45 protein-coding genes, 2 tRNA genes and 3 pseudogenes (2 of these 50 cut by a window edge) are annotated in these 57,671 nt (G+C 42.4%); 18 read left to right on the plus strand and 32 right to left on the minus strand.

The window, feature by feature from the left end; translation table 11 throughout:
• Nucleotides 1-355, plus strand: the 3' portion of a protein-coding gene (locus tag V7K67_RS05335; RefSeq protein WP_334732924.1) for a Coq4 family protein. 164 nt of this gene lie to the left of the window's left edge; the window shows 355 of its 519 coding nt (coding positions 165-519); its start codon lies beyond the left edge, outside the window; the stop codon is at nt 353-355.
• 56 nt (nt 356-411) lie between these two features.
• Here the strand turns inward: V7K67_RS05335 and V7K67_RS05340 are convergent, their stop codons facing one another.
• Together V7K67_RS05340 and V7K67_RS05345 are read right to left on the minus strand one after the other, a co-directional pair.
• Entirely contained in the window at nt 412-621 is a 210-nt protein-coding gene (locus V7K67_RS05340; protein WP_334711364.1) for a hypothetical protein, read from the minus strand.
• A 61-nt stretch (nt 622-682) separates the two neighbouring features.
• On the minus strand, nt 683-2,176 hold the full coding sequence (locus tag V7K67_RS05345) for a cobyrinate a,c-diamide synthase (protein WP_335165524.1): 1,494 nt from the start codon (nt 2,174-2,176) through the stop codon (nt 683-685).
• Between the two features lie 226 nt (nt 2,177-2,402).
• On the opposite strand from V7K67_RS05345, the gene V7K67_RS05350 reads away from it, so the two are divergent.
• Both V7K67_RS05350 and V7K67_RS05355 read left to right on the plus strand, forming a co-directional pair.
• A complete protein-coding gene (locus V7K67_RS05350; protein ID WP_334711366.1) occupies nt 2,403-3,038 on the plus strand; it encodes a glutathione S-transferase family protein in 636 nt (211 codons plus the stop codon).
• Nucleotides 3,039-3,193: 155 nt separating this feature from the next.
• Nucleotides 3,194-5,668, plus strand: a complete 2,475-nt coding sequence (locus V7K67_RS05355; RefSeq protein WP_335165526.1) for an ATP-binding protein — start codon at nt 3,194-3,196, stop codon at nt 5,666-5,668.
• Between the two features lie 109 nt (nt 5,669-5,777).
• On the opposite strand, the gene opcA is transcribed toward V7K67_RS05355, so the two are convergent.
• From opcA to fbp, 4 genes are all read right to left on the minus strand, one after another.
• Complete coding sequence (gene opcA / locus V7K67_RS05360) at nt 5,778-7,154, minus strand: glucose-6-phosphate dehydrogenase assembly protein OpcA (RefSeq protein ID WP_334711368.1); 1,377 nt, start codon at nt 7,152-7,154, stop codon at nt 5,778-5,780.
• Between the two features lie 191 nt (nt 7,155-7,345).
• Nucleotides 7,346-8,875, minus strand: a complete 1,530-nt coding sequence (gene zwf, locus V7K67_RS05365; protein ID WP_334711369.1) for a glucose-6-phosphate dehydrogenase — start codon at nt 8,873-8,875, stop codon at nt 7,346-7,348.
• Nucleotides 8,876-9,021: 146 nt separating this feature from the next.
• Nucleotides 9,022-10,167, minus strand: coding sequence for a transaldolase (gene tal, locus V7K67_RS05370; RefSeq protein ID WP_335165528.1), 1,146 nt, complete (start codon nt 10,165-10,167; stop codon nt 9,022-9,024).
• 437 nt (nt 10,168-10,604) lie between these two features.
• Nucleotides 10,605-11,654, minus strand: a complete 1,050-nt coding sequence (fbp, locus tag V7K67_RS05375) for a class 1 fructose-bisphosphatase (RefSeq protein ID WP_334732920.1) — start codon at nt 11,652-11,654, stop codon at nt 10,605-10,607.
• A 294-nt stretch (nt 11,655-11,948) separates the two neighbouring features.
• Here fbp and V7K67_RS05380 point away from each other — a divergent pair.
• Nucleotides 11,949-12,020, plus strand: a tRNA-Val gene (locus V7K67_RS05380).
• A 298-nt stretch (nt 12,021-12,318) separates the two neighbouring features.
• Nucleotides 12,319-12,660, plus strand: a complete 342-nt coding sequence (locus tag V7K67_RS05385) for a hypothetical protein (RefSeq protein ID WP_335165530.1) — start codon at nt 12,319-12,321, stop codon at nt 12,658-12,660.
• Here V7K67_RS05385 and V7K67_RS05390 read toward each other — a convergent pair.
• Nucleotides 12,615-12,983 carry a transposase gene (locus tag V7K67_RS05390; protein ID WP_335165532.1) on the minus strand — a complete coding sequence of 123 codons (369 nt, stop codon included), beginning with the start codon at nt 12,981-12,983 and terminating at the stop codon, nt 12,615-12,617. The two genes, V7K67_RS05385 and V7K67_RS05390, sit on opposite strands and share 46 nt — an antisense overlap.
• Nucleotides 12,984-13,003: 20 nt before the next feature.
• Here V7K67_RS05390 and V7K67_RS05395 point away from each other — a divergent pair, with 20 nt between their 5' ends.
• From V7K67_RS05395 to V7K67_RS05410, 3 genes are all read left to right on the plus strand, one after another.
• On the plus strand, nt 13,004-14,146 hold the full coding sequence (locus V7K67_RS05395; RefSeq protein WP_442943757.1) for an alpha-hydroxy acid oxidase: 1,143 nt from the start codon (nt 13,004-13,006) through the stop codon (nt 14,144-14,146).
• 94 nt (nt 14,147-14,240) lie between these two features.
• A tRNA-Leu gene (locus V7K67_RS05400) sits at nt 14,241-14,324 on the plus strand.
• Nucleotides 14,325-15,208: 884 nt separating this feature from the next.
• Complete coding sequence (locus V7K67_RS05410) at nt 15,209-16,006, plus strand: WecB/TagA/CpsF family glycosyltransferase (protein ID WP_334732941.1); 798 nt, start codon at nt 15,209-15,211, stop codon at nt 16,004-16,006.
• Nucleotides 16,007-16,526: 520 nt separating this feature from the next.
• Here V7K67_RS05410 and V7K67_RS05415 read toward each other — a convergent pair.
• The 3 genes and pseudogenes from V7K67_RS05415 to V7K67_RS05425 all read right to left on the minus strand — a co-directional run bounded on the left by V7K67_RS05415 (nt 16,527) and on the right by V7K67_RS05425 (nt 18,334).
• On the minus strand, nt 16,527-16,709 hold the full coding sequence (locus V7K67_RS05415) for a CsbD family protein (protein WP_334705646.1): 183 nt from the start codon (nt 16,707-16,709) through the stop codon (nt 16,527-16,529).
• 555 nt (nt 16,710-17,264) lie between these two features.
• Nucleotides 17,265-17,676, minus strand: a pseudogene (locus V7K67_RS05420) (RNA-guided endonuclease InsQ/TnpB family protein); the annotation flags it as partial.
• Nucleotides 17,677-17,869: 193 nt separating this feature from the next.
• Complete coding sequence (locus tag V7K67_RS05425; RefSeq protein WP_334705622.1) at nt 17,870-18,334, minus strand: hypothetical protein; 465 nt, start codon at nt 18,332-18,334, stop codon at nt 17,870-17,872.
• A 254-nt stretch (nt 18,335-18,588) separates the two neighbouring features.
• On the opposite strand from V7K67_RS05425, the gene uvrB reads away from it, so the two are divergent.
• The 3 genes from uvrB (at nt 18,589) to V7K67_RS05440 (ending at nt 22,453) form a co-directional block, all read left to right on the plus strand.
• Entirely contained in the window at nt 18,589-20,586 is a 1,998-nt protein-coding gene (gene uvrB / locus V7K67_RS05430; protein WP_334732917.1) for an excinuclease ABC subunit UvrB, read from the plus strand.
• Between the two features lie 609 nt (nt 20,587-21,195).
• Nucleotides 21,196-21,471, plus strand: a complete 276-nt coding sequence (locus tag V7K67_RS05435) for an HNH endonuclease (protein WP_442943758.1) — start codon at nt 21,196-21,198, stop codon at nt 21,469-21,471.
• A 637-nt stretch (nt 21,472-22,108) separates the two neighbouring features.
• Nucleotides 22,109-22,453 (plus strand): DUF1815 family protein, encoded by a 345-nt coding sequence (locus tag V7K67_RS05440; protein ID WP_334705620.1) that lies wholly within the window; start codon nt 22,109-22,111, stop codon nt 22,451-22,453.
• A gap of 289 nt (nt 22,454-22,742) precedes the next feature.
• Here V7K67_RS05440 and V7K67_RS05445 read toward each other — a convergent pair.
• Nucleotides 22,743-23,033, minus strand: a pseudogene (locus tag V7K67_RS05445) (CHAT domain-containing protein); the annotation flags it as partial.
• Nucleotides 23,034-23,085: 52 nt separating this feature from the next.
• On the opposite strand from V7K67_RS05445, the gene V7K67_RS05450 reads away from it, so the two are divergent.
• Nucleotides 23,086-23,316: a hypothetical protein gene (locus tag V7K67_RS05450; protein ID WP_334732916.1), complete on the plus strand. Its 231-nt coding sequence runs from the start codon at nt 23,086-23,088 to the stop codon at nt 23,314-23,316.
• Nucleotides 23,317-23,423: 107 nt separating this feature from the next.
• The gene (locus tag V7K67_RS05455) at nt 23,424-24,719 is read left to right on the plus strand and encodes a dihydroorotase (protein WP_442943759.1); all 1,296 of its coding nucleotides are present in this window, start codon (nt 23,424-23,426) and stop codon (nt 24,717-24,719) included.
• Between the two features lie 205 nt (nt 24,720-24,924).
• Here the strand turns inward: V7K67_RS05455 and V7K67_RS34300 are convergent, their stop codons facing one another.
• Complete coding sequence (locus V7K67_RS34300) at nt 24,925-25,056, minus strand: transposase (RefSeq protein WP_442943764.1); 132 nt, start codon at nt 25,054-25,056, stop codon at nt 24,925-24,927.
• A gap of 148 nt (nt 25,057-25,204) precedes the next feature.
• On the opposite strand from V7K67_RS34300, the pseudogene V7K67_RS05460 reads away from it, so the two are divergent.
• From V7K67_RS05460 to V7K67_RS05470, 3 genes and pseudogenes are all read left to right on the plus strand, one after another.
• Nucleotides 25,205-25,696 (plus strand): annotated as a pseudogene (locus tag V7K67_RS05460) (RNA-guided endonuclease TnpB family protein); the annotation flags it as partial.
• Nucleotides 25,697-26,208: 512 nt separating this feature from the next.
• On the plus strand, nt 26,209-27,588 hold the full coding sequence (gene miaB / locus V7K67_RS05465; protein ID WP_334732914.1) for a tRNA (N6-isopentenyl adenosine(37)-C2)-methylthiotransferase MiaB: 1,380 nt from the start codon (nt 26,209-26,211) through the stop codon (nt 27,586-27,588).
• Nucleotides 27,589-27,604: 16 nt separating this feature from the next.
• Nucleotides 27,605-27,862: a hypothetical protein gene (locus V7K67_RS05470; RefSeq protein WP_334732913.1), complete on the plus strand. Its 258-nt coding sequence runs from the start codon at nt 27,605-27,607 to the stop codon at nt 27,860-27,862.
• A gap of 442 nt (nt 27,863-28,304) precedes the next feature.
• Here the strand turns inward: V7K67_RS05470 and V7K67_RS05475 are convergent, their stop codons facing one another.
• The 9 genes from V7K67_RS05475 to V7K67_RS05515 all read right to left on the minus strand — a co-directional run bounded on the left by V7K67_RS05475 (nt 28,305) and on the right by V7K67_RS05515 (nt 37,870).
• Nucleotides 28,305-29,522, minus strand: a complete 1,218-nt coding sequence (locus tag V7K67_RS05475; protein ID WP_334705615.1) for a M20 family metallopeptidase — start codon at nt 29,520-29,522, stop codon at nt 28,305-28,307.
• 154 nt (nt 29,523-29,676) lie between these two features.
• A complete protein-coding gene (locus tag V7K67_RS05480; RefSeq protein WP_334705614.1) occupies nt 29,677-30,369 on the minus strand; it encodes a DUF4337 domain-containing protein in 693 nt (230 codons plus the stop codon).
• 285 nt (nt 30,370-30,654) lie between these two features.
• Nucleotides 30,655-31,341 carry a dethiobiotin synthase gene (bioD, locus tag V7K67_RS05485; RefSeq protein WP_334705613.1) on the minus strand — a complete coding sequence of 229 codons (687 nt, stop codon included), beginning with the start codon at nt 31,339-31,341 and terminating at the stop codon, nt 30,655-30,657.
• Complete coding sequence (locus tag V7K67_RS05490; RefSeq protein WP_334732912.1) at nt 31,341-33,056, minus strand: protein kinase domain-containing protein; 1,716 nt, start codon at nt 33,054-33,056, stop codon at nt 31,341-31,343. Before V7K67_RS05490 ends, bioD begins: the two co-directional genes overlap by 1 nt.
• A gap of 171 nt (nt 33,057-33,227) precedes the next feature.
• The gene (locus V7K67_RS05495) at nt 33,228-34,790 is read right to left on the minus strand and encodes a glycosyltransferase family 39 protein (RefSeq protein WP_334732911.1); all 1,563 of its coding nucleotides are present in this window, start codon (nt 34,788-34,790) and stop codon (nt 33,228-33,230) included.
• A 61-nt stretch (nt 34,791-34,851) separates the two neighbouring features.
• Nucleotides 34,852-35,187 (minus strand): SMR family transporter, encoded by a 336-nt coding sequence (locus V7K67_RS05500; RefSeq protein WP_334705610.1) that lies wholly within the window; start codon nt 35,185-35,187, stop codon nt 34,852-34,854.
• Nucleotides 35,188-35,239: 52 nt separating this feature from the next.
• Complete coding sequence (locus V7K67_RS05505) at nt 35,240-35,869, minus strand: YqeG family HAD IIIA-type phosphatase (RefSeq protein WP_335165537.1); 630 nt, start codon at nt 35,867-35,869, stop codon at nt 35,240-35,242.
• A gap of 300 nt (nt 35,870-36,169) precedes the next feature.
• Nucleotides 36,170-36,808, minus strand: coding sequence for a class I SAM-dependent methyltransferase (locus V7K67_RS05510; RefSeq protein WP_179068695.1), 639 nt, complete (start codon nt 36,806-36,808; stop codon nt 36,170-36,172).
• 72 nt (nt 36,809-36,880) lie between these two features.
• Nucleotides 36,881-37,870, minus strand: a complete 990-nt coding sequence (locus V7K67_RS05515) for a decaprenyl-phosphate phosphoribosyltransferase (protein ID WP_334705608.1) — start codon at nt 37,868-37,870, stop codon at nt 36,881-36,883.
• 652 nt (nt 37,871-38,522) lie between these two features.
• On the opposite strand from V7K67_RS05515, the gene V7K67_RS05520 reads away from it, so the two are divergent.
• A complete protein-coding gene (locus V7K67_RS05520) occupies nt 38,523-39,539 on the plus strand; it encodes a ribose-phosphate pyrophosphokinase (RefSeq protein ID WP_334705607.1) in 1,017 nt (338 codons plus the stop codon).
• Nucleotides 39,540-39,633: 94 nt separating this feature from the next.
• On the opposite strand, the gene V7K67_RS05525 is transcribed toward V7K67_RS05520, so the two are convergent.
• From V7K67_RS05525 to V7K67_RS05540, 4 genes are all read right to left on the minus strand, one after another.
• Nucleotides 39,634-41,115, minus strand: coding sequence for a sensor histidine kinase (locus V7K67_RS05525; RefSeq protein ID WP_334732909.1), 1,482 nt, complete (start codon nt 41,113-41,115; stop codon nt 39,634-39,636).
• A 309-nt stretch (nt 41,116-41,424) separates the two neighbouring features.
• Complete coding sequence (locus V7K67_RS05530) at nt 41,425-42,195, minus strand: hypothetical protein (RefSeq protein ID WP_335165539.1); 771 nt, start codon at nt 42,193-42,195, stop codon at nt 41,425-41,427.
• Nucleotides 42,196-42,366: 171 nt separating this feature from the next.
• Nucleotides 42,367-45,120: a GAF domain-containing sensor histidine kinase gene (locus V7K67_RS05535; protein WP_335165541.1), complete on the minus strand. Its 2,754-nt coding sequence runs from the start codon at nt 45,118-45,120 to the stop codon at nt 42,367-42,369.
• A 553-nt stretch (nt 45,121-45,673) separates the two neighbouring features.
• Entirely contained in the window at nt 45,674-46,144 is a 471-nt protein-coding gene (locus V7K67_RS05540) for an NADAR family protein (RefSeq protein WP_334705603.1), read from the minus strand.
• Between the two features lie 532 nt (nt 46,145-46,676).
• On the opposite strand from V7K67_RS05540, the gene V7K67_RS05545 reads away from it, so the two are divergent.
• Nucleotides 46,677-46,847 (plus strand): aspartyl/asparaginyl beta-hydroxylase domain-containing protein, encoded by a 171-nt coding sequence (locus V7K67_RS05545; RefSeq protein ID WP_334732627.1) that lies wholly within the window; start codon nt 46,677-46,679, stop codon nt 46,845-46,847.
• Nucleotides 46,848-47,019: 172 nt separating this feature from the next.
• Here the strand turns inward: V7K67_RS05545 and V7K67_RS05550 are convergent, their stop codons facing one another.
• The 7 genes from V7K67_RS05550 to V7K67_RS05580 form a co-directional block, all read right to left on the minus strand.
• A complete protein-coding gene (locus V7K67_RS05550; RefSeq protein ID WP_334705602.1) occupies nt 47,020-48,012 on the minus strand; it encodes a pentapeptide repeat-containing protein in 993 nt (330 codons plus the stop codon).
• 69 nt (nt 48,013-48,081) lie between these two features.
• Nucleotides 48,082-48,972 carry a hypothetical protein gene (locus V7K67_RS05555; RefSeq protein ID WP_334732626.1) on the minus strand — a complete coding sequence of 297 codons (891 nt, stop codon included), beginning with the start codon at nt 48,970-48,972 and terminating at the stop codon, nt 48,082-48,084.
• A gap of 646 nt (nt 48,973-49,618) precedes the next feature.
• Entirely contained in the window at nt 49,619-50,713 is a 1,095-nt protein-coding gene (locus V7K67_RS05560) for an aspartate carbamoyltransferase catalytic subunit (RefSeq protein ID WP_335165544.1), read from the minus strand.
• A 324-nt stretch (nt 50,714-51,037) separates the two neighbouring features.
• Nucleotides 51,038-51,850, minus strand: coding sequence for a DUF928 domain-containing protein (locus V7K67_RS05565; protein ID WP_334732624.1), 813 nt, complete (start codon nt 51,848-51,850; stop codon nt 51,038-51,040).
• Between the two features lie 86 nt (nt 51,851-51,936).
• The gene (locus V7K67_RS05570) at nt 51,937-54,270 is read right to left on the minus strand and encodes a CHASE2 domain-containing protein (protein ID WP_334732623.1); all 2,334 of its coding nucleotides are present in this window, start codon (nt 54,268-54,270) and stop codon (nt 51,937-51,939) included.
• A 176-nt stretch (nt 54,271-54,446) separates the two neighbouring features.
• On the minus strand, nt 54,447-55,415 hold the full coding sequence (locus V7K67_RS05575; RefSeq protein WP_335165546.1) for a DUF1822 family protein: 969 nt from the start codon (nt 55,413-55,415) through the stop codon (nt 54,447-54,449).
• A 126-nt stretch (nt 55,416-55,541) separates the two neighbouring features.
• Nucleotides 55,542-57,671 carry the 3' portion of a CHAT domain-containing protein gene (locus tag V7K67_RS05580; protein ID WP_442943762.1) on the minus strand. The gene runs 525 nt beyond the window's last position, so only the last 2,130 of its 2,655 coding nucleotides appear in the window; its start codon lies beyond the right edge, outside the window; the stop codon is at nt 55,542-55,544.

Raw genomic sequence — 57,671 nt, forward strand, 5'->3', positions numbered from 1 at the left:
CTTCCTCACTGAACACAATTTAAAATCCTTTACTACAGGTAGCCGCCGTAAACAACTCCATGATGGGGTTCACGTCCTTACAGGCTATGACACAGACTTCATTGGTGAAGCAGAAGTACAGGCATTTTTATTAGGAACCAAATTTAGCATAACTAACTTGATGCTAGGGCTAGGACTGTTGCGAGTCATTCATAAAAACCTAAATTCTCGACAACAATTTAGCTGGGACAGACTTTGGGAAGCATACCAACGCGGTTGTCACTCCCACTTTGACCCAGATACTTGGCAACCAGAATTACTCTGGCACTTACCCTTGACTGATGTCCAGGCAGTGTTTTCCATAATCAAAAATTAATAGACTTCTTGCAGAAGATGAGGAAAGGGGAAAAACTTCATCCCCTTTCCCTTTCCCTATTTATTCCTATGCCCCTCACGAGTAATTGAAAAGACTTCAACATTGGTATTGCCAGCAGGACAGGTACATGATTGAGCTTGCCAATCAATAGCAAAACTTTTGAGGTCACCATCAAAGGTGGTAGCAGGTGTTGTCTCAACATTGGTAATCAAGCAAGGTAAGTCTTCATCACAGGTTTCAGTCAGATGTACTGCATACCCTGACAAAGCATGATATCGAGCAGTTGATTTTCCCTCCCTCCCCTAATTAGTCGTCCCCGAAATTTGCTCAATACTGAATAATCAAAGCCATCAAAGATGCTACTTTCAGACATTCTTTAAGAAACTGCTGGGGAATTTCTACACTTTCTCCCCAATGCAGATGAACATAAGAGGCATGAACATTTGCAGGCAAACCCCATCCCTCGTATCCCATATTTTCGTCACAATCGTAGCGATAAGTTTCAAATAGGGGCTGAGTGGGAGTTAAGGTTAAATGGGAACGATGAAACTCATGTCCGTAAACAGTTGTATTTGCCTTTACTAACAGATTATTTTGCAAAGCTACTGCACGACGATACCCCAAAGTTAAACGCCCACCCATCACAGCAGATGTCGGTAAAACTCCCGCCATTGACCAAGATTTACCCTCAAAATCGATAATTTGCTCACATAGATACATCAATCCGCCGCATTCGGCAATTGTGGGCATTCCTCTAAGTATTGCCATTTTCACTGCATCGCGAACGCTGGTATTTTTTGCCAGTTGCTGGGCAAAAACTTCCGGGAAACCACCGCCAAAATACATTCCCTGGATATCTTTTGGGATGTCAGGATCTTCTAAGGGACTCCAGAAAACCAGTTCTGCGCCAAGCTGTTGCAGCAAATCGAGATTGTCTTGGTAGTAGAAATTAAAAGCGCGATCGCGTGCTACTGCAATTTTAACTGGGGATGAGGGGGATGGGGGGGATGGGGGGGATGAGGGGAGAGGTTTTGATTTTAATAAAGGTAATAAGCGTTGCCAGTCGAAGCAAGTATCTCCTAAATCGGCGAGGCGATCGATTAAAGTGTTGAGTTCGGGAAGTTCGGCTGTGGGTACTAAACCCAAATGGCGATCGGGAATTGCAATGTTATCTTGACGCCGCAGTACGCCGAGAATGGGTAATTGTAAAGGTTCTAGGGAATCTTTGAGGAGAGAGAGATGGCGATCGCTCCCGACGCGATTTAATACTACCCCAGCTATTTTAATTCGGGGATCAAAAGATCGATAGCCGTGAGCGATCGCAGCGACAGAACCAGAAAGGCGACTACAATCAATCACCAACACCACAGGCAAATCTAAAAGCCGCGCAATGTGTGCCGTACTCGCAAAGTCAGTCATTAGTCCTTTGTCATTAGTCATTAGTCCTTTGTCTTTTACAAATGACGTAGGCGCTTCTCTACGAGACGCTACGCGTAGCTTGCTTCCCCGTAGGGGTACGCCTTCCCGCAGAGTATGCGAAACTCCATCAAACAACCCCATCACCCCTTCCACGAGGGCATATTCACTCAGTTGACTATGATGGGCAAAACATTGCTGAATGTAGGCTTCAGAAGTCAGCACGGGGTCTAAATTGCGACAAGCACGACCAGTTACGTGTTGATGAAACATCGGATCAATGTAGTCTGGGCCTACCTTGAAAGATTGCACCAGGCGATCGCGACGGCGTAAAGATGCTAAAAGGGTCAGGGTGACTGTTGTCTTGCCTACCCCACTACGTTCCCCGGCAATGACTAAAGCCATAAATGAAACAAATTAGGTTTTTATGCAGCAACTATTTTGACTGTTAACTGTGCGTCTATGTCGCTTTTGCAAAAGCAGATACACCAGTTTCTCAAACCAACTAACTCAAACTTATACCAATTGGAAACAAGAAAACCAGCCAATTAGGTGAGTTAGGCTGAAAAAGTCTGTTTAATAATATGGTTGGAGATTAGATAGCAATAAGCTACTAGAAAAGGAACGTTTTATGATAACCGTGCATCATCTCAACAACTCGCGATCGCAGCGTGTGCTGTGGCTGCTGGAGGAATTAGGTATCGAATACGAGATCAAATTTTATGAACGCGATCCAAAGACGATGATGGCACCAGAATCGCTGCGCCAAGTCCATCCCCTCGGCAAGTCACCAGTAATCACAGATGGAGATTTGACGATTGCTGAGTCGGGTGCGATTATCGAATACCTAGTTAATCGCTACGGTAATGGTCAGCTAGTCCCAGCATCCGGTACGCCGGAGCATCTGCGCTATACATATTGGCTACATTACGCTGAAGGCTCGGCAATGCCCCTGCTGGTGATGCGGCTGGTCTTGGATAATTTCGGGGCGGGAGACAGCAGCGTGGTTAGCGGATTCGTCACCCCTCAAATAAAACTTCACTTTGACTACATAGAAAGTGAACTCCGTAAAAATACCTGGTTTGCAGGCGAAGAATTTACCGCCGCCGATATCCAAATGAGCTTTCCCCTGGAAGTAGTCGCTATGCAAAAAGAAGAAGTTCAGAACTGGCCAAAGCTGAAAGAATTTGTCGATCGCATTCAGACGCGACCTGCTTACAAACGCGCCCTTGAGCGTGGAGGCAAATATGACTTCTCGTTTCAATAATTCGGGGAAAGTAAATCCTCATGTTGATTAGGTGTCGCCTGGGGGAATACTAAATTGGCGAAATTAGCGAAAACTTCCACCCGACTGGGGGCTAGTTGGTTTCTGATTGAAAGTAAATTGGGCTATCAAGGCGAGAACCAAAGGGAAAAGCAAAAATGGAGCATTCGTCACCGATTCGGTTACAGCGCACTTTCACACCTGGAGAAGCCTGGGGATTTAGTGTTGTTGGATTTCTCACTTGGCTGACACTGGCTCCCACAGTTAATCAAGAACTGGGTACAGCAGCAATGTGGGTTTGGATTCCCGGTGTTGTGGTGGGGATGCTATTAAGTCTACAAATGCGTCAACTCGGTAACAGGTGGCAAAATGTCTCCGGCGGCACCCCAAGCTATGTGGCTCGCTTGCTGCCCCACAATCCATTAGTGCGAAGATATATAGGTTTTGCCTACTATTTGGGTTGGGTATCGTTTCCCCCAATCAATGCGATCGTCCTCACCGATCTGCTGCAACATCATCTCAAAACCCTGGATCTGACTGTGCCAGATAAACCCTTTGAAATTTGCTTCACGCTTGTTGCCTACCTCATAGCGTTTAGTGGGTCACGAACGCTGGCAATTTTGCACCTTTTCTTTGTGCTACCTTCAATCGGCTTTCTTTTCCTATTCATTGCTCAAGGCTTAGGCTGGTTAGCATTGGCACCGGACAGTCCCGGCTTATTGCCGTCTGGCTTCAGTGGCATTAGTTCTGCCAACTGGCTGAAGTGGTACTTATACGCAGCTTATGCTTTCTACTCCTCTGAAACCGCCAGTGCCTTTGTTGCAGATAGTAAAAAACCTGCGGATACACTTAAATTCCTGTCGTGGTTTGCCTGGTTAATGCCTTTCGTTTACATTGGGGGTAGTTGGGTCTTGATGCGACTGGTGAGAGATAAATCACTCGGTTCTGATCTCTATACCAATTTAGTGGCAGCAGCTACACCGTTTTGGGGATCTCAGACTAGTTTTTTAATTACCCTATTGATTACCTCTAGCTGTTTGTTGGGAACTGCCACAACGGTGTGTAATACACCCCGGATTCTGTATCAGGGGGCGTTAGATGGAAATATGGCTTCAGTATTTGGGGTGGTATCCCATAGAGGAGCGCTAGAACCTGCCCTCATTTTCACATTACTAAGTAGCTTCCTGTTTTTGGCATGGGGCGATGTTAACCGCATTTTAGTGATCTCTGGAGTGTGCTGGTTTGTGGCAATTATGCTTGTTCATCTAGCGTTATGGCTGCGCCGCAAAGATCCAGATGTCCGATGGGGGCGCTGGTCACTTGGAATTCTGTTGATAGAATTTATTGCTTTAGTGGTTGGAGGGGTTGCTTGGGGTTGGCAAGATTTCCTGATTGGTATGATGTTGCCGATCGCTCTAATTGCCCTCGATATGATCATTCGTCGCATTCCCTTCGCGCCATTCCGGCCAGCCTGGTGGGAACGACTGCACACAAAACCCCACCACTTAACCAAAAACCGAGATTTTCTGGTTGTTCAGGTCAGCATTCTCATTTTTCTCATCTGTGCTGCATCAACAACTAGCTGGCTCGTCTGTGCCTGGATTCGGCCAGCGAGTAATGCCACCAATTCCGAAGTTCTGATTATTGTATTGATGACGCTGGCATTTGTAGCGGTAGCGATCGCTTGCTGGACTTCACTGCCTCAAGTTATTGCTATTGACGAACTAGCATCTCTTACAAGTATACAAGCTACACAGCTCAACCAAACCCTAAGCGAACTGAAAAATGCTCAGGTGCAAATGGTGCAAAACGAAAAAATGTCCAGCCTGGGTCAACTGGTGGCAGGGATTGCCCATGAGATCAACAACCCAGTGAACTTTATCCACGGCAATATTGACCCCCTGAATGAATACACTCAAGATTTGCTACGGATGCTCCACTTCTATGAACAGCACCATCCCAGCGATGACCCCGAAGCTCGCGTATTAGCCGAGGAAATTGATCTGGAATTTGTCGTAGAAGATGTGCAGAAGATGCTGTCTTCGATGAAAATGGGAACCAGTCGAATTCGTAGCATTGTGCTATCGCTGCGGAACTTTTCGCGCATAGATGAGGCGGAATTTAAGCTAGTTGATATTCATGAAGGTATTGAAAGTACCCTATTAATTCTCCAATATCGTCTCAAAGACAAACCAGAATGTCCGGCAATTGAAATGATTCGAGATTATGGCAACTTACCCCAAGTAGAATGCTATCCAGGACAACTCAATCAAGTCTTGATGAATATTCTAGTAAATGCCATCGATGCCCTCGATGAAGTAAATGCCTTACGTACCTATGAAGAGATTAAGGAAAATCCCAGTCAAATCAGCATCCGTACCTTAGTAAGCAGTTCGCAATGGGTGGAAATTGCGATCGCTGATAACGGCTTAGGAATGCCAGAACATATTAAAAACCGCATCTTCGATCCCTTCTTCACCACTAAACCTGTGGGTAAGGGAACAGGTATGGGTATGGCGATCAGTTATCAAATCATTACCGAAAAACACCGTGGCAAATTAGAGTGTTTCTCCACCCTTGGCCAAGGAACCGAGTTTATAATTCAATTGCCTATCCGACAACAAGTTTGTTAAGCAGTCTCTCAAATAGAAAAACCCTCCAGATGATTGAAATATCCAAAAATCTGAAGGGTTTGCATTTAATTGTCGCAATTTGGGTAACTTTTATTGTTTCCAGGCGAAACTAACTATTTGTTGCCAACTTGAAAATATTCGCTGTAATTCCCAGACTTTCTTCAAAAAGTGACTCGCGGCCCCAACGTTGTACCTGCTGACTCAGCAAGGCTTCCGCCTTTTGCTCTGAAAGCGAAGTTACCTGTTGAAACAGACCGGCAGATTGGGCACCGCCGTGGGTTTCCATCCGCATACAACCACCAGTTTCGGAGCAAATAACTGTACCACAGTCTGCCTTTGGATTGGTCGAACTGAGGCGCAAAGCAATCAAATCGCCAGCAATCTCGCCCACATCAGCCAGGGGAACACCCGCTAATTCTGCTTCTACTTGCCGTTGGTCTTGGGCAATAAAGTGAATGCGAGTGATGTCATAATCTCCGATTTCCTTTTGATAGGAAACTGGCTGCCATTCTAGACGACTTGCCAACCAACCCAAAAACAGCAATGCTTGTGCGGGGTTGCCTTTTTCGTAATCAATAGTTACTCGGTCAACTTCCCGAAGGGCAGCCCGACGGTTAGGTGAGTCGTAGGCTTCAGCCGTCAATTCCTGCCAGGCTGAGAGACGACGCCAGTTGAGGTCAGCTAGGGGAACCCCACTTTCCACCAATTCTTGCAGGCGGAGTAAATCACTTTCTGGCTCGTTAAAGCGGCAAGAATCTACAATCACATTATTGCAGACTGCTGCTAGCCGCTTAAATAGATTGTTGTTGGGGACTGGTGTTGCTTTCCACCAAAGAAACTTTGGTAAGCCGCCAATCAATAAAGCTGGCAGCATGCCACCTATACGTTCCAAGGCAGCAGCAGTACCACTCAGAGTTATGTATTCGCAACAGATTAGTGTACTTGACGATTGCTTTTGGATGGGACAATAGGCAGAAACTTGAGCCTTGACCCCTTCATCTTCGCCAGTAATGGGAAATAGGGCAATAATCCGACAAGGGTTGCGGAGGGCGATTTCATCAGCAATTCTGGGGCTTGGGGCATTTAAGCTGGGGAGTTCAATAGAACCATTATCCCCCGTAGCCCCGTTTCCTTGACGTTTAAGGAATTCTTCTCTCAAGATAGCCAAGGTTTCAGGTGTTGCTGTTCCTGTATCTGGCAGTGCATATTTTGTCTGCACTTGCCGCAAGGCAGCTTCCATCTGAGGCCCTAAAATCCCGTCAAGCGGGCCGTTGTAAAATCCCAAAGTAGCCAAAAGATACTGGGTTTCTTCAGGTTCGTAAACCACTAAGGTAAATGTCGTGGCCCGAGTAGCAGCAGGAAGCCCACCATCCTCGCCAGTAATGCCGTAACTTTGCCAAATTTGATTCAGTTCCGTATCTATTTCGTTAAGCGAAATATCTTTTGGCGCCTGAAGTGAATAAATTGTCGAAGCTTGGGGAGCCATAGTAGTTTTGAGTTGTCAGCTTTGTTTGTTGAATAAGTTAGGAGTTATAAGTTAGGAGTTAAAAGTTATAAGTTAGGAGTTAAAAGTTATAAGTTAGGAGTTAGAATCACTGAAATTCTTAACTCCAAAACTCATAATTGATAACTTATCATCTCTTAACTCATCACTCCTAACTCTTAACTCCTAACTTTCTAGAGTCTGCGCCAGCGACGGCCATCTTGGTTAATTAAGAATTCTGCTTCTGCTGGTTCCCAGGTTCCGGCTTCATACTGGGGAATAGTATTTGCGTCGGCGGGTGCATCCCAAACGGAAAGGGCTGGTGTTACTACCTGCCAAGCTGCTTCTACTTCATCCGCGCGGGTGAACAATGTTTGATCGCCCATCATACAATCAAGGAATAAGCGATCGTAGGCATCGGATGTTGCTTGAATGCCAAAGGAACCATAACTAAAGTCCATGTCAACGGAACGAGTGCGGAATTCTGCCCCTGGCATTTTCACATCAAAACGCAGGGAAATACCTTCATTGGGCTGAATCCGCATCGTCAAAATGTTGGCGTTTGTCTGTTGGGCAGCAGATTGGAACATCCGAGACGGAACTTCGCGGAAGTGAATGGAAATCTCACTGACTTTTTTCGGCATCCGCTTACCAGTACGCAAGTAGAAAGGCACACCTTTCCAGCGCCAGTTATCTACCAAAAACTTCATCGCTACATAAGTGGGTGTGGTGGAGTTAGGATCAACACCTGGTTCTGTCCGATACCCTGGCGCTGCTTGACCCTTCATCCAGCCAGCACTGTACTGACCGCGTACTGCTGACCGCGACAGATTGTGAACATCAGCTAAACGAGTAGCTTGGAGTACCTTCACTTTTTCTGTGCGGATGCTGTCGGCATCCATTGCGTTGGGTGCTTCCATCGCCGTTAGACAGTAAAGTTGCATGAGGTGGTTTTGCAACATATCCCGGAGTGCGCCGGCGCTTTCATAGTAACCAGCCCGGTCTTCCACTCCCACGGTTTCTGCTACGGTAATTTGTACGTGGTCAACAAATTGACGATTCCACAACGGCTCAAAAATCGCATTGGCAAAGCGAAACACCAGCAAATTCTGGACTGTTTCTTTACCCAAGTAGTGGTCAATACGGTATACTTGATTTTCTTTGCAATATTTCTGTACCACTTGGTTAAGACTCTGGGCAGAAGCCAAGTCGCGACCAAAAGGTTTTTCAACTACTAGACGATGTTTGTAGGGATCTTCTAGCATCCCGGCGCTTCCTAGCTGCTTAATCGCTTCAGGAAAGAATGAGGGGGCAACTGAGAGGTAGAACATACGATTACCTCGCGTACCCCGTTTTTCGTCTAATTCACCCAATAAGTTTTTTAGTTTTTGGTAGCCTTCGGGGTTGTCTATATCCCCAGGGCTGTAGAACAGACCTTGAGAGAAATCTTGCCAGAGTTCTCCTAAATCGACATCAGGATGGGCTTCTTCCATGCCCTTTTGCATTTGTTCGCGGAAGTACTCATGGCTCCATTCTCGACGTGCCACACCGACAATGGTGGTTTCTGGGGGAATACGCCGTTCTCGCCGCAATTTGTAAAGTGCTGGCACTAGTTTGCGCCAGGTGAGATCACCAGAAGCGCCAAAAATGACTATAATCTGGGGTTCGGGCATCCCTTGTTGTTGCAGACCAACGCGCAAGGGATTTTCTAGCAGACTAACCATAGGAATTTTGGATTTTGGATTTTGGATTTTGGATTGGGGATGGGAACTGGGTATTGGGGACTGGGTATTGGGTATTGGGTATTAGGAAAATTGTTTACCAGTCCCTAGTCCCCAGTCCCCAGTCCCCAGTCCCCAATACCCAGTCCCTACACTGGCGACAATACCTTGATCTTTTCTTCTAAAGAGTTCATCAAGGACTGGAAGGGCTGGATAAACTTGTCAATACCTTCGACTAACAGTTCATCCATTACGTTATCGATATCGATGTTGATGTCGGGATCTTTGAGGTTTTCGATCAGTGTGTAAGCTTTGTCTACATCTGTTTCTAAGCTCTCGCTGACGTTACAATGATCGGCACAAGCTTTAATGGTCGCTGGTGGTACGGTGTTAACGGTGTCTCGACCAATCAACTCTTCGATATACATCACGTCTCTGTAGTTGGGGTCTTTGGTGCTGGTACTAGCCCAAAGTAGCTGTTGTACTTTGGCTCCTTTTGCTGCCAACGCTTGCCAACGCTCGCTTCTAATGATTTTCTTGTATTCCTGATACGCAATCTTAGCGTTAGCGATCGCAACTTTCCCTTTGACAGCTTTTAGCTTTGCTTCCACGGCAATATCATCAACGCCTTTTTTCAACTTAGCATCAATCTTGGCGTCAATGTTGCTATCAATCCGGCTGAGGAAGAAACTGGCGACTGAAGCAATTCTACTGATGTCTTTACCTTCAGCCAGCCGTTTTTCTAAGCCCTGAATATAAGCCCAAGCTGTGTTTACATAGCTTTCTACAGAAAACAGTAGCGTAATATTGACATTTATCCCATCTGCTATTACCTGTTCTACCGCTGGCAAACCAGGTTCAGTACCGGGAATTTTAATCATCAAATTTTCCCGATTAATTTCTTGGAAATAGCGCCGGGCTTCGGCTATTGTTGCTTCAGTATCATGGGCAATGGTCGGCGGTACTTCAATACTCACATAACCATCTAGTCTATTGGAGGCTTGATAAAGAGGGCGTAAAATATCACAGGCATTACGGATATCTGCAAAAACTAGGGATTCGTAAATTTTGGATGTCGGTAAGCCAGACCGAATTCCGGCTTCGATATCGGTATCATAAATAACGTTACCAGCGATCGCTTTTTCAAAGATCGCTGGGTTAGAAGTAATCCCAGATATACCTTGATTTTCAACCAGTTCTTTGAGTTCGCCTGATTGAATAATGTCACGGGTCAAATTATCCAGCCAGATACTTTGACCGTATTGGTTAATTTCTAGTAGATGATTGGTAGCCATAGCTAGTTTATTTCACTCCTGTATAGTGATGCTTCTAAGTAAAGTTGGCAAAACCCATCAAATATTGATGGTTACTTTTGAATTGTGGCGTTGCCAATTACTTATCGCATCGGCCAGCTGAGATAATCCTTAATTGATCTTTAAAAAGCGCTATTTTGCATTCCCAATCCTAAATCACCATGATTAACGTTTAATTAATGGCAGATGCTAGACGCATCCTGATACTTTTGTCTCTATCTTCTAGTCCAGCATGGCAAAAATAACTATCCAGTTGAAAAAAGTTCAAAAATTTAATTAATTTACAAGCTTTTTTTCTCCTGTCTCTGTCTTGAAAGTGCTGAGTGCTGTACATGGATAGCGGGGCGTGTAGTTAGTGCTAAGTAAAAATACTAGTCCCCAGTCCCCAGTCCCTTTCTCATCGGTACTGCCTTCTCACACTAATGTCCGTTTTGAATAAAAGACTCCACTTTTGCGACATCCTCTTTGCTACCAATAATTAAAGGCGTGCGCTGATGCAGTTTTTTCGGCACTACATCCAAGATATCCATTAGTCCGGTGGTAGCACGACCCCCTGCTTGCTCAATCAAAAAGGCCAGAGGAGCGGTTTCATAAAGCAAGCGCAATTTCCCTTCTGGATTTTGAATTGTACCGGGGTAGAGAAACACGCCGCCTTGAACCAAAATTCTATGGATGTCGCTCACCATTGCGCCGCTATAACGAGCGCTGTAGCCTTCTGTACGATGAACGTAGCGGATGTATTCTCGAATGGATTCTTCCCACTGCCAGAAGTTACCTTCGTTGACGCTGTAAACAGAACCGTGCTTAGGAATACGGATATTTTCTTCTGTGAGAATAAACTCTCCTAAGCTGGGATCAAGGACAAAGGAATGAACGCCCTTACCTATACTATAAACCAGCATTGTGCAAGGCCCATACAGGATATATCCAGCAGCAAGCTGCTTACGTCCATTGGTGAGAAGGTCAGTTGCTTTACCATCGCTATCAGTTCCTTCTTGTTGGCGAATGGCAAAAATGGAACCTAAGCTGAGATTATTATCAGTGTTGGATGAGCCATCAATTGGATCGTAGAGCAGGGTATAGCGCCCAATGGGGCAATTTTCGGGGATGTAATAGGGATTTTCCATTTCTTCAGAAGCCAGGCGACAGACTAAGCCGCTTTGCTTAAACACTGAGATAAATACATCATTGGCATAGACATCCATCTTTTTGACGGATTCGCCTTGGACATTAACTTCCCCAGTAAATCCGAGAACGCCTTCCATTAAACCAGCACGACTCATGCGGCGAGCAACCAGTTTCCCAGCGAGGGCAATGCGATTCATCAGCGCACTTAAATCCTGTGCATCTGGCGAAAAACTCTGAAGTTGCTGGAGGACGTGACGAGATAAGGTTGTACAATCACGATCTAGAGCTTTGTCTGTAGAGTCGTAAGTAGATAAGTCTAAAGATTCTGGCGTTTGAGCCATTTTTATGTTCTCCGCAGCCACTAGCTGTTAGTTAGGTGTTAGTCGTTTATGGCAACTTATAGTTGCTGCTTCTATCTTAGAAAGGTAATTTGATAACTTAGATGCGACTTTAGATAAACTAAAGAAATGAATTTTCAGTGACCCCACGCCCAGAGCAAAGATACGTACTCACTTGCTGTAAGTATCACCAGTATTGAGTTAGTGATTTATGTGAAGAAGGCAGGAGGTTTTCGTCCCTTTTCATTTAAAGTGAGAGTGTCAATATGAGCAAGTTCTGATATAATCAGATATCTTGGGCGATTAGCACAGGGGTAGCGCACATCCTTCACACGGATGGGGTCACTGGTTCAAATCCAGTATCGCCCACTTAAGTTTTTGTACATTCGCAAATTAGCGTCTCTACGCCTACGCTCAAACAGGCGGAAATTGAAGACTTACTCAGTAAAATTACAGAGATTGAATCTGATTTAGAACTATTTGCCAGAGAGCGATCGCATTCTCTTTCCTAATCCCATCGGCGAGTCAGATCCATCACCCAAGAAGGACAAATTCAGGTTAAACCCCAGCTACCAATGGGCATTCTAGGCGTTTATATTCTCCAGCCTGGGAAAATTCGTAATTCGTAATTTTTTTTAGACAATTTTTAATATTAGGTGCGTCAGAGATGAGTGTAGCAGGGATTACTTTAGCAGGCGTTCAGATTGAAGGGAATTTGCTAGCAGCAGATATAACTGCCGAATTGCTGGCAGGTAACGTCAAAGGGCAAGCACCAGAGGATTTTGGTTTTACGAAAACTGACAAGCTAGCAGATGAAATTGCGATCGCTTGGGGTGATGCTAAAGCTTATTGGGCTGCATTTCAACGGCAATTAGACAGGTTAGATGCAGATGATACCGCTACTAGTGTTACCCGCGAACTGTGGGTAGTTCCCTTACTACGCAGTCTCGGATATAACCCTGTTTACACCGCAAAACGAACACCTCCGCCAAAAATTCGGGGTTCGTAAGAACCATGAATTGAACGTAAAACCTTACTTAATATTTTGAAGTCTACATTTTTGACTAATAAATGATAATGATTTTGGAGCACAACCCAGGCAAGGATTTCTATATCTTGATATGTAAAATATTCAAATAATTGATTTAATAATTGCTGACGGCGTTCTTCACTATTTATTCGACATTTATGTTCATAACCAGTTACAGTAATCAAATAAAATTCACTGTTTTCTACTGGATGTGGCGGCGAATGAAGAGGATAACCCTTAGCCAATCTTTCTTGGATAACAATTATTTTTTCTTCTTGGGTAAGTTGTCGATATTTGTACATAAAAGTTATGCTTAAATTTAATGATGTCTACCTACTTTTCCAACAACGACCGCTTTCAACCCATCAATCTGTTTGAGTACGAAAAGCTAGCAAAAGAGCATCTGCCTCAAACGACACTTGATTACTATAGCAGTGGCGCTTGGGACGAAATTACGTTGCGAGATAATCGTGCTGCCTTTGAACGAGTCAAGCTGCGACCTCGAATATTAGTCGATGTGAGCGATCGCAATCTAACTACTTCCATTTTAGGACAACCCTTGCAACTACCTTTGTTAATTGCGCCGATGGCTTTTCAATGTCTAGCCCATCCAGACGGAGAAGTTGCCACAGCCCTTGCTGCCGCATCAGCTGGTGTCGGCATGGTGTTAAGTACAATGGCAACAAAGAGCATTGAAGAAGTGGCGACTGCATGTAATCAGTTTCCAGATTCTCTGCGATGGTTCCAGCTTTACATCCATAAAGACCGAGGATTGACTCGTGCTTTGGTAGAAAAAGCCTATAAAGCAGGCTACAAAGGACTTTGTCTAACTGTAGATGCACCTGTTCTCGGACAGCGTGAGAAAGATAGACGTAATGAGTTTGCCTTACCCCAAGACTTACATCTAGCTAATCTTGCCACTATCTCAGGACTAGATATTTCCCATGAAAAAGGCGAATCTGGGTTATTTACCTATTTTGCCCAACAGCTAAATCCAGCAGTCACTTGGCACGATTTGGAATGGTTACAGTCCTTATCTCCGCTACCTTTAGTCATCAAAGGAGTTTTACGCTCAGATGATGCTGTGCGCGCTGTAGAATATGGAGCCAAAGCAATTGTTGTTTCCAATCATGGCGGTAGACAACTCGATGGTGCGATCGCTTCTTTAGATGCCCTAGCTGAAATAGTAGCAGCAGTGGATGGTAAAGTAGAAGTGCTTTTGGATGGAGGCATTCGTAGGGGTACTGACATTCTTAAAGCTCTGGCATTAGGAGCAAAAGCAGTACTAATCGGACGACCTATTTTGTGGGGACTAGCGGTAGCAGGACAAATCGGTGTATCTCATATCATCTCATTGCTGCAAGATGAGTTAAATGTGGGAATGGCACTTAGCGGCTGTGCCAAACTACAGGATATCGACCCTAGTTTATTGACCCTGCCAAGTCTTAAGCGGGAGAATTATTAAAACTGTTTGTTATTCCAGCAAAACTTTGAGAAATAATTTTCAAACTTGTGACAAAATCACTTAATTAGTGTATAGTGGTTAAGGTTAGATATAAGGGCGGGTGGCGGAATTGGTAGACGCACCACACTCAAAATGTGGCGGCCTTACGGTCATAGGAGTTCGATTCTCCTCCTGCCCACTACCAAGCAAGTGCTAAAGAGGTAAAAAATTTATGCGCCTGAAAAGATGGGAATCTCCCCGGAAAGAAGGTAGGAATGATAAAGGTAGAGGCGGTTCTGCGAGAAAGCGGCAACTCAAAAAACAAAGGCAAATGCTACGGCAAAGACTCAAGGAAAGTAACAAACCAGACAATAACAACAACGAGAGAGCAGGGGGAGATAAGTTTATCTTCCCCTTATTTTTTGGGATTTTATCTAGGAAAAAAATAAAATTTAGGGAAGGGATTTTTCAATACAGAGACTAAATTATACAGCGCTTCTCGCTATTATGCAATACAGTTTTCTCCTTGCCCCTCTCCTAGCATAGCTTTCAGCTTTGAGGATGTACCTCATAGCTGCCGGAAGTGCTGTATCTGTAATAGCTTTGGAAAGTCATAATAAAAAATTATTTTATATTATTTAAAATATACTAAATCTTAATCAAATCTCTTAAGCGCATACTTGCGGATCAAAATCGGTAGACTTGATGTCTGGCATTTTGCCTGGCGATACAAATATTTTGTGTAGCGAACGTTACTCAATAAAGTACATATCTATAGAAATATATCGCAATTATAATGTTTGTGTGAACAAATCAAAAATTAATTATGAAGGAAGTATGAATTTTGTCACACCGCGTCTAAAACTTCTAGCTGAAAACAGTAAGCTAGGACACAGAAGGAAATAATTATAATATTACCGATTGAGTCAAAAGTATATTAAGAAGGCAATTGCATCTCCATGTGTTAATTTCCAACGATGACACAAGCCTACAAAAAGTCAGGAGTCATCCGATGCGAATTATTCAATATTCGGAATGGTCTATGTAATCTATGGATTTTTTTCTTGGACACAGGAGTTATTGATTGTGGCGAGAGTGCTTCTACCTACTAAAAAAGTGCTTGATTTTTCTATTACTGCTTTACGCTTTGACGACCAGATACAAACAATACTGAAGTGGGCGAGTAAGCGTGAGAGTAAAAGTGTATATGTAGCAAATGTACACATGCTCATTGAAGCTCATTGGAATCCAGAGTTTGCTACCATATTGCGAAATGCAGATATAGTTACTCCTGATGGTATGCCTCTCGTATGGATGATGCGAAAAATGGGAGCTATTTACCAAGACAGGGTAGCAGGGATGGATATTTTCTTAGCATTGTGTCAGCTAACTCAAACACAAAATATTAGTATTTTCTTTCTCGGTTCCCAAACAGAAATTCTTTCTAAGATGCGAAAAAGGTTAGAGCAGGAATTTCCGCAGGTGAAGATTGCGGCGATGGAACCTCTACCTTTTCGTCCCTTGACTGAAACTGAAGACGAAGCTTTGGTTCAAAAGATTAATTCTAGTGGTGCCAGCGCCGTCTTAGTGTCTCTGGGATGTCCCAAACAAGAAAATTGGATAGCTCAACATAAGGGCAAGATACAAGCTGTAATGATTGGACTGGGTGGAGTTTTCCCTGTTTATGCAGGAATTTACAAGCGGGCACCCCGCATAGTTAGAGACTTAGGACTTGAATGGCTGTATCGATGTATTCAAGAACCACGCCGCCTTTTCAGTCGCTATGCTAAGACTATTCCACTCTTTATATGGCTGGCTACTAAGCAACTACTATCATCAAGTCGGATTGCAGCAGTCTTCCTTCACGAAACTGGGGAGTGAAGAAAAATAAATGGTGTGTTCCTGGTCAGGAAGAATAGACCTTAAGCCATTATCAAGTGAAGCATATTTTAGATGCAGAGGGAATTGCGATCGCAGAATTTTGTGCTTTAAGCCTAGCATCACCTCTATTTTTATTTTTTAGCTCCTATTTTATAAATAATAAGACTTCCTTCTCTGCGAGACGCTACGCGAACATTTAGCAATTTATTTAACAACTCTTCTAACTGTGATACTTTAGAGCAGAACCCAAAAAGCTCAGATACCCGACTTCTTCAGGAAGTCGGGTATCTTGTATCTTGTCGAGCATAACTAATTTTAAAAATTTTTGAGAAGTGTAGAGACGTGATTAATTACGTCTCTACAAAAACTCTGCAAATCAAGCTAGTAATCTATTCTCTACCCCTTGCTCAGGGAATACCAAAAGAGTTTAGCTTGGTTCTCAAACAACTCATATTTTTCTGCAAAAATGGAATCCACCCCATTTATATTCCTAGAGTTTCTGCAAAAAAATTATGAATTCTTAGTCAATATTTTTCTTCACATTATCTTTCACGTCTTCAATCCCATGACGTACTTCGCTTTCAGCTTGCTTTGCTTTACCCTTTGCTTTATCTTCTGGATCTCCAGTGATATTTCCTAATGCTTCTTGGGCTTTACCTTCAACATTTTTAGCGGCAGCTTTTGCGCGATCTTCAAGGCTCATTTTGTACTCCTGATTTAATGAAAAGTTCATTTCAAAGCTGTATAAATTACTTTGAAATAAATCCTTTATGATTACTTTTACACAGTAGCTTAAAGTTTTTGCTAAAGCCTTCCACCACAAGGCATATTAAACAATTCAAAATTCAAAATTCAAAATTCAAAATGAAGAAAAGTAATTGTAGTAAGCATCCTAGCTGTTAGCTGAATGTAAATTAAAGCCACAAAAGTTTAGTTATCTATGCTCAAAGACATAGAACAAGCAAATATACGAGGCGATTAGAAATCGCGGCTACACAAACCTTCGCCCTTGGCGTTCCCGGAGGGTAGGCTGCCTACGCGGACTCAAAGAATTTGAAACCCACCTCCGTGGGTAAAGTCTCGTATAGCTGCGTTCGCCCTTGGCGTGCCGGAGGCATCATTCCATTGCCAGGGCAAGGTGTGTTTTTACCTACTCAGCACTCTTCATAAAAGTGAGATACTCCCAACAAGTGCAAATATCTTGACCTCTACTTTCGACTCTAGTGACATCTCCCGCCACTGAACGGAGTACCGTTTCAGTGGGGGCTTCCAAGACAATCCGGCTACCGCTTAGGAGGCTCTTGGCTTTTGAGAACGGAATGCCCTACCGCTCTATTCTTTATATTTATCGCTGCATTATGATCGCGGTCAAGACTACACCCACAACCAGGGCAATCATGCCATCTTTCATGCAGTTTTTTGGGAACTTTCACCCCACAACTAGAACAATCTTGACTCGTGGCAGATGCTTTAACTGGGATAACACATAATCCAGCGTTTTCGGCTTTGATTTGTAGTATCGACAGAAAGCTTGACCATCCAGCATCAAGAATAGACTTTGCTAATCGTGTTCGTGCAAGTCCTTTGACGTTCAAATCTTCAACCGCAATAACATCGTATTTTTTCAACAAATTGTTCGCGGTTTTGAAATGGAAATCTTTTCTTTTATCTATTCGTCATCGACCAACGTTTCTGAATAACCTGCGGTTATTGTCGCTTGTTGGTCAATTCCTCATTGCCCACCTTATATCCCGCCACTGACCTGGGTACAGGTTCAGTGGGGGACTTACGGTGTAAAGTTAACTAAAAAACCCAGTTGCTATACGAAACTGGGTTAATAAAGTTATGGGGATATTTTTTTGTTTAATCTAGAAAACCCATCAGGCTTTCAGAATTGTCAATCTCATTTGGTGCTATCGGACGGTTGCCAAATGTGGAATAGCTTTCAGAAATTGCCAATGAGCTTGAGGCAATTGGACGAATCCCAGAGAGATTTATACTTTCAACAACTTGGAATGTATTAGCACCAATTGGGCGAATACCCATTGCGTTATAGGTTTCAACTACTTCCAAGGTACTGATGCTAACGGGACGTACCCCAGCAATTGAGAGTTTTTCAGCAACTTCTAAGTCGCTAGGGCCTATAGGACGAATTCCAGAAATGGCTAGTGTCCCAGAAGCTCCCACTGGCAGTTCAGTAACTTCCTCGACTTTATCTGCATTCAAGCTCTGGTCTTGTTGATTTTCAACTCCCTCTGTAGCTTCCCCTGGAGACTTGGCATACTTTTGCCGAGAACTGGTTGCTTTGCCAGCGTTACTAATAGTCATAAACGAAGACCTCTGGTTTGTTAATTGAATTTTACAATAATTAAGGAAAGATGAAATTTTTTTCCCATATACTCTAGAGTTTAACCTTAATAAACCTCATATAGATATAAGAATCTTTAAAACAGATACATAAGTAAATTTAAATTAATAAGTTTTGTAAAAATTTATTACTAATTTTTTAGTCTAACAAGCCAGCTACAATGGATACAGGGCGGAATCATCACCATGAGATAGGGTATTTACAGCAAAACTGTATGACAGAATTTTGTCTTCAAGCTCCCTTTAGTCCCACAGGCGATCAACCACAAGCGATCGCTAAACTTTCTGCTAGTATCCAATCAGGCAATCGTTACCAAACTTTATTAGGAGCCACTGGAACTGGTAAGACATTTTCGGTAGCAGCAGTTATTGAGAAAATTGGCAAGCCTACTTTAGTTCTGGCGCATAATAAAACCCTCGCTGCCCAGCTTTGTAACGAGTTACGAGATTTCTTTCCCAACAACGCAGTTGAGTACTTTGTTAGCTACTACGATTACTATCAGCCAGAAGCGTATATTCCCGTTACCGATACTTATATTGAAAAAACAGCAGCGATTAATGATGAAATAGATATGTTGCGGCATTCAGCGACGCGATCGCTTTTTGAACGCCGTGATGTCATTGTCGTTGCTTCCATCAGCTGCATCTACGGTTTAGGAATGCCAGCAGAATATCTAAAAGCTGCCATCTCTCTTCAGATAGGTATGGAAGTAAATCAACGCCAAATTTTACGGGATTTGGCAAATGTTCAATATAGTCGCAACGACATCGAAATGGGTCGGGGAAAATTTCGCGTCCGGGGTGATGTCTTAGAAATTGGCCCAGCTTATGAAGACCGAATTATTCGCGTTGAATTTTTTGGTGATGAAATTGACGCAATTCGTTATATTGACCCGGTGACAGGTGAAATTCTCAAAAGCTTGGAAGCGGTAAATATTTACCCTGCACGTCACTTTGTCACCCCAGAAGAACGGTTAGAAGTAGCTTGTCATGACATTGCAGCCGAGTTAAAACAGCAAAAATTAGACTTAGAACAAACTGGGAAATTATTAGAAGCGCAACGTATAGATCAACGTACACGCTATGACCTAGAAATGCTACGCGAAGTAGGTTACTGCAACGGCGTTGAGAACTATTCCCGTCACTTAGCAGGAAGACAAGCTGGAGATCCACCAGAATGTTTAATTGATTATTTTCCGAAAGATTGGCTATTAGTTATCGATGAATCTCACGTTACTGTACCCCAAATTCGTGGGATGTATAACGGCGACCAAGCGAGAAAAAAAGTTTTAATCGATCATGGATTTCGTCTTCCTAGCGCTGCTGATAATCGTCCTTTAAAAGCCGAGGAATTTTGGCAAAAGGTGAATCAATGTATTTTTGTTTCAGCAACTCCCGGAAATTGGGAATTAGAAATTTCTGAAGACCATGTAGTTGAGCAAGTGATTCGACCAACTGGGGTGGTTGATCCAGAAATTTCTGTGCGTCCCACAGAAGGACAAATTGATGATTTGTTAGGAGAAATTAAAGATAGAGCCGATCGTCATGAACGAGTGTTAATTACCACATTAACCAAGCGGATGGCGGAAGATTTAACCGAATATTTGCAAGACCACGGTATCAGGGTACGGTATTTACATTCCGAGATTACTTCTATTGAGCGCATTGAGATTTTGCAGAACTTGCGCGAGGGGAAATTTGATGTTTTGGTTGGTGTGAATTTACTGCGGGAAGGTTTAGATTTACCCGAAGTTTCCTTAGTTGCAATTATGGATGCAGATAAAGAAGGTTTCTTGCGAACCGAGCGTTCCTTAATTCAAACTATTGGTAGAGCCGCGCGTCACGTCCAGGGACAAGCAATTTTGTATGCCGATAACATGACAGGTAGCATGATTAAAGCTATTGATGAAACAGACAGGCGGCGTGGGATTCAAACGGCACATAATCGACTGCACGGAATTACACCGCAACCGATTGTGAAAAAATCAAGTAATGCGATTTTGGCTTTTTTAGATGTATCTCGGCGGTTGAATGCAACTGACTTGAAAGTTGTAGATGAACATCTAGATGAACTGTCATTAGAACAGATTCCCCAATTGATTACTCTGTTAGAAGCGCAGATGAAAGAAGCCGCGAAAAAACTGGAATTTGAAGAGGCGGCAAAATTGCGCGATCGCATCAAACATCTGCGGGATAAAATTCTGGGACATTAGTGCTTTGTTCATTACGGCTTTTGTCCATTAAGGTAAGGGATTTGCGAAAAAATAAAGTACCAGGGGAACTGCTGTTTTCATGCTCACGTCAGCCTAAGAAAGTTCTTTTGGTGCGATTCGTTTAACCGTCCCATAAGCTAAAAACGCTTATGGGACGGTTAACCCAGTCATTGAAACTGGTGATAACTGATTACATTTATGGGTGAACCGCCGTGCGATAAGTCCCATCCCTCAAGTGCTGAGGTGAAAGCATAACCCCCAATACGGTTCGGATAAGGTTTTTTGATGACAAGCCTGATTATTAGACATGTCCAGAAATTAAATATGCTTTACCCATAACCCTTGTAGAGACGTAGCAGTGCTACGTCTCTACATTGTTTTTCGGAGATGTCTATTGTAGAGACGGCGATTTATCGCGTCTCTTGCCTTAACCGAACCGTATTGGCATAACCCCTAGTTCGTTTGGGTAGCAACCAACAGGTTAAAGCGGGGTTAAAAGGTAACTTTTAAGTTGCAAAAGCGAATATTTCAAGCGAGTGAACGAGGCGATGTTAAAGCAGTTCGTAAACTTCAAATAAGAAACAAAAAGGTATTTGTCCTCACTGTGGTTTGTATTTCACAAGTACAGACATTGTAGAAGTTGATCATATTAAACCAACATCATTAGGTGGAAAAGACATCTATGATAACCTACAACTTTTACACAAACATTGTCACGACATAAAGACGGCTCACGACGGTTCTTTAATCAAGAATCACGACAATAACCCGTTTTTGAATCGTACCTATAACAAAGGTGGAAGTATCAAGGAGCCGTGTGAAGCGAAAGTTTCATGCACGGTTCTGAAGGAGAGGTCAGGAGGGCAACTTCCTAATCGACTCTAACTGGACTCTTCAGAAATCCCCGTCGCTTTAGCGCGGGGAAGCTTAAGCGTATTGGTCTATCAATTACGTAAATTTTGTGTAAAGAGCTACAACTAGCTGCTTTTAGCACGGAATATTAAATTTACACTGTCATCTGTTTAACTTTATATATATAGGAGCAATGAATTTGGTATATTTCATCATTTGTCTATACCAAAATCTACGGTATAAAGAGAATAGACCAAACACCTGAGTAAAAGATACTATAATGACGAAAAACTATGTTATTGCTTCTAATTACAGTCAGTTTGGCCAAATTTCGTCAATAAAAACGAAATATGTAGCTTTTCTGTAGTTGACTAGTGCTAGATTTAAGTTACTCTTAAAGCGGATCGCTTCTTGTAAGAATCTACCCTGACAGAAGTGTATAAAGATATAGTTAAATTTAGCAATTCTGTCCGAGATTTTGAATTTGCAAACTGAATAGTTTGATACGGCCCTCAAAACCCCGATCCACTACCCTAAACAAGGTAGTCAATTAACGACTCAATATTATTTGTCTGGTAATTGTAGTGAATAGTTTACAATACCAGTGGATGAGAAAATCTAAAGAAAATATAAAAGAGACTCAAATAACTGTGGTGTCTGGAGGACAAAAGTGTTTCTGAGACTAGCACATCAACATCGACAATTCGTCCAAGACTTGGTAATGAACCTGCAAGCATTGGCGGTTGTACTTGAGCGGCGTGGGTATCCTGCGTCCTGCTACACCTGTGGCGACCAAATGAATAGTGCATCGTTTATGGTTAGCTTGGGTGATAACCATCTAATTCGGTTTTTAGTGTCCGATTACGGGATCACTTGGACGGAAATGCGGGATGACCGCGAATTAATGAAGCTAGAAGGTGCGGAAGCAATTAGCCAATTAGACGAACTGGCTAATCTTGTCAAGAAATCTATGCAAACTGATACAGGCTCTAAAACTCTTGCCAAGAAGTATTAAGGTTCCAAAGATCGATGGCAAGTTAGAAATTGATTATCGGTAACTGGTAATCGGTAATAGTCGCTTAGTTAGCGATCGCTCTTACCATTCTCCATTACCATTAAGTGATTGGCTTGTAGCTTGCCCATCGCAAATTTTTTGTATTTTCCAAAACCTCACAAGCCGGATTTTGAGCCTTTAGCTAGAAGGTGTTAAAACACACCAAAGTCAGAGTTTGGGTAATTGGGCACTCCTATTTTCCCAAAATGCTGACGGTGTTTTGATAAATCTGGCAGTAGCGGCGATATACCTAAAGTCCATTGCCAATCAAAATAAAAAGTGCCCAATAATATGGGTGACTAAAGTTACTAACTGCTGCTACAGGTGCCTTGTGACTGAGAGACTTCCAGTTTCCATTAATCAATGATACTTGAGCTTGTCGTAAAGCTTCAGCTTTAGTCAGCTTATCAGTAGAAAGAATGCCATAAAAAGCACTCATAAGTGCTTGTGTACCACCATCATCCACAGACCACAAAGAGGCGATCGCGGCTCTAGCGCCGGTTAGCTGCATCTGATAGCCAAAGCCCAAGATTTCCTCACCGTATTAAACTCAACGAGGTTGTCACCAACCCCGTTGGTCTTCAAAACCGTGCATGAAAGTTTCCCTTCACACGGCTCCTCAATGGTTTGGTGCTTGTTACATGGTTGATCAGTCTTCTACCCTGGAGACTTTCCGCGAGGTTTGGGTGGTTGGGCTGGAGTACCAATCACTGCAAAAATGCTTCCCATCGCCTGGGCAACCCAACGAGCGGGTCATTTTGTCTGATGACTTTTGCCCTTGGTATTGGGTTATCGAACTGGTGGAGAAACTGGGGCAGTTATGAATAAAGTTAAAAATGATGAGCAAGGAACAAATAACTGGTAAATCTTAACTCATAACTTGTAACTTCTAACTCCTAACTTTATTTTTAACTCCTAACTAAAAAAAATTATGATGGAACTGCTGCAACAAGTACGGGTCATTGATCCGGTTTCTGAAATCGATGAACTCTTTGATGTAGTGATTACTGATGGTTATATCAAAGCAGTAGCTTCGCACATTTCTGACATTAGTCCCGATACTAAAATCAGAGATTGTCAGGGATTAGTTCTGGGGCCTGGGTTGGTGGATTTGTACAGCCACTCTGGGGAGCCTGGTTTTGAAGAACGGGAAACTCTTTCGTCTTTTTTACAAGCTGCTGCTGCTGGCGGCTTTACCAGAGTTAGCATTTTACCCGATACATCCCCAGCTATTGATAACCCTGCACTTGTGGCACAGTTGCAGAAGAGGAGAGGTGGGGGGATGGGGGAGATGGAGAAAATTAATTTGGTTCTCCCTGTTTCTCCTCTCCCCCTGCTTCATATCTGGGGTGCTATCACCCTTGATGTTGCTGGGAAGCAAATGACGGAATTGGCAGATTTAGCGTCGGCTGGAGTTATTGGTTTTACAGATGGTAAGCCGTTAGAAAATTTGGCGTTGGTGCGAGGAGTGTTAGAGTATCTCCAGCCGTTGGGGAAACCAGTAGCATTTTGGCCTAGCGATCGCCAATTAACAGCAAATGGTGTCATGAGAGAAGGGCCAGATGCTCTCCGTTTCGGTTTACCTCCAATACCTGCCAGCGCTGAAACAACTGCGATCGCAGCAATGCTTGAATTGGTTGCAGCAATCGGTACACCAGTCCATATTATGCGCGTTTCCACTGCTCGCAGCGTGGAATTAATCGCCTCAGCTAAGGCGGCTGGTTTACCAATCACCGCCAGCACCACCTGGATGCACCTTTTACTAGATACAAAAGCAGTTAAGAGTTATCACACTAGCTTGCATTTAGACCCACCTTTAGGTAATTCTCGCGATGTGGTGGCGTTGCGTGCAGGAGTACGTACAGGTGTGATTGATGCGATCGCTATTGACCACACACCCTACAGCTACGAAGAAAAAGTCCAAGCCTTTGCCGAAGCACCAGCCGGGGCAATTGGTTTAGAGTTAGCATTACCTTTGCTGTGGCAATATCTCGTTGAAACTGAAGAATTTACAGCTTTAGAATTATGGCGGGCATTGAGTGCCAGTCCAGCAGGGTGTTTAGGGCAGAAAGTAAGTGCGATTCTACCTCATAAAGCAGCGGAACTGACTTTATTTGATCCCCAACAAACCTGGAAAGTCGAACGGAAAAGTCTTTATACACTTTCACAAAATACACCTTGGTTAGGACAACAGTTAAAGGGTCATGTTGTGCAAACTTGGTGTTAAAAATGTAAAATATTCTGACATTGGGGATTGGGGATTGGGGATTGGGGAAGAAAATATGATTAAGATTTGCTTGGGGTCTGAATCCCAATTCAAATCTTACAGCAGTTTTCTTTTACATGACGTACAAAACTATGGGTTTTGAGGCAGGAGGTAGGAGGCAGGAAGTAGAAACTTTTTATTAGCATTATCCTATCGGGTAAGCGAGTTACCCTCTGTCTTTCTGAGTCTCAATGTACCGCTTCACTGCTTCTTCCGAGACTCCGCCAACAGACGAGTAGAACGTGCCATCACTCCACATTCCTGAACCCCAAAAGCGACGTTTTTTAAGGTCTCTGATGTTAAGGGTTCAGTTTCCAAGTGTGCCTTCTGCTTTGTCACAAACAGTGCGAGATAACGCACTTGAGGCTATTAAGTCCACCAAATTTAAAAGCGTTCCCAAGAAAAAACCAACATCAGGATTGAGGTAATACAATCGTCGTAAGCTCCAGCAAAAAGGCACTCGCAGTGCCAAGCGTCGAATGAACGCGATGTCTGGTCGTGAGAAGCGGTTCATGCGGGATACGAATCATTGTGTGAGTAAAAAGCTAGCCAACCAACCCTTAATTGCAGTCTTTGTGCTAGAGGACTTGTCCAGTATTCGCACTCAGCGACGGGGCAAGAAAATGAATAAATGGTTGGGTAGCTGGGCGTTCTATCAGCAAGAGCAGTTTTTGTCCTACAAAGCAGAAGCACTGGGCAAACGAGTAGTCCACCAAGACCCTCGATTCACATCCCAAAAGTGCAATATCTGTAAGCACATTTGCAGGACTTATCGCCATAAGTCTAGATTCCATTGCAAAAACTGTGGACATCGGACACACGCTGACTGGAATGCTGCTAGCAATGTCAGGGATGACTACATTCTCTCCTCTACCCAAGGGACGGAGGAGCAGGCATCAGTCAATATGCCGTATGTTTCAGCCGAGTCTCTCGGTTAGTTACAAGCCCCATCACAACAGTGGGTGGGGCGGTTGACGTCTGAATTTTGATTCCTGCATCTTGTACCTCATCTATTTAAAAATTGCTGTAAGAGTCACCAGAGTACAACCAGTCCCCAATCCCTAGTCCCCAATCCCCAATCCCCAATCCCCAGTCCCCAGTCCCCAATTCAAACTCATAGAATAGAAATAAAGCTTATAATACATTACGCTGATTAAGCAGAATTGCCCATGACCGAAAACGACTCATGATACAGAGCAACTAAATTTATGATGTTGTTGGCGAATTGATAGGGGGTTTAACCCATTAGCCCCAATCCATTGGCAAGTTCTTTAATAAGAGTGCGTTTCAACGCACAGTAGCTCTTAGCCCGCAATTTATTGCAGGGCGGGAAAGCAACGCTAAACTAAGGCTTTAAGGGCGAGGGGTTTAACCCATCATGAATTGACCAACAACATCATTTATTTATGGGGATCATTAATTTTGAATTTTGAATTCGGAGCGAAGCGACGTGACCACTTCTAAACGCCAATACCACATCACTACTTTCGGTTGTCAGATGAATAAAGCTGACTCAGAGCGCATGGCTGGCGTTTTGGAAGAAATGGGCTTTGAGTGGTGCCAAGACCCAAATAATGCAGATGTAATTCTCTACAATACCTGCACAATTCGAGATAATGCGGAACAAAAGGTATATTCTTACCTGGGCAGACAAGCGAAGCGCAAACATGAACAGCCAGATTTAACCCTCATCGTGGCTGGTTGTGTTGCCCAGCAAGAAGGAGAAGCGCTGTTGCGGCGAGTGCCAGAATTAGACTTGGTAATGGGGCCACAACATGCCAACCGTCTTAAAGATTTGCTAGAGTCGGTGTTTGAAGGCAACCAAGTTGTAGCAACTGAGCCAGTTCACATTATTGAAGATATTACCCAGCCGCGACGAGATAGCAAAGTAACTGCTTGGGTAAATGTGATTTACGGCTGTAACGAACGCTGTACCTATTGTGTAGTTCCCAATGTGCGCGGTGTCGAACAATCTCGCACCCCGTTAGCTATCCGGGCTGAAATGGAAGAATTAGGACGGCAAGGTTACAAAGAAATTACTCTACTCGGTCAAAATATTGATGCTTACGGGAGAGATTTACCCGGAGTGACAGCAGAAGGTCGGCATCTGAACAACTTTACAGATTTGCTTTATTACGTCCATGATGTGCCGGGGATTGAAAGGCTAAGATTTGCGACTAGTCACCCCCGTTATTTTACTGAGAGATTAATTCAGGCTTGTGCTGAGTTGCCCAAGGTGTGTAAACACTTCCACATTCCCTTTCAATCTGGGGATAATGAACTTTTAAAGGCGATGGCGCGGGGTTATACCCATGAGAAATATCGCCGGATTATCGATACCATTCGGCGGTATATGCCAGATGCCTCCATTAGTGCTGATGTCATTGTCGGTTTTCCTGGGGAGACAGAAGCACAGTTTGAGAATACCCTCAAACTGGTGGAAGATATTGGCTTTGATATGTTGAATACAGCAGCATATTCACCACGTCCAGGGACACCAGCCGCTTTGTGGGACAATCAGCTTAGTGAAGAAATAAAAAGCGATCGCCTCCAACGGCTCAATCATTTAGGAAACTTGAAAGTAGCAGAGCGATCGCAACGTTACTTTGGACGCATTGAAGAAGTTTTAGTAGAAGACCAAAATCCTAAAGATCAAACCCAGGTAATGGGACGCACTGGTGGTAATCGTTTGACCTTTTTTAGTGGCAACATCAAAGAACTCCAAGGGCAATTAGTGAAGGTAAAAATTACTGAAGTTCGACCTTTTAGCTTGACGGGTGAACCAGTTGCTTTAATGCCAGTTACTCAAAAACTGACTTCCACACTTTGAGCATTAAATGAGCATTATGGTAAATAGCAGCAAAACACCGACGGGTAAGGCTAAAAAGGGACTGGTGACTATCAGACCTGACGCGGGGTGCATCAAGGCTTGCTTCCCTCGTGCGCCGTTCCCAGGCGAAAAAAACCAGGTGAAAAAGGCAGTAGGTATTCCACTAGTTGATGGTTGGGAAGGCAAGGTTAGCCAGTTGCAGAGTCGATTGCAGCTTGAATTAGATGAAGGGAAGCTAGCCAGAACCTTCCTCTGTTCTAACTTTTTTATTTAATTAGTATTGTTCCATCTATTACCCCAGGGTAAGCGCATCTCAAACCCTATTGACACGGTAGTTTTGGGGTTCAACCAAAGCACAAATAAGTTCAAAATTACTACACTGAGCCAAGGGGTGGGATTGACATTTTCGTATTTATGTGGCTGAAAATATAAAAAGCTATTTGACCCATGTTTTTTCAATCATTTACGACAAATCGTCCTATTTTGAACGAAAAATTGATATTTAGATAGAGTTTAAAGCTTTTTGTCTGTATCAAGGGCTACATAATTAGATGCGCTTACCCTGTCTATTACCCCTACTACTCTGTTAAGTCAATAGTAATATCTAATTTAAAATTGTCAACAAAAAGGGTTAGAAATATTTCTAACCACCAAGCTATTAAGGGGAATATCAAAATGAATTTGACAGACCACTAGTAGTAGTGAATAAATTAAGTTTAAAGAAAGTACTTTTCCACACATCTAATAAATATTTCCACACCCATTGCCAAGGCAGTTTCGTCAAAATCAAACCGAGGATGATGGTGAGGATATGCTAAATCTTTCGCTGGGTTAGCAGAACCCAAAAAGAAATAACAACCAGGAAGCTCTTCTAAGAAGAATGACATATCTTCAGCAGCCATAGTTTGACATTCTGGTACAACACCTATAGAAGTTTCTACCACTTCTTCGGCTACAGATCGCACCAGTTCTGCTATTCTAATATCATTAATTACGGGTGGATAAAGTGACCAGTATTCTAAGTCATAATTCGCACCATAACTCTGACAAATTCCAGCAATAATCTGCTCAACACGCTCTTTAAAAAAGCCTTTTAAACTAGGATTGAAATACCTGACAGTTGCACTCATTCTCGCTGTATCAGCAATCACATTACGCTTAGTTCCCGCATGAAGTTCACCCACTGTCACCACTGCCGAATCAATGGGATTCACATTTCGAGCGACAATGGTTTGCAAAGCATTTACGATTTGGGCAGCAACAACAACAGAGTCAACAGTTTGATGAGGTAGTGCGCCGTGTCCACCTTTGCCCAAAATTGTGCAGTTGAAGCACTCCACAGCTGCCATCATTGCTCCAGCACGCACACCCACTGTTCCCAAAGGCAAATTATTCCACAAGTGCAAACCAATAATCGCGTCAACATCAGGATTTTTCAGGACTCCAGCTTCAATCATCGGCTTTGCGCCTCCTGGTGATTCTTCCGCTGGCTGAAAGATAATTTTCACCGTACCAGAGAAGTCTTGCCGATGCTGCTGGAGATAATAAGCTGTACCTAAAGCGATCGCTGTATGTCCATCATGTCCACAAGCGTGCATTACTCCATCATGCTGCGATTTATACGGTACTTCGTTGAGTTCTTGGATTGGCAAAGCATCCATATCTGCCCGAATCGCTAAAACTTTGTTCGTGGGGAGTTTGTTACCTTTGATCGTGGCAACAATGCCAGTGTGGGCAATGCCAGTTTTATGCTCAATCCCCCATTCTTGCAGCTTTTGTGATACAAACTCAGCTGTCAGTTTTTCTTGAAAACCCAACTCTGGTTGTTGATGCAATCGCCGCCGCCACTCTACTAATTGCGGTTGCAATGAACGGATCGCTAGTCGAATGCGAGATAGGTCAACAGAAGAGGGATTAGGAAAGGTAGAAACCATTATGAATACAAACTAGTTTAAGTACAGCTAACTTAGTTTATTTTCCCAGTTTATCGTCGGGAATGGGGAAGAATCAGCATCAGCATCTTCTTAGGGACTTCCAACAAATAAATTATCCAATCTTGTAGTTGAGTATTTTTTATTTGGAAGTCCCTTAAAACGCTTTGGGATTTGGGGAAGTACCAATGGAAAGCACTATTTTTTCTTCAGCTGGCTTTTCTAAGAAATTTTCGGATAGTAATTTGGTCAAGGCATCAGGGTGTAGTTGCCAGTTTAATAATCCCGATAACCCCATAACCAAGCCAAATAGAGTTGGAACTAAGGCGGCGTAGAACAACCATTTTTTCTGAGATAAAGATGTAATGGCAAATAGGGAGACAGAGAGCGATAAGGAGGCATCAGCTAGATCAAACTGGTCGTCATGATAATTAAGCTGGTCATAGGTTGTTTGATCTTGTTCGGCAATTACCTTCTGTTGCTGCTTTTTCTGGTCTTCTTTATCAGCAATGCTTTGATAAGCGGCAATCTGTTTTTCATAGTCAGCCCTCACAGCAGCAGGTTGAGAAAGAGATTGCAATTTGAGTTGCGTCACATTTGATTTGGCTATTTCTTCACGAATATTACGAGCCTGGTATAATGCCCAATCATCAATTTTATTTGCTTGAGCTTGCTGCATTGCCTGAACTATATTATCGTCTTTGATTTTGCAGATGCCAATAAAAGTTGCTATCAATGCAACTGCAATTGCTACAGCACTATTTAGACGGCTTTTGCGTTTTTCACGGTTAGCTGGCGTTTCCGGTTCATCGTCGTCCTCCCCAAGCAGGTCAATTGGGTTTATGTCCATATCGTTATACCAATTTCACTTAAATATAAAACAAGGGTTGCAGTGCCGAGAAACTTTTGTATTCTTCATGTGACACCTCTGCTCCCAGTTCTTTGTTCCGATACTACTGATACTCTGAGTAGCACACTAGCCACAGCAATGGGCAAAGTATCTATCAATCAAGCTAACATCAGTTGCAAAGAACTAGAAAGAATTTACTGTTAATCAAACAAATACCGACAAATTAACTTATGTCAGTGACGTTTCTGTGACTCAGATATGGCACTTGGATGACAAATGCCCAATTCACAGTGTCAGTGTCAGTGTTTCCCAATCTAAATCTGATGCTACTTGAGCAAGTTTATCTAAATCAGTCAGGTTATCTAGATAAGGCAAGCAGCCTAAAACTGGTGTGTTGGTGAGTGATTGAATCAATTGGGGTGGTGTCCAATCGGCTATTTCTGCATCTGTTCGGGGTTGTACGCAGTTCAGAACAATACCTTTGAGATTGACGCGCGATTGTCTAGCTAATGCTACATTTGCCACTGCTTGAGCGATCGCACCTAATCTCACTGGTACCACTAATACCGTTGGTAAACGCCATTCCCCTGCCAAATCAGCTACCGTTAATTCCTCAGTTATTGGTGAACCCAACCCTCCCAAGGCTTCTACAAGCACAAAATCACGATGCGATCGCAATTTCAACAAAGCTTGCCACACCAATGCTAAATCTATTTGGCGATTTTCCCGTGCTGCTGCGATGGGAGGGGCTAGAGGTGCTTGAAAATACAAAGGTGTAATTTCTTCAGCAGATTGTTCTAGCACAAATAGCTTTTGATACCACTCGCGATCGCCAATTCCTGATTGGATCGGTTTCATGATTCCCCAGCTACGCTGCGGGTAATATTTTTGCCAATAGGCTGCCAATGCTGTCGTTAAAACAGTTTTACCAGCTTCCGTATCAGTTCCAGTAATCAGTAGTGTGTTTAACATTAATTTCTTTGACCAGAAAATGGTTGTGTTCCATCAGTCGGCGGCAAAGTTGGCGTTTCAATAGTGGTGGGAATTGGTAAGGGTGTTTCTTTGGGTATTGGCAAGGGTGTCTCTGTAGGAATCGGTAAGGGTGTCTCTGTGGGAATCGGCAAAGGTTTCTCTGTGGGAATCGGTAAGGGTGTCTCTGTGGGAATCGGCAAAGGTGTTGGTTTGACTGATTTTTCTAATGCAACATTCAGGTTGTAATTGCTTTCGGTAACTCCTGGAACCAGAGTTAACTCAATAGTATATCTACCAGTAACTAGCAGTATGCCTTGATATGCTGTTACTTGTTGGGCATTAATATCAATTGGTTGTTGATTGGGACTGAAGACTGTTAACAAAATGTTGCTTCCTGGGTCAAGAAACGCAGTTAGCTTGTCACCTTTGTGCCCAAAAAAAGTGTACCTGATGATTTGATTTGTTTTCAGAGTATCGTTAACCGTGGCTGTGTTATTAGATGCTCCTAGATTGAGGCGTTTACTAGGTACAACAGATTGATTGCTGGTGGGTGTAGGTGTGGGTGTGGGTGTAGATATAGGTGTAGTGCCACCAGGAATCACTGGTGAAGGGAAATTTTGTGGAAGCGTTTCAATTGGTGTTTTCGGCTGACTGCGGATGGAACTTACCAGCGCCCAAGAACCGAATCCGGCGATAATCACGACAGCGCTGCCAATTGCGGTAATCGCTAAGGGATTATCCAAAATTGAGTTAGTGGTGCTTGGTGGAATCACAGGATTGGGTTTCTGAGGCGAAGCTGGTGGTGGTACTAAGTCAGGACGGCGACCAACAGCCATTGTCTGTAAGTTGGACACATTCAGAGGGGGAAGACTGGGTTGCTGTAAAGGTTGGAGTGCTTGAAATACACTAGCAGCACTTTGATAGCGATCGCTCGGTATATGATTCAACATACGATTCAACACTACAGCAAATCGTGGATTCACTTTTACCCACCGCTGCCAATTCCAAGTTAGTTGGTTTTCATCAAATAAATCCTTTGGTTCTTTACCAGTCAGCAAAACGATCGCGCTTACCGCTAAAGCATACAAGTCACTACTAGGATAAGCTCCCCCTGTTTGCATTTGTTCACTAGGAGAGTAGCCTAATTTCCCCACAGTAGTTTCTGGCAGGGCACTATCTGGCGATCGTAAACGCGTTGCTAGTTCCTTGACTACCCCAAAGTCAATTAACACAGGTTTCGCGTCACTATCTCGCAAAATAATATTTTCTGGCGAGATATCTCGGTGAATAATCCCTCGACTGTGAATATGCTCTAAAACAGGCAGCAACAACTCTATTAGCTGTAATACTTCCGCCTCTGTAAAAGTTTGACCCACAGCTTGACGTTCAGCTAGCAGAGTCCGGTACGTCTGACCTGCAACGTAGTCCTCCACCAAAAATAAGCGTTGATCTTGCTCAAATCTTTCCCGGAATTTAGGGACTTGTGGGTGTTCGATTTGATATAAAATAGCAGCCTCTCGGTGAAAAAGCTCTTGTGCCTTCTCCCAAGCCAAAGCCCCTGTTGCTGTTGAAGTCAATTCCTTGATCGCGCAAAGTTCGTTAAAGCGCCTCTGATCTTCTGCCAGATAGGTTCTACCAAATCCTCCTTGTCCGAGAATTTGAATTATGCGGTAACGGTTTTGCAAGACAGTGCCAACTGTAATGGGTGGTTGCATGATCGATTGATTGAGTGTAGTAGCAACTGAGGAGGAAGTCACCCACAAAGATTAAGTCCAAGAGGCGACTGACAGTTACCTGCCGCAATATTCTACTATACCTAACAAGTACACCCCCGCCAGAGCAAGGTTGTTTTTTACTCCATAATTTCAGAGCCTCCAATCCCCAATTCAATTTTTCTTCTTGACAAAACGATATATTTTAAAATACGCAAAATCAACTTGAGAATCCAGATTATACAAACGACTCATTTCTCTTTCAACCAATCCTTGAGGAAATTGATAATCACGATTAATTGCGAGGAGAACTGTATGCTTATTATTTGTTAATTTTTCAATTTCTTCAGCAAAGTTTTTATTTAGAATTCCTTCTTTTAAGCGATCCCCCAAATCTCTTCCATCCAGAGTTAGACTGTCACCGTAGTATTCAAATAATCTGGGATTACCAAATAAAAATACAGATTGTGTAGAAGAAGATCGATTTTTTATCAGGTAATGCACAGCAGAGCGATAGTCATCTCTCTGATAGTCTTCATTGAAGTAGTAGTTAAAAAGAGAATAAATATTCATAACTATCAAAAATATGACAGCAATTTGAGCCAACTGAGACACTCCATAGCGCTTTGATGTGATAGGTATTTGACTCAAAGCTGATGGGATAAGTAGGGCAAGTGGTAGCCAAAGATAATAAGAGTGACGCGGTACCCAATTAGTTTTGGCGACTACAGCTAAGAGCAATCCTAGCAAAAATGCTATGATAAAAACAGAAGTAAAAAAGTAGTCAGGATGTTGCTCTCTGCTCTTTTTTTTGTGTATCAATAAAACTCTTACTAAAGCCAATAAAATTATAGTACCGACAATCAATAATAAAAGTAGGTGAGGCCAGTAACGAAGCATAACCTGAACTCTATCGTCACCTCGCAGCTGCTCCATTGAAGGCCCATAGGTTGTCCCCACTAAAAGTCCATTTAACACAAAAAGAATATTTTGGATTATGGGTAATCCCAAACGATTAATTGGAATTGTTTCGGGATCAGTTGCTCCAGGTAAAGTCAGGTGATATATAACTGACGGCAAAGATAAAAATGCAGCAGGAAGCCACCATTGCAACCATTGCTTGAAATTTCTATAGATGGCAATATGAGATATACATAGGGCTGTAGTAAAAAGCCACATAGTAATGTTACTAAAAATCCCTAAGGCAGTAAAAATACTAAACAGTAATTTTGAAGTACCTTGATGAGCTTGATTTTTAACTAATACTTTGCTAAAGAAATATAATTGAAGCGAGGTTATAAACATTGCAAAGGAATAAATTCTTGCTTCTTGGCTGTAGTTAATACAGAAGCAACTGAATGTCAAGATTACCAGAGACCATAAGGCGTGTTTTTTACCATATATCCGCAAAGCAGTAAAGAATATAACAACATTTGAGCCGATACCTAAAATAGTAGAGAGTGAGCGAAGGGCAAATTCACTTTCACCAAATAGCTGACGCCACCCAAACATAACTATAAAGTACAGCGGCTGAAACCTATCACTATTTCCGATGTTTCTAACTCTCGAAATACTCTCTTGAAGAGTCGAGACATCAGAATTAGTTAAGGTCAAGCCTTCATCGTACCAAAGACTCTGGTTTGACAGCATAAAAAAGCGGAGTAAACCACCCAAAAAAATCAATATTAAAATATAGAGATAATATTTAGACCATCTCTGATTTTTGATTGTCATCATAATTTGTTTTACGTCCTGGCACTTTTACTTATTACATAAGTTAGTTTTTTTGAAACAATAGTCAATGTTTACCTAAAGCAATTGCCCAAATACCACTCAACATCAAACCTGCTCCTAACCATTGGGAAATTAAGATTTTTTCTTTCAAAATTACAGACCCAGTAATCATTGTAACTATAATTGTTAATCCTATTACTAATGGATAGGCAACAGATAAATTCAGTTTACCTAAAACTACCACATAAAAAATCGCACTCAAACCATAACTCAAAATCCCTCCTATTAAATAGATATTTAACGGATTTTGTCCTGCTCCTAGTTTCAATAGATTTTGGGCCAGTGTGTTTAACCCCACTGTAATTAAAATCAGCAAGCTAAAAACTATCGGGTTACTCATAGTGAAAATTTACTCAATTTATAAAGTGATATTTTTTGATGAAAAGAGCAATTTAAAAGAAACTCTCATAGCCAGCAGTATCGTCAAAGTCCCAAAGTTCTCCTCCAGATGGATAAGGTATTTGCACCCATTTCCCAGCAAGTTTTTCCCACCATCGGGGCGGGTGCGGTAGGGTGGCAACTTGGATGAAGCCACATCTAAAAAGTAGTGATCCCACGAAATCAGTATGTAAACTATCACCAATGACGAGTATTTGTTTTGCTGGTAGCCTCATATAAGCTGCTGCCTCCTGAAATGCAGGGGGAAAGGGTTTTTTAGCGGGACTGAGCGCTGGAATGTCAAGGCGATGAGACCAATATTTGACGCGATAGCGACGTTTACCATTTGAGAGTATAAAAAATTGCAATCCGGCTAACTTTGCTTGCTTAATCCAATCTTCTGCATAAGGAGATAGGTAGCGATCGTCTTCTGAAACAATAGTGTTGTCTAAATCTAGGATTATCCCTTGAATCTTACAGGTTTTTAGCCACTCAATTTCAATACTTGCCAATGTATAGACTTGTCGTGGTAATTTGTGGGGGTTCTTTTTAAAACCTAGTTGCTTGTTTCCCTTAATGAGCAAGTGCAGCCAGGAGGTAAAGGTGCTGAAGAGTTTTCTGAAAATAGCTGTGGGATTTTTCATCTACAAATTCCGTCAAGTTTCCTCCCATCACGCCTTAGGGACTTCCAATAAATAAATTATCCTTCTTGTGGGGTGGGCAGCGTTTGACTGACTTGTACTGAGCAGTTCGACAGGCTTACTGTCAAACTTGTAGTAGCACTTTCTGGAAGAAAGCTACGCACAGAGAGAGTCTAGTAGAGAAGAGTCGAAGTGTTGCTCTGAGTTCTGCATACCCTGAATATGGTATGGGTGTTCGCGTCGCGGCAGGTAATGCGGATACCCATCAACAAGAAAATTTGAGATTTTTTATTTGGAAGTCCTTTAAGGTACTAATACCACAATTTGAAAGTGTGGATACCAAAGAGTCCAACGGAGAATTGGACGACTAACTGTAGCTCCCATTGATTGAAAAACCTGAACAAGATCGCTACTTCGGCGTTGGTGAACCCATTCTCTTGCCAGTAACAAATCATGAAGCTGATTCATAAAAGACCCAATAATTTTGGATGCCTCAATGTCTTTAATAATCAGCCTTGCTCCCGAATCCATCTGCGAAATTGTTTTACGGAGAAAATCGTCCTGTAATTTTGGAGGAATGTGGTGGAGAACATCAATCATAGTTACAGTGTCATATCCATGCAAATCTGGTGGTGTTTCTTCTGGATGCAAATGCCTAACCTGAAAAATTTCAGATTTCATTGCAAAAGCCTCAGAAGCTTTCACAGCTTCACGTGAAATATCATAACCATGAGCTACTTTTACTGAACGCAATTTTAAAGCCAGATAAAGTAACGCTCCTGTACCGCAGCCAATATCATAAAGACGTGCGCCTTCGGGAATCTTGGCAAGAACCATATCAAGCGGACAGATGAATGGACGATAGCGCGTTTTTAGTGCAGCAAGTCCAGACATTTTTTGACAAGGTAGTTTCATCTCGTCAGCAAGGCTAAAACTATTCATAGAACTTGTTAGGGTAAAACAGTTACAAGCTTGATCGGGCAGACTAACTGCTAGTGGCTTCTTCTGTGAGATTTATTCAATCATCCCTTGCTTTCTCAACCAGAGAATCAAAAAGCATGTGATAATCCAACCAATAACTGTGATTAGTATCGGCAAGTCTTTCAATAAAACTTCTTCTGGGCGTTCACTACGTCCGCCTTGCTCTGGATGATGGTTGTCGCTGTAACCGGCAATCTCTTGAGGGTCACTCAGCAGTTGATAGCGAAAAATTCCATACAACACAAACGGTAAAGTCAGTAGCATCCAAGAGGTGGGCGCTCCATGTAGATAGGGACCGGCACTCCAAAGAGCATAAGTGAGAACTGTGCCGGTGGTGACAACATTTTCCATGCGACCCAGCAAAGGCAAGGAATAGTATTTGAGGACAGAGCGGGGCTTGTTGCCTTTGATTTGTGCTAACCGTAGTTCTGCTTTGCGCTTTTCAATGCCTAGAAATAGCGCCAACATTGCAGTACACATTAAAAACCAAGATGATAAAGTAATACTGGTAGCAGCAGCGCCGGCATAAGCTCGTAGCACAAATCCGGTAGCGATCGCCCCAATATCCAAAATTACCATCCTTTTGAGTCGAAGATTATAGGCAACCTGTAACAGGGCATATCCAGTTATTGCTGCACCCAACTGAGGCGATCGCAACCACCCAAAAATTAGGGCACCACCCAACAGCACCAATGCCATTCCAGTAGCAACACGGATGCTGACTAATCCAGCGGCTATTGGACGCTTACACTTGACAGGGTGTTGACGGTCAGATTCCACATCTACGATGTCATTAATTAAGTAGAAGCCACTTGATGCACAGCAAAATAATACAAATGCCAATAAGCTACCTAGCAGAGATTGCAGATTGATGCTAAATGCGAACAATGGTGCTGCAAACACCACCAGGTTTTTTGTCCATTGTCGTGGTCGCATCGCAGCTAAGTAGTACGCTGACTTCTTGGAATTAGTTGCTATGGCAGTTAAAGATTTTTCTACTACTGAAGTACGCCGAGAGTCCATAAGTATGCCTACCGCTTCTATATCTCAAGAGAATTTAGATTCAACAACTTCGTTTAGATTTATTAATAATAGATTTTTTTAGTAAAAATACTTACAAGGTTTCGCCTAGATCATACTACCTTTATTTTTGTATCAAAAAATTTTTTTTATTTAATCTTTATTCAAGCTTTATCCAATCTTTATCTAAAAACTTGCTTGTACGTAGATGAGTTTTGTACGCTGCTAGCTTCTTTTAGACTTCGCAATTGATTATCGTTTTTATCAATGCGTAATATATAGAACAAAAAACTACATTTGTCCTACTTAATAATAGGTGCTATAGTGTTATGAGAATAAACTCATTAAGTTGTAAATGCTTTACTGCCAGCTATAAATTAAGATAGTTAGAAAAACTTACCACAACAATGTTTAAGCGATTGGGGTTATTTACCTCAAACTAAAAAATTGAACTATAGACCTAGTGGATGAAATTAATGACAGTTAAGCTATCAATACCTTGTTTGCCAAGAAGACTAGATAATTAGCGAATGATAATTTGATAATTTTAGGCATAAATGTTTAAATTTTGTATGGAAGCTTTAACAAAACTCACAGATGTTTTTTTAGGCTGTTTCTCGGTTAAATCTATTAAATCTCTAATGATAATATTACTATGAATGCACATAGAGGATCTGCTGTACTCAGTTCTGCAACTTTCAAAGTGCAACCATCTACAACAGGACTGAACGATAATCATCGTCTGCGGCTGTTTTCTGGCTCTGCCAACATACAGCTGTCTCAAGAAGTCGCTCGTTATGTGGGTATGGACTTGGGGCCAATGATCCGCAAAAGATTTGCGGATGGAGAACTTTACGTTCAAATCCAAGAATCGATTCGGGGTTGTGATGTCTATTTAATCCAGCCATGTTGTCAACCCGTAAACGATCATTTGATGGAATTATTGATTATGGTTGACGCCTGTCGTCGAGCTTCTGCGCGACAGGTAACAGCAGTAATTCCCTACTATGGCTATGCTCGTGCCGATCGCAAAACAGCAGGACGAGAGTCAATAACCGCCAAGCTGGTTGCTAACTTGATCACCGAAGCAGGTGCCAACCGTGTTCTAGCAATGGATTTACACTCGGCTCAAATTCAAGGCTATTTCGATATACCCTTTGACCATGTTTACGGTTCACCAGTATTGCTGGATTATCTAGCAAGCAAACAATTACCCGATCTGGTAGTTGTTTCTCCCGATGTTGGTGGTGTAGCAAGAGCTAGGGCATTTGCGAAAAAACTGGGTGATGCCCCATTGGCGATTATTGACAAACGTCGTCAGGCACATAATGTTGCAGAAGTGTTAAATGTCATCGGCGATGTTAGGGGCAAAACAGCAGTATTAGTGGATGACATGATTGATACTGGGGGCACGATCGCTGAAGGAGCGCGATTACTGCGTGAAGAAGGAGCGCGTCAGGTATATGCCTGTGCAACTCATGCGGTGTTCTCTCCACCAGCGATGGAGCGGTTATCCAGTGGCTTATTTGAGGAAGTCATTGTGACAAATACGATTCCCATACCAGAAAACAATCGTTTTCCCCAACTAGTGGTACTGTCAGTAGCTAATCTGTTGGGAGAAACTATTTGGCGGATTCATGAAGATACTTCAGTCAGTAGTATGTTTCACTAGATTGTCATTCTCATGGCGTAAATTACCTACATTGTCCTCTTTATTGGGGGACAGTGTAAATTTTTAGCAACCCTAAATATAGAGATCCGATTGTCTAATTCCTAACTACTGGTTTCTGTTTATTGCTAACTTCTAAAGGCAGGAAAATCGTCAAAACTTCCCCATAATGTGGACGCTGACGCACAATCAGTTTGCCACCGATCGCCTGAAACAAATGCTTGGTTGCGGCGATATTTAAACTAATCGTACCTGTTTCTGGTTGAAACATCAGCAATTGACCTAGAGCTTTACGAATTGGTGGCGTTGCAGGTGTGGCAGCTTTATTTGAATCTTTGCAGCCGAATTGGGGCGATAATTGTAACTTCAGTTGATCTCCAGCTGGGATAACCTGTACTTGAATATGGCTGCCAGCAGGTAAACTGCGAGTAAAATTTTCCATCAAACCAGTGAGTACCTGATCCAGCATGGTGGGATTACTCACCACTGTTGGTAGTTGCTGAGGTAAAACAACATTTAAAGTTAAGTTCCGCCGATGTGCTGCTTGTTCCCAACGGGGAATACTCTGCTGCAACACTTGATCTAAAGACATCGGCGTGAGTTGAGTTTTTGATGATTTTGCCGAGGTAGTAGTTTCCAGTTCTGCTGCCTTAAACAGCAATTCCATGCGGTCAATTTGCTCGGTACATTCGTGATCGATAATTTTTAAGCGATTGATCACACTAACATCTAAGTCTCGCCGCTTCAACAATAGACGAGTCATGGTGCGAATAGTTGTTAGAGGTGTGCGAACTTCGTGAGCGAAGGCTTGGAGCAATTCTACATCAGGATTTGGGGATTGGGGATTGGGGATTGGGGATTGGTTATTCTCCTTGTCCACCTTATCCCCAGTCCCTAGTAAAGAGTCCCTAGTTTCTTCTGGTTCTGTGAATTTTTGAAGTAACAACTGGCTAAACTGAATCATGATCCGGTAGTCTGGTGCTACCGGGGAATACTGTTCTACTAATGCGTCCAAGCGGGCGAAAAATTCTGGATTAGCCAGCATTACCCGTGCCCCTAGCGATCGCCAAGCCTGCTGCACTACTTCTGGCTCAAAAGAAAATGAAAAGGTTTTTTTACCGTTTTTGTGGGTTGCTAAAACCAGTACTAATCTAAATTTATCTGTAAAAACCAAGCAAAATTGTTCTGCCCCTAGCGGATCGGCAGGTAGTAAGGGAAGTACTGATTCATGGGGAGCAATTTCTTCATTTACATGCGCGTTGGTGTAACCCGCAGCAGACATCACACCTGGCATCTGAAATGGCATTAGTGCCAAGGGGTTAAATGGTTTTGCCGTAAAAGTTACTGTTTGTAAACTTTGAATCAGTTTTGCTTGACTAAATAAGGGTGCTGGTGCGGCTAAAACTAATCCTTGGATTGTGTCAACTGAAACAGATGCTAAAGTATTTAATAGCAAATGTTCTGTCGCTGCGAGGCTGACACGCCATTGCTGCTCTGCTTTAGCAGGTGAAGATTCAGCCACACTTGATTGATTTTCAGCCAAGATTTCGCTCAGGCTTGGCAATATCCATTCGTACACAGGTTTTCACCCCTTAATTCAAGAGCGACTAACAGCGTCTAGGGTAGACATTTCACTACTACCTAAGAGGTTATAGCTATTTGTGTACTGATGACAGTGGTAGAACCGAACAATTCGGGGGAAATTTCCCCTAACTGCGATCGCAGTTCTGACTTTTCACGGTATCTGGAAAAACTCTCTCCTAAAAGGCTACGGTATACACGGAAGTCTTTGAGGGATTGAAATCGCTACTACACCAGCAAAGTCCACCTCCGTGGACTAATCCAAAATCAAGGGTTTTTAACCTGTGTTCGCCCTTGGCTATCTTGCTCAAACAAATAATTTGAATCGTGCTAGCTGGTTTTCAATAGTTCCTGTGAGGATTTTATTCAGTTCTGTGGTATCTTGGAATTGCAAAATTTGCTGTGTGGGTAAGTCGAAAGAAAATTGCCCTTCAAAGTCTGGGCGTTGCATTTGCGCTAATAAAATCTGTTCAGATCGCTTACTTTGGATGGCATAGCCAATTTCAATACAGACATTCGGACTGGGAATTAATTGGGGGATTTCTTTACCATCAATAATCGCAATGGGCGTGGTGTCAGCGATAAATAACAAACTCTTACGGATTTTTCGCATGATTGTGCGGTTAATTCGTAGAGGTGCGCCACTGGCACGAGAGGATTCTACTAATGTTAGGGGAAGGCGCGATCGCAAGTTTAAACTTTCCAAACTTTTTCGCAGTTCTTCTCTGAGAGCATCTGTCGCTGCGGCATACTCAGTTTGAGAAGATAAAAAAATCGTTGGTTCTAACTGAGCCAACACTGCTTGCTTAGTAAAATAAATTTCATGGCTAATTAAGTCAATGTTAGAGACACAATAGCCACCACTACCTTCAATATAAAATTCAATATTTTCCCCTTCCAGATAGCGCCCAAACCAAGTTGATTTCTTTACTTCATCACTTTCTTCCAAAAAGTCTGCTCGCAATGCTGATTTCAACAGACTTTTTTTGCTTAAGCGAATGTCTGGCGGACGTTTTTCCAGTTCTGGAATCGGCTCATAATCCTGTAGATACCACGCCCTGAGCGCAATAATTGACATAAGACGCTATTTCAACTGTTTCTCGCTACTCAAATTAGTATAATCTTACACCCAGAGGATGTCATATTTCAGACTTCTCTATCTATGAACACAACAATACCCAAACTTCTACTCCCTGAACTATCCCCTCTCATTGCATTGATTATTTCCCCTGCTCTGCCTCCTCTACCTTTAGTTAACTATTTTGGCTGGAGGCTTAATGGGAATCTCAATCCAGAACTCTGTACCTTTGCCTGGTTCTGAAATACACTCCATTATTCCCCCATGTTTTTCGACAATAATCTGATAGCTAATTGACAGTCCCAAACCTGTACCCTTGCCCACGGGTTTGGTAGTGTAAAACGGGTCAAAAATTCGCTTTTTCACCTCTTCAGTCATTCCAGGCCCATTGTCACTAATACGAATCAACAGACGAGAGTTGTCTGCTGAGGCTTTAGTGGAAATCTGAATAGTTGGAATTGGGCATGAGTTATTCTCCTCATCTCCCTCATCCCTATTCCCTGCTTCCCAATGCCGACTCGCTACTCCCAAAGCATCTATGGCATTGCTGAAAATATTCATGAATACCTGATTCATTTGACCGGCATAGCATTCTACCCGTGGAATGTTACCATAGTCTTTGATTATCTCAATGCGTGGAGATCCAGCATTTCCTTTCAGCCGATGTTGCAAAATTAATAAGGTGTTGTCAATACCTTCATGCATATCTACGCGCTTGTTTTCAGCCTCATCTAAGCGAGAAAAATTGCGTAACGACAACACTATTGAACGGATGCGATCGCTTCCTACTTGCATTGATGTCAGGATTTTTGGGAGGTCTTCTACCAAAAATTCAAAATCGATCGCTTTGATCGCAGCGCTAATTTCACGATGGGGATGGGGATAGTGTAGCTGGTAGAGACGTAAAATTTCTAGGAGTTGTTCGGTGTAGTCACTGGCGTGGCAGAGATTACCGTAAATAAAGTTAACGGGGTTGTTGATCTCGTGGGCGATACCTGCTATCAATTGTCCTAAACCAGACATTTTTTCGGTCTGAATCAATCTTGTCTGTGCTTCTTGGAGTTCACGTAAGGTATGCTCTAACTCGGCGGCTTGATTTCTAGCTTCAATTTCGGCATCACAGGTTTGTTCGTAGAGTTGTGCTTGTTGAATAGCGATCGCAGCCTGATCTGCTAACTGTTGCAATAAATCAATTTCTGCATCTTGCCAATTTCTGGGAGCCTCACATTCATGGGCAATTAATAAACCCCATAGTTCAATACCTATATTAATCGGAACTATTAAGTTTGCTTGCACTTGCAGACTCTCCAAAAACTCTCGATGACAATCACTTAAAGAAGCCTCTGCAACGTTGTTAATTGCCCGTACCCTGCCCTGAAAGTATAGACGGGTATACTCATCAGGAAAGCATTCTAGTGGTGCCTTCACTCCCAAAACTGATTGCCAATCGCCATTAATTTCTTCCACAATTACCGATTTACTCTTCAGTTCAAAAATCAGCACTCGGTCGGAATTTAGTATGGGACGGACTTCTCGGACGATAGTTTGCAGGGTTGTCTGTAAGTCTAATGTACGGCGAATATGCTCTGTAACTTGCTTGAGTACTTTGGTAAATAATAATGATTTTTCAAGTTCAGCAGTTTGCTCTTGGACTCGCTGTTCTAGGTTGGCATTCAGGGCTTGTACCTGTTTATACATTTGCTGTTGCTCAATTGCCATTGAGAAATGCTCATATAGGGCTTGCGCCAATAAGATGTCTTCTGACTTCCACTCAGGTGATTGCCCCTTTTGTTGCTCTCGCCAAACATCAAAGGAAACCTGGGGTAATAGTTGTCGCCGATTTTGATCGCATCGTCCCGCCCACAAAATTTCTGTTTCAAATTCAGAGCGAAAAATACTTAATACACCAGTAAATTTTTCACGGTAATGTAGAGGAATCACCATGAGTCCGCGAATTTGAGTAGAACGAAACGCTAAAGCCAAAACTCGTAAACGTGGTTCTTTGTATAGGTCAGGGGTTGACCAAATATTACCTTGTTTACACTCAGCCATCCAGTTTCGCCAGATGGGATGCTGTTCGAGAATACTATTATCTAATTCGTAAGGGAGTGTCGGTTGGTTGCCCCAAGTATATAGTTCCCCAGTCTGTTCAATGTAAAGTCTGCCACCGACTCCACTAAAGGCAGCAATAACTTCTTCTAGCGCTCCCTGTAATTGGATTGTCGGCAGTTTATGTAATAGTGTGGTAACTCGATTAATAGTCGCTTCTCGCTCTTGCTTGGCGCGGGCTGTGGTGAGTATATTACTTTGAGCGATCGCGATCGTTACTTGGTCAGCAACTTGCTGCAATACTTTCAGTTCCCGCTTCAAAATCTCTCGCGGTTCACTGTGGTGAGATACCAACAATCCCCACAATTTAGGCTTTGCTGATTGTTCTTGTGGGTCGCAATGTAAAATTGGCACTACCAATGAAGACTGCACGCCCATTGCCTTTAAGTATTGAATATGGCATGGGTCAACTTGCCGATAGTAGATATTAGTTTGTAGACGTTTACCAGTTTCCTTCGACTGTAGAGGCGATAGCCCAATCTTCTCATTTGCCACATCCACAATCGAACGTTGCCCAGCTAACAAAAACATCTCTCTAGCGGCTTCTGGAATATCATGAACTGGGAAGCGTAACCCCAATAAAGACGGCAGACGTTGCTCATAAATAGATTCAGCAATGACTTCACCACTACCATCAGCACCAAAGTGATATACCTTTACCCGATCTACACCTAAAAATAAACGCACTTCGCTAACAGTAGTCGTTAATATCTCTTGAAGGTCGAGCGATCGCCTGATCTGTTTTGTCATCCGGTGCAGTAAACTTTCTTGGTATAGACTTTGCTGCAACCCGTTTGGTTTATCGCTAAGTGTCATTGCTGATATACACCATGACTGAAGTATAATTTTTTATATAATTGTCCCTGATAAGAATTTCTAACTTACAATGTTTTGATTTTCACCATATTTCCAGAAATTTCTACTACAAATGTATTGCTAGAGGCGTACATTTATTGTAAATACTTTTGGAAATGGATCAGAGGATATTTGAAAAGCATCAGATATTTTGCTTGATCCCCGTAGCCCTTCTAAAGTGGATTTAGAGAGATATCAAAACGCTGTATCATTAAAGACTTTTTAAGTATCATCTCAAATCTAAAGTTCAGAAAAGTTTAATCATTGACACCTATTAATTTTATATTCTCAATCATTAAACTATTCCAGTAATTCTACTTAAATTAGTACCTGAATAATTTAGTTAAATTAAAAATATTTTTTTACCATTTTTGTCCATAAATTCAATTAATTAAGATTTCTTCAAATCAATCACTCAATTATTGGTAATTTTTTCAAATATTTTTGACTGGGGAATTTCTATATTCCCCGTTTAATTGCTGACTTTATGTTGAATGTAACTATTTTGATTAAATTATTCGTAAATTACCGTTAAAGATAGTAAATTACGAATTTCTTCACGCACACTCATGAGAGTTTTACCGAGATAGTTTTGACCGGCTTGATTAGCACCACAGCCCCAAAAAGAATCGGTTGGGGAATTTTCAACCAAAATCTCATCACCTGTCTTCAAGAGAACTTCTCTAATATCAGTATGAGTGAGAAACTTTTTGAGTACAGCTTCTCGCATAATTTGAGTTTTGACCAAATTCCAGTCTTGACGGAGTTGACGAGTGCTACATCTTCCCAAAATGGTAGCTTCTTCTGGGGTGGCAGCGGTATGGATGAGGGGTATAATTGCCGCATCTATGCTGCCAACAAACTTTTGTGCTTGATAGTAATGCTCAACCGTTGGCCAGTAAGTACCCTCAATGTGGATTCCGTGAGGAGAAAAGTTAGAAAAACAGCCATAAGGCTGCCAAACCTTATAAAAGTAAATGGTCATTTGAAAATTGCTCTTTTATATATCAACTTCAGGGTAACTGAAAGTTTAGGGTTCAAAACCCTTCATACAGTTTTTTTCACTTCCCGAACTTCATACTCGATTACGAACCTGCCATTAACACCCAGAAACGACGTTAGTGAAACCAAACAATTAAGCCATAGCCTGACTAACGGGACTTAAACAAAACAGAAGGGGAAAATAGAGTATGATGCTTTACCAGTATAGCGTTCACGTCAAAATAATACCTAGTCAAGAACCCCACCCGTCGATAGGGATAGGGCTTGTAACTAACAAAAGTTACGTGTTTGACTAGCCCATTTGAGACTAATCCTGATACGCACTTCCAAATACTTCCCCAGTTTGGATTATCTGCAAGACTGTTTGTTCAGTCGTTGGTTAAAGACAAGACATTTTGGATTAGTTGGGCAAGGGGACTTAAACTTTACTCCAAGGATTATCTCTTTATGCGAGTACCCGTGATTTCAGCAGATAATATTCCATTAATGCCATTAGAGTTGGCAATCAAACTCTAATGTGGCAACCAGGTAAATGCTTAATATTTGACGACTTGGTAGAGCATGAAGCTTGGAATTTAGGAAGATCGAACAGAATTATATTATTGATAGATTTTGGTAGAAAAAATAATAGCAATATTCGCTTTAAAATCTCAAATGAAGCAAGTATATTGCAAGATGTAATATAGGAATACTATATAGCAATCCGGAATTATTCGTGATAAAATACGTAAAAAAGGGTAAGTAGTTTTAATAGTTTTATCAGTAAGTGGAAAAAAGCATTTTTCAAAAGTGGAGTAGAAGGTTTAAAAGTTGCCCATCAAGGAAGTGTTGGGCTATTAATGACTTCTGAATTCTACTTTAATCGTTAATTGTTCCATCAGGCATGACTGCACCACGCAAATCTGCACCCGTCAAATTTGTACTACTCATTTCTGCTCTGATTAGATTTGCCTTACTTAAATTAGCGCCAGTCAAGTTTGTCCTAGCAAGATAGGCATCAACTAAGTCTGCTTCAGTGAGGTTAGCCCCACGCAGGTTAGCCCGACTTAAATCAACTCTATTTAACCTTGCAAAACTCAGGTTTACCCCACTCATCTGGCATCTAGTCAGTTTAGCATCTGCCATAATTGCACCATACAAGTTAACACCTGTAAGTTCGGCATCAATAAGATTTGACCGTTCCAGCCTAGCGTTCATCAGGTTAGCACCTTTTAAATTAGCACCCCCGACGTTAGTATCTGCCAGAGACGCATTATACAAAATCGCTTCACTCAGGTTAGCGTCACTCAAATCGGCATAACGTAGCGTTGCCTCACTCAAGTTAGCACCACTCAAATCAACTTTAGATAAATCTACACCAGTTAAATCAGCGCCTCGCAGGTCAGCTTTATGCAGGTTAGCACCCCGTAAACTAGCAGAATACATTCTCTTTTCTTCTCGCAGGTTAGCACCACGCAAGCAGGCACCAGTTAGATTTGCACCACTCAAATCTGCACCACGCAAATCGGCATCCATCAAGTTAGTATCTAGCATATACGCCAAAGTTAAATTGGCATTACGCAAATCAGCACCCTGCAAAGTTGCACCATGTAAATTAGCATCATGTAAGTTTGCACTGATTAAACTTGCCTGATTTAAGTTCGCGCCACTTAGCTTTGTACAAACTAGATTTGCCTTATTCAATATTCCTCGATTTAGATAGCTAAAAATTAGAATAGCATTACCCAAATCTGCTTTATTCAAAGCTATACCAATCAAGTCTGCACCAAACAAATTTACCCCATTTAAGTTTGCCTCGATAAATTTTGTTTCTCCATTTTCATATCGCTGAAGAAGTTCATTGGCATCCATATTTTTCCTATCTCAATTACCATAATCTTGGCAAATTTTTCCAGGCTCAAGAATATTCAAAGGTTACGATTATTCTTTGGTAGGAGGTACTATAAATTGACAGGTATTATTATCATCCGTGAGTGCATTTTTTTGATGAGGATTAACTAATGTTCTCGTTTCTAGAGATGAATTGCTGTTAAACGGTTCATATCCGTTAGTGCTGGGTGATATATTGCCATATAAACCTCGCATAGATTGGATGATTGCACTAGCTGCTTGAATATTTTCATCCGGCTTACCTAAAGATATAACAGCACTATTTAGTTTAAATTCAAGCTCTCTGATAGTTGGACAAGTATCAAATAATCTCAGTAATAAATCATCAAGTTGTTCAGCCTTCAGTTTTAACCAGTCTTCTTCATTGAAAGTAAACTTTTTGTAAAGTGCAGAAAATAGAACTACTTTAGCCCTCAGTGGGTTGGTATACTTCATAATATTTTGCCGTAAATCAAATTGATTGTATTGATGTTTGGTTTGATTGTTTGGAGATTTATCTATATAATTTGATGATATTTGCCCAGAATTATAAAATATCTGTTCCTCTTGACGAGGCTGATTTAATAATATTCCTGTTGCTTCTTCTTGATGAGGTTGATTTGATAATATTCCTGTTGCTTCTTCAGGTGTTATATATAGCTTCTGCATTTCATGAGAAATAACACTGGCGAGTAGGGCGTATTCGGCTTGTTTGTTAAGGGTTTTTACAACTTTAGATAAACTATAATTTAAGTTATTTATAGTTGGATTTAATCTGTATAATTCTTGAATTAATTCTTGTAATTTAAACCTATCTAGCGTCTCTTCATCATTCTCCCAAATATTTTTACAAGCTGAGTATATTAATTTTTTAATCCGTTTTGAGTTCTCATGCTGTTCTAAATGTTTAGTTACTGAATCGAGGCTAGATATAGTTCTCATCGGCAAATCTCCGGCACAGGTATTAAATAGCAATAAACAGGACTTACGCACTGAAAATTTTAAACCTAGATTCCCCCTAACTTAAAAAAGGGGAACCCTAAGAGCCAACTTTTTAAGCCCGGATTTCTCACCACATCTCTCAAAACCTTGTGCAGGGGAGCAGAGGAGCAGGGGAGAGATTTGTACAACAAGTTCTTTCCCGTCTGCCCCTCTGCCCCTCTGCATTTCAAGCTTGTGAGAAATGCGGGTTAAGGGAGTTGGTGGATCTCTAGTGCGTAAGTCCGAACAAGTGATAAGATTACCCCTTTCAAGGTAACTCGTAAAATCTCTTTTTCTCTGAGCTATCTCTGTGTCGGAAGTGGTTTATAAGTTATTTATTTAACCACAGAGGCACAGCGAAAAGTCTGAGGGCAAGAAACCTCTGTTGACGCAGCCAGCCTCAGACATCAGTCTTTCCAAGACAGAGAACACATAGAAAAGAGTTTTAAAGAGGAATTCATTTTCGAGAATTTATACTCGACATTGAAAGGGCTGGTCTTATGTTATACCCTTTTTATCTAGCTTGTGTAGTTATGTCAAGCAACTTTGCCCACAGTTAGCGTTGCTGATTGGGGTTGGCACAGCAGCCAAATCCTGATTAAATTATTTAAACCTTACCGCTTCCTATCAAATACAACAGCGCCATCCGAACGGCGACACCGCTGGTAACTTGCGATTGAATGAGGCTAAATTCTGGGTCATCCATTAAATCAGAACTAATTTCGACACCACGGTTGACTGGGCCTGGATGCAAAACTTTGACGTTAGGTTTACAGAGTTGCAGCTTTGCACGTGTAATACCAAATAACTGATGATATTCTCGCAAACTTGGTAGTAAATGAGCCGTCATACGTTCTTTTTGTAGGCGCAAAGTCATGACAAAATCGGCATTCTGTAAAGCTGGTTCTAACTGCCAGTGAATAAAAAGTTGTTGATTTGGGGAGTGGGGAGTGGGGAGTGGGGAGTGGGATGAGGGGGATGAGGGATATGGGGGGGATGGGGGGGATGAGGGGGAGGGGAGAATTGATTTGTCTTCTTCTGCTTCTTCTAAAATATAATCAGCAAATAATTTGGGTAAGAGGGTGGGTGGTGCTGCGAGATGCACTTCGGCACCACTGGCAATTAAACTCCAGATATTCGATCGCGCCACACGAGAATGGAGAATATCCCCAATAATGGCAATCTTTTTCCCTTTTAAAAGTTCCAGTCGTGGATGATCTGGGTCAATGAGAGTAGTTATGGTAAATAAATCTAGCAGTGCTTGGGAAGGATGCTCATGTTGACCATCACCAGCATTGAGGATGCTAACTTTTACACCTAGACGATCCATTTCAGCCGCGATCGCATTTGGTACTCCTGCCTCTCGATGGCGGACTACCATAATATCAGTTCCCATAGCCAAATAGGTTTTCGCCGTGTCGAGAATTGTTTCTCCCTTAGTCATAGAAGATGTGGCGGCGGCGAAGTTTAGCGTATCTGCGCTTAAGCGTTTGGCAGCAAGTTCAAAACTACTGCGAGTCCGGGTAGATGATTCAAAAAATAAATTCGCTACTACCTGTCCTTGCAAGGTTGGTACTTTCTTCGTCCGCCGTGATAGCACCTCTTGAAAACTGGCAGCAGTTTGCAAAACTGTATCGTATTCAGTGGTGGTGAAGTCAGCTAGGGAAAGAATGTGATGACGATTCCAGGTGTTAGTAGGCATAAATAACAATCAGTTTCCTGCATAGAGATACAAGCGGTCGCGTCTCTATAGCTTTTTGATTTACAGATCCAGAGGAAATGATATCACCTGTCTTACTATCAAATTATACCAAGTTGCCAAAGATAGTATTGTTACATTCTGTAATATAGCGGTTCCCACTCAAATGCGGTACAAAATTATATTGCAAGGTGTAGGGGCAATTCATGTAGACGCGAACGCAAGTGCGTCTACATGAATTGCGGCTTGCCGCAGGGTATTGCCCCTACGGGTGTACATCACGTGAACGAGAACCGCTATATTTTTACCTGAAAAATTTTTCCGAGTTTAAGGTGTTCCTGGAAGAATGGGTTCACCTGCAACATCATCTAAGTGGATGCTGCCTAACAAATTTCGCCACTCTGCTTGCAGTGCCGCATCTTGAGGATTTTTTTGACGCATTTTTGCCAACGTCGTCAGTGCCTCGTACCATATTCCTTTTTGGGCATAGATTGCATAGCGCTTTCGAGGTTCTGTGGTTTCTAGTTCTTTGACTGTTGCTGCACTCAGGTTAACTCGTTTTATTACCCCTTCAACGTAAGTCGGGGGCGAATTCTTTTCTTTGTCACAGTTAATGGTGAAAAACCAGCGGTATTGTTTGTCTACTGCTAAAGCCGGAGTATTCGTAGGCAAAGAAACGCGGATGACTCCTGGTTTATCTGGTAGAGCGATGGCTGTTCGGTAAATCTCCTTAGAGTCCTTAGATTCAGGATCTTCTTGCAGTACAAATTCAACTGCATAAGGCAAATCTTTGGTATATGGCACATAGAAAAACCAACTTGGGTGTTCTACCGTTGTTTGTCCCCAGACATTAATCACTGAGTTAGCTTCCTTAGTAAAAGGTACTAAAGCAGTCAGGTCAAGTTTAGTAAGTGGACATCCATCCGGCCCGCGTTTCGCTCCACCACGAACCCGACCGCCAGGCGCAGGTCCAGGTGGAATTGGAGGTTGATTCAAAGTTATGGCTTGAGCAAGGGTTGTTTTAACATCAGAGCGATTAGGGATTGGTTTCGCCAGTACTGGAGTCAGGCTAACTAATAAACTTGTACAGCTAAAAGCTACTACTAAAAACAGTTTTATCAGTTGTGAATTTGAATTCATAAAAACCTACCTTATGCGATTTTAGATTTTAGATTTTAGATTTTAAATTGGGCATTAGTTACTCTCCCTCATCTCCCTCATCTCCCTCATTCCCCACTCCCCTGCCGGTCTGTTTTTGAATTATAAATTGACATCAAGCCCCCCATAGCTACCAGCGATAAAGCTGATGGAACAAACGGCACCCAAGTACCTGAAATTAATAGACTGAAGCAAACCACATACAAAATGCTAGAAGTAACACCAATTGCCAACGCCAACCAGGGTAACGAAAACCTGCGCCAAGCCAGGACTGCCCCTACCAAAGACCAGCCCCAAATCCAGGCCACCTCAACCCAGAATGACCAAGCCCGCAATAACGGCCGCCCATCCTGGACTGCACTGAGGATCTGGCTGACCATGTGAGCTTGTACTAACACTCCTGGCATTTGCTCATCTAAAGGAACGCCATAGGGTGTTGGCCAGGTATCTGGAGAATCCCCCTTTGCCACCACACCAATGAGAACAATCCGGTCTTTAATGGCGCTGGGGTTAATTGGACTAGATAAAAATTGCGTTAGCTTCACCTGTTCGGCTATCTCTTTTGATGAACGATAGTTGAGTAAGATTTGACCACCATTAGCATCAATATTTTGATAGCCGCCGGTACGAGGCTTCAGATTCGGAAAAATAGTTTTATCCAGCTGCAAATTCCCTTCTGGGGTGAACTTTGTTTGAATTCCTAAAGGGCGCAGATAGAGGGAGGCTAGTTGTAAACTGAAGGCATAAGGAGCAGAACACAAGGATGTTGTCTCCTGATTCATAAACAGAAGTTGCCGACGAATCACGCCATCGTGATCGTGAATAAAGTCACTGAATCCCAAATTTCCTGGGGGGATTTCTGGGGGTGGCTTAATGCCTTTGATATTTCCTGTGCTATCACTCCCCTTGCATACACCAATCAAGTTTTGAGTTTGTTGGAGACGAGTAATTAAATCTGGTTCTTTGGCAGAAAAATCACGGTAGATATCTAAGCCGATCGCACGGGGTTGGTATTGATTCAGTTTTGCCAGGAGTTTATTGAGAGATTTTTCGGAAATAGAAGCTCCGATCAAGGTTTCGTTATTTTGTCTTTGAATTGCCAGATCGTCATCGTCAATTGTGATTATCAACAGTCGGGAATCAAGCTCTTCCGCAGGGCGCGATCGCGTCATTAAGTCAAAGGTTTGAATCTCTAGATTTTCCAAAAATCCCAGCCATCTCATCCCACAAACCAAGACTGTAATTGCCAAACTGGGTAACAAAATTGTCCGAAATCTGCGTTTGGTAGGCAAAGGTAAATTCGGTTTATCTTCTTCAGTTTTTACAGACCTTAATTCATCCCAAGTAGGTGGCATCTGGGCTGGATTTTGGCAAATCACTGGTAGCCAAGTCGCACAAGGAAATCGATCCTCAAGTCCTTGCAAGCGTTCTCGTGCTTGGCGTACCGCTTGATATAAAGACTCGCCACCAGCAAAGCCTTCGAGAAAATACTTTAAAAATTCCTTGGCAACCTGGTCTGGTACAGGTTCGCGCATGACGATTATTTGAGGAATTTGCAAATCAGCCAATTCTCGCGCCAAACCCAATCCATCACAGGAATTGAATATCGCTAATTGCAAGCCGTTTTCAATGGCTTTCTTGAGAGCATACTTTAACTCGCCAATGGTCAGACTATCAGTTTTATTCAGGTAAATTCGTCCGCTTTCTCCATTTTTGTTACTAGAACTGTGTCCGGCAAAGAAGAGAATATCCCAGTTTTTTCCCCAGAGATGGTCAGTCAATTCCTTACGCTGTGGTTCTACCAGAAAACTGACCTCTGCATTACTACACTGTTGCAATAAAGCTTGATCGGCTTGGGTGTCAATTCCCTTACTGTTGCCCACAATTGCCAAAATGTTGACTGATTGATTGGGAGTGCGTGGCTTGTGAATGCGATCGTAAGATGGCGAAGAAAGGGCAATTTCAGCCTTGGGGTAACGTTCTAACAAGTCCCACAGATGCCAGGGTAATAGCTGTAATTGGCTATTTTCGGTTTGCAAAATTACCCGTACTTCGTCCGTAGACGACAATCTTTCTAACCATTTTTCTCTCAAAGGGCGAAACTCTTCTGCTCGCAGCCAGGTATTAAAGCGTGCCCGCAAAATATGAGAAGTGTTTTCGCAGTCTTGAATCATTGATACATTAGTTACCTGCATTTTGTCAGCATGGAGGCGATAACGATTGCCTATTTGCCGATAACTAGACTGCCAATGACTATAATAGAGTGGCATTTCAGGAAATGAAGGTAACTTCCCTGTAATTTCTGTTGCAGCACGCTCGTGTTCTTCACCAATTTGGAGAGTGACAGCAAATCCCTGCTCAAAACTACCCTCTCCGAATTTCATCACTACTAACTTACCCATGACCGTCGTTATCTCCCTATGCAAGATCACGCCCTGTTCTAATGTCTCATAACAAGCTCCATAAGCATCTACAGACTTTTTTCAAAATCCCCAAAAGCCAGCTTGAATTTTTAATTTTTAATTAACCAATTACCACTTAAGAAATTACCGACAAAGAGGGAAGATAGCTACACAATTCAAATTCGGAAATGTTCGGTAATGCTAGTATTATCCAAGGCTACCCTAACGCTAAATCGCTCTGTGGGTTCACCACGGAACTGCAACTGAATGTAATTGTCCGATCTTCTAGATTGAGCATCTAGAAATACTGCTCCCGAACTATCTAGAACAGTGAGATGAACTCCTAGTGGCAAATAGATTTGATTGCCAGTGGCGTGCAATTGGAGATGAATACTAGTTTGTTGATCTTTTTCGGAGCTAATTTCCACAATTAACATGACTGGTTGGTTAAGAATTTGGATACCCAAATCAATCAGTTTTGCCCGTTTTGTAGTTGATTCTGGTCGATTAAGGGTCTCTAGTTCCAAAGTTTCAATACTGCGAAAGGCATAAGTTGGTCTCAGTTCTGGCATGTTCCACAGGGATTCAATAGTTTGCCAGCCGGTCTCAAATACACCAGCAAACCACTGACTCAAATTCACTAGTGAATTAACTGGAGATTGACGCAGTTGCCATAGATGATCGATAAACGCTTCCAATGGTTGCAGTTGCACTAAAAGCAGTGTTTCAGTTGCGACACTAGGGATAAAACCAAGTAGCCTCCCTTCTTGGAGCGATTCATCGAATTGAACTACTAAATAACCTACTCGTTCTTCCCAAGTTTCTGGAGGAATAGAACATATTTGCTGATGTAGATGGACAGGGCGACACTCCAGCCGACCAATTGAGGGTACATCTAAGTCAGCTACATTCCCGCAAAAGCGCATGATGGGATTCCAACTGTCACTAGCTTGGAGGTTAGCGGGAATATCCATCATCTGCAAGTAGTCATTTACCACCCATACAGCTAGAGTATTCAACCGGACTTGCTCTGCTTTTTCAGGGTTTGGCTGCTGGTTAGCAAATTGCTGGGCAGTTATGCGAGCTCTTTGGGAAATCGGCAATGTTAAAGCGAAATCGTCTAGCTGATAGGTGGAGTTATTCATAAGTCAATCTTGAGTGATCAATGCTGCTATGTTACATATCAGCTGCATTCACTAAATTTATGCCACAAAATTGAATATTGGGGACTGGGGACTCCAGTCCCCAGTCCCCAATCCCCAGTCCCCAAATTACAACCAATTCCCAATCAATATATAGGCAGACCAAAAGCTTGGCGCTCTGTAGTTGGGATGTTTCAACAGTTGTAGCTGGGCACGGTGGACTGCTTCGGCTTTGGTGATTTTGCCACTCTTGAGTTCTCGATAGAAGGCACTCACAAACATCGCTGTTGATTCATCATCAATTTGCCATAGGGAAGCTATGGTACTGCGTGCCCCAGCTCGTACAGCTGCTCCTGCTAAACCAAGTGCTGCACGACTGTCTCCTGCTGCTGTCTGGCAAGCACTCAAAACTAATAGTTCTACTATGGTTTTACCCTGACTGCGGAAGAGAGTATCAAAATCTTTGACGTTGATTTGACCATCGAAATCTAAAATAAAAGTGTCTTCAAGGCGGGAACTAAACTGACCGTGGGTTGCCAAATGCACTATGTTGAATGAAGCAGCACCAATTTCAGTTTCTAAATTCTTTTTCTTAAATTTTCCATCCATGAGGCTGGTTGTCAAAACTCCGGCTTTAGTAATGCCGTCAAATTCAGATTTTATCGCAAGTAATGGTGCAAATTTAGGAAATCCTGGCGGTGGCTGAGTCAGTCCTGCTGTTAGCGCTCTGAGTTGCTGTTTTACTAGCGGTTTCGGATCGAGGAGTTGCAAACCCACGCTTAGAGCGATCGCATATTTCTCTACTAAGTATTGTTGACCATCGTAGAGTGCTGCCATTGGTAAGTTGCGTAATGGGCCATCTAGGACGAATACTAGGGTATCGACGCCACTTTTTTGCAGTTGTGACTCAATGGGTTTCAGCAGCCAGTTGTAAACTTCTTGCGATTGGGTTTGGACGATTTTAGTAGCAGTGGGATTGACAAGATTTCTTCGCAGTTCTACTAAGAGTTTCTCTACTTCTGCTTGGGAAATCTTGGTGCTGTGGCTTTGCAGAGATTGTTTGGGAATTTTGACAATTACCTGGAGTTCGTCACGAAGAATAATTGGATAAAGGATGGCAGCCTTGGAATTATTTTGGTCTACCAGTTTATCTAGGGCTACTTTTTGTCCTTGCAGACAAGCTTCTTGGAAGAAGTCGTCTAATTCTGCTAGTTGGAGTGCTTCAATGCGCTCGCGTGCTTTATCTAATATTTTTTCATTTGGTTTTCCCTGTTGGGATTGTAGCAGTAACTCTACTGACTGGCGGTAGACGGGTTCTACACTGTCCCGGAAGTGAAATTGCACATCCTGGTTCACGACATCTTTATTCACTACTAAATCTCTGCGGAGAGACTGGAGAGTGTCTACAGCCGCATCATAAGCGGCGATCGCACCATTAATATCTTTGGTTGCCCACAGCAATCTACCTAACTGCCACTCCAAGCTATAGGTAATTTCTGGTGCATTGCTACTCTGCGCTAAAGCTAATCCTTGCCGGGTCAGGTCTTGCGCCTCTGACCACTGCCTAGTTTCTTCGTACAAGCCGCCTAAACTCTTCAAAGCATAAGCCTCTGCCCGCTTGTCCCCTAAACTGCGGGATTGCTGGATGGCACTGGCGAGTAACTTTGCTGAGTCTTTGGTGCTGAGTCCTGAGTAATAATTATTTCTGGATACTTGCAATACGCCACTCTTGACTTTTGCTAAACTTTGTGAAAAGTTAACATGAGCGTAAATACTCGCACGGCTGAGGGGAAGTTGGTCGAGTTGGGACTCAATCAACGGCAAGAGACTTTGAACCTTTGCCCATTGTTGGTCTTCAATTAGTAGTCCCAGTTGATTTAATTGCGCTTGAATTTTTGTCAGGGGTGAGGGAGATGCTGCAACTGTTTGTTGATAATAGGCGATCGCTTGTTGTTTTTCCTGTTGTTTACGAGCATTATTTCCCAAGCTGAACAGACTAGCCCCAATATCAGTGCTGGATTGCAGATTTTGAGCAATTCTCAAACTTTCTTCTAGTGCTTGGCGTGACTTTTTCAAATCACCCAATACCAAAAGGGCATCACCGAGCGATCGCAAACTCACTGTTTTTTCTATAGAATCTGGTTGAGATTTTAATGTTTGACTAACCCGATCGAGTGTTTTGACAGCGCGGGGGTAAAATCCTTGACTGCGCCACGCCTGTGCTTGATTGATTAGCGATCGCACCACACCACTTTGATT

The sequence above is a fragment of the Nostoc sp. genome, assembly GCF_036917155.1.
Taxonomy (GTDB): domain Bacteria; phylum Cyanobacteriota; class Cyanobacteriia; order Cyanobacteriales; family Nostocaceae; genus Nostoc.

Excerpts from the sequence above, each read along its gene's own strand:
- V7K67_RS05350 (WP_334711366.1), top strand. The coding sequence starts at position 2,403 with ATGATAACCGTGCATCATCTCAACAACTCGCGATCGCAGCGTGTGCTG.
- fbp (WP_334732920.1), bottom strand. The coding sequence starts at position 11,654 with ATGGCTCAAACGCCAGAATCTTTAGACTTATCTACTTACGACTCTACA.
- uvrB (WP_334732917.1), top strand. The coding sequence starts at position 18,589 with ATGACAGAATTTTGTCTTCAAGCTCCCTTTAGTCCCACAGGCGATCAA.
- V7K67_RS05495 (WP_334732911.1), bottom strand. The coding sequence starts at position 34,790 with ATGATGACAATCAAAAATCAGAGATGGTCTAAATATTATCTCTATATT.
- V7K67_RS05385 (WP_335165530.1), top strand. The coding sequence starts at position 12,319 with ATGAGTGTAGCAGGGATTACTTTAGCAGGCGTTCAGATTGAAGGGAAT.
- V7K67_RS05530 (WP_335165539.1), bottom strand. The coding sequence starts at position 42,195 with ATGTCAATTATTGCGCTCAGGGCGTGGTATCTACAGGATTATGAGCCG.
- V7K67_RS05475 (WP_334705615.1), bottom strand. The coding sequence starts at position 29,522 with ATGGTTTCTACCTTTCCTAATCCCTCTTCTGTTGACCTATCTCGCATT.
- V7K67_RS05455 (WP_442943759.1), top strand. The coding sequence starts at position 23,424 with ATGATGGAACTGCTGCAACAAGTACGGGTCATTGATCCGGTTTCTGAA.
- V7K67_RS05510 (WP_179068695.1), bottom strand. The coding sequence starts at position 36,808 with ATGAATAGTTTTAGCCTTGCTGACGAGATGAAACTACCTTGTCAAAAA.
- V7K67_RS05540 (WP_334705603.1), bottom strand. The coding sequence starts at position 46,144 with ATGACCATTTACTTTTATAAGGTTTGGCAGCCTTATGGCTGTTTTTCT.
- V7K67_RS05345 (WP_335165524.1), bottom strand. The coding sequence starts at position 2,176 with ATGGCTTTAGTCATTGCCGGGGAACGTAGTGGGGTAGGCAAGACAACA.
- V7K67_RS05570 (WP_334732623.1), bottom strand. The coding sequence starts at position 54,270 with ATGGGTAAGTTAGTAGTGATGAAATTCGGAGAGGGTAGTTTTGAGCAG.
- V7K67_RS05515 (WP_334705608.1), bottom strand. The coding sequence starts at position 37,870 with ATGGACTCTCGGCGTACTTCAGTAGTAGAAAAATCTTTAACTGCCATA.
- V7K67_RS05450 (WP_334732916.1), top strand. The coding sequence starts at position 23,086 with ATGAAAGTTTCCCTTCACACGGCTCCTCAATGGTTTGGTGCTTGTTAC.
- V7K67_RS05480 (WP_334705614.1), bottom strand. The coding sequence starts at position 30,369 with ATGGACATAAACCCAATTGACCTGCTTGGGGAGGACGACGATGAACCG.
- V7K67_RS05415 (WP_334705646.1), bottom strand. The coding sequence starts at position 16,709 with ATGAGCCTTGAAGATCGCGCAAAAGCTGCCGCTAAAAATGTTGAAGGT.
- bioD (WP_334705613.1), bottom strand. The coding sequence starts at position 31,341 with ATGTTAAACACACTACTGATTACTGGAACTGATACGGAAGCTGGTAAA.
- opcA (WP_334711368.1), bottom strand. The coding sequence starts at position 7,154 with ATGGCTCCCCAAGCTTCGACAATTTATTCACTTCAGGCGCCAAAAGAT.
- V7K67_RS05355 (WP_335165526.1), top strand. The coding sequence starts at position 3,194 with ATGGAGCATTCGTCACCGATTCGGTTACAGCGCACTTTCACACCTGGA.
- zwf (WP_334711369.1), bottom strand. The coding sequence starts at position 8,875 with ATGGTTAGTCTGCTAGAAAATCCCTTGCGCGTTGGTCTGCAACAACAA.
- V7K67_RS05390 (WP_335165532.1), bottom strand. The coding sequence starts at position 12,983 with ATGTACAAATATCGACAACTTACCCAAGAAGAAAAAATAATTGTTATC.
- V7K67_RS05500 (WP_334705610.1), bottom strand. The coding sequence starts at position 35,187 with ATGAGTAACCCGATAGTTTTTAGCTTGCTGATTTTAATTACAGTGGGG.
- V7K67_RS05470 (WP_334732913.1), top strand. The coding sequence starts at position 27,605 with ATGGTAAATAGCAGCAAAACACCGACGGGTAAGGCTAAAAAGGGACTG.
- V7K67_RS05425 (WP_334705622.1), bottom strand. The coding sequence starts at position 18,334 with ATGACTATTAGTAACGCTGGCAAAGCAACCAGTTCTCGGCAAAAGTAT.
- V7K67_RS05550 (WP_334705602.1), bottom strand. The coding sequence starts at position 48,012 with ATGGATGCCAATGAACTTCTTCAGCGATATGAAAATGGAGAAACAAAA.
- V7K67_RS05545 (WP_334732627.1), top strand. The coding sequence starts at position 46,677 with ATGTGGCAACCAGGTAAATGCTTAATATTTGACGACTTGGTAGAGCAT.
- V7K67_RS05555 (WP_334732626.1), bottom strand. The coding sequence starts at position 48,972 with ATGAGAACTATATCTAGCCTCGATTCAGTAACTAAACATTTAGAACAG.
- V7K67_RS05560 (WP_335165544.1), bottom strand. The coding sequence starts at position 50,713 with ATGCCTACTAACACCTGGAATCGTCATCACATTCTTTCCCTAGCTGAC.
- V7K67_RS05575 (WP_335165546.1), bottom strand. The coding sequence starts at position 55,415 with ATGAATAACTCCACCTATCAGCTAGACGATTTCGCTTTAACATTGCCG.
- tal (WP_335165528.1), bottom strand. The coding sequence starts at position 10,167 with ATGGCTACCAATCATCTACTAGAAATTAACCAATACGGTCAAAGTATC.
- V7K67_RS05395 (WP_442943757.1), top strand. The coding sequence starts at position 13,004 with ATGATGTCTACCTACTTTTCCAACAACGACCGCTTTCAACCCATCAAT.
- V7K67_RS05505 (WP_335165537.1), bottom strand. The coding sequence starts at position 35,869 with ATGAAAAATCCCACAGCTATTTTCAGAAAACTCTTCAGCACCTTTACC.
- V7K67_RS05535 (WP_335165541.1), bottom strand. The coding sequence starts at position 45,120 with ATGACACTTAGCGATAAACCAAACGGGTTGCAGCAAAGTCTATACCAA.
- V7K67_RS05565 (WP_334732624.1), bottom strand. The coding sequence starts at position 51,850 with ATGAATTCAAATTCACAACTGATAAAACTGTTTTTAGTAGTAGCTTTT.
- V7K67_RS05490 (WP_334732912.1), bottom strand. The coding sequence starts at position 33,056 with ATGCAACCACCCATTACAGTTGGCACTGTCTTGCAAAACCGTTACCGC.
- V7K67_RS05520 (WP_334705607.1), top strand. The coding sequence starts at position 38,523 with ATGAATGCACATAGAGGATCTGCTGTACTCAGTTCTGCAACTTTCAAA.